This is a genomic window from Demequina aurantiaca, from assembly GCF_050598105.1.
Classification (GTDB): domain Bacteria; phylum Actinomycetota; class Actinomycetes; order Actinomycetales; family Demequinaceae; genus Demequina; species Demequina aurantiaca_A.
Genome location: NZ_CP192436.1, coordinates 514127 through 571797, shown reverse-complemented (window position 1 = coordinate 571797; position 57671 = coordinate 514127). Strand labels below are relative to the sequence as shown.

General features: G+C 64.3%; 44 protein-coding genes, 1 pseudogene and 1 riboswitch (2 of these 46 running past the window's edge). Of the genes and pseudogenes, 15 read left to right on the top strand and 30 right to left on the bottom strand.

The genetic code is table 11. The annotated features are described in order from the left end of the window. The 4 genes from ACQU6B_RS02540 to ACQU6B_RS02525 form a co-directional block, all read left to right on the top strand. Positions 1 to 432, top strand: the 3' end of a protein-coding gene (locus tag ACQU6B_RS02540) for a phosphotransferase (RefSeq protein WP_430868475.1). Its footprint begins 483 nt before the window's first position; 432 of the gene's 915 nt are visible here — the last part of the coding sequence; the start codon falls outside the window, past its left edge; the stop codon is at positions 430 to 432. A gap of 78 nt (positions 433 to 510) precedes the next feature. After that, positions 511 to 1818, top strand: a complete 1308-nt coding sequence (locus ACQU6B_RS02535) for a magnesium transporter MgtE N-terminal domain-containing protein (RefSeq protein ID WP_430868474.1) — start codon at positions 511 to 513, stop codon at positions 1816 to 1818. Beyond that, positions 1811 to 2356 (top strand): DUF1003 domain-containing protein, encoded by a 546-nt coding sequence (locus ACQU6B_RS02530; protein WP_430868473.1) that lies wholly within the window; start codon positions 1811 to 1813, stop codon positions 2354 to 2356. The genes ACQU6B_RS02535 and ACQU6B_RS02530 overlap by 8 nt, the downstream gene beginning before the upstream one ends. Before the next feature lie 36 nt (positions 2357 to 2392). After that, positions 2393 to 3514, top strand: a complete 1122-nt coding sequence (locus ACQU6B_RS02525; RefSeq protein ID WP_430868472.1) for an Mrp/NBP35 family ATP-binding protein — start codon at positions 2393 to 2395, stop codon at positions 3512 to 3514. Between the two features lie 96 nt (positions 3515 to 3610). Here ACQU6B_RS02525 and ACQU6B_RS02520 read toward each other — a convergent pair whose 3' ends face one another. Beyond that, on the bottom strand, positions 3611 to 4117 hold the full coding sequence (locus ACQU6B_RS02520; RefSeq protein ID WP_430868471.1) for a hypothetical protein: 507 nt from the start codon (positions 4115 to 4117) through the stop codon (positions 3611 to 3613). 105 nt (positions 4118 to 4222) lie between these two features. Here ACQU6B_RS02520 and ACQU6B_RS02515 point away from each other — a divergent pair, with 105 nt between their 5' ends. Next, on the top strand, positions 4223 to 5455 hold the full coding sequence (locus tag ACQU6B_RS02515) for a galactokinase (protein WP_430868470.1): 1233 nt from the start codon (positions 4223 to 4225) through the stop codon (positions 5453 to 5455). Positions 5456 to 5466: 11 nt separating this feature from the next. On the opposite strand, the gene ACQU6B_RS02510 is transcribed toward ACQU6B_RS02515, so the two are convergent. The 8 genes from ACQU6B_RS02510 to ACQU6B_RS02475 form a co-directional block, all read right to left on the bottom strand. Continuing rightward, complete coding sequence (locus tag ACQU6B_RS02510; protein ID WP_430868469.1) at positions 5467 to 6270, bottom strand: exodeoxyribonuclease III; 804 nt, start codon at positions 6268 to 6270, stop codon at positions 5467 to 5469. A gap of 9 nt (positions 6271 to 6279) precedes the next feature. Beyond that, complete coding sequence (locus tag ACQU6B_RS02505; protein WP_430868468.1) at positions 6280 to 7329, bottom strand: acyltransferase family protein; 1050 nt, start codon at positions 7327 to 7329, stop codon at positions 6280 to 6282. A gap of 27 nt (positions 7330 to 7356) precedes the next feature. Then, on the bottom strand, positions 7357 to 8235 hold the full coding sequence (locus ACQU6B_RS02500) for a bifunctional methylenetetrahydrofolate dehydrogenase/methenyltetrahydrofolate cyclohydrolase (protein WP_430868467.1): 879 nt from the start codon (positions 8233 to 8235) through the stop codon (positions 7357 to 7359). Positions 8236 to 8275: 40 nt separating this feature from the next. Beyond that, positions 8276 to 9568 carry a serine hydroxymethyltransferase gene (gene glyA / locus ACQU6B_RS02495; protein WP_430868466.1) on the bottom strand — a complete coding sequence of 431 codons (1293 nt, stop codon included), beginning with the start codon at positions 9566 to 9568 and terminating at the stop codon, positions 8276 to 8278. A 54-nt stretch (positions 9569 to 9622) separates the two neighbouring features. Continuing rightward, positions 9623 to 9706, bottom strand: a riboswitch (ZMP/ZTP riboswitch). An 18-nt stretch (positions 9707 to 9724) separates the two neighbouring features. Continuing rightward, positions 9725 to 10870 (bottom strand): S-layer homology domain-containing protein, encoded by a 1146-nt coding sequence (locus ACQU6B_RS02490; RefSeq protein ID WP_430869269.1) that lies wholly within the window; start codon positions 10868 to 10870, stop codon positions 9725 to 9727. Positions 10871 to 10978: 108 nt separating this feature from the next. Further along, the gene (locus ACQU6B_RS02485; protein WP_430868465.1) at positions 10979 to 12382 is read right to left on the bottom strand and encodes an endo alpha-1,4 polygalactosaminidase; all 1404 of its coding nucleotides are present in this window, start codon (positions 12380 to 12382) and stop codon (positions 10979 to 10981) included. Positions 12383 to 12769: 387 nt separating this feature from the next. Beyond that, complete coding sequence (locus tag ACQU6B_RS02480; RefSeq protein WP_430868464.1) at positions 12770 to 13903, bottom strand: S-layer homology domain-containing protein; 1134 nt, start codon at positions 13901 to 13903, stop codon at positions 12770 to 12772. Positions 13904 to 14147: 244 nt separating this feature from the next. After that, entirely contained in the window at positions 14148 to 15188 is a 1041-nt protein-coding gene (locus ACQU6B_RS02475) for an S-layer homology domain-containing protein (RefSeq protein WP_430868463.1), read from the bottom strand. Between the two features lie 251 nt (positions 15189 to 15439). Here ACQU6B_RS02475 and ACQU6B_RS02470 point away from each other — a divergent pair, with 251 nt between their 5' ends. Next, positions 15440 to 17344 carry a SpoIID/LytB domain-containing protein gene (locus ACQU6B_RS02470; protein ID WP_430868462.1) on the top strand — a complete coding sequence of 635 codons (1905 nt, stop codon included), beginning with the start codon at positions 15440 to 15442 and terminating at the stop codon, positions 17342 to 17344. 4 nt (positions 17345 to 17348) lie between these two features. On the opposite strand, the gene ACQU6B_RS02465 is transcribed toward ACQU6B_RS02470, so the two are convergent. Further along, on the bottom strand, positions 17349 to 17879 hold the full coding sequence (locus ACQU6B_RS02465) for a GNAT family N-acetyltransferase (RefSeq protein ID WP_430868461.1): 531 nt from the start codon (positions 17877 to 17879) through the stop codon (positions 17349 to 17351). Positions 17880 to 18056: 177 nt separating this feature from the next. Between ACQU6B_RS02465 and ACQU6B_RS02460 the strand changes: the two genes are divergently transcribed. The 5 genes from ACQU6B_RS02460 to purU are packed head-to-tail and all read left to right on the top strand — an operon-like array spanning position 18057 to position 22266. Beyond that, on the top strand, positions 18057 to 19265 hold the full coding sequence (locus ACQU6B_RS02460) for a CDP-glycerol glycerophosphotransferase family protein (protein ID WP_430868460.1): 1209 nt from the start codon (positions 18057 to 18059) through the stop codon (positions 19263 to 19265). Further along, the gene (locus tag ACQU6B_RS02455; protein WP_430868459.1) at positions 19258 to 20064 is read left to right on the top strand and encodes a CDP-alcohol phosphatidyltransferase family protein; all 807 of its coding nucleotides are present in this window, start codon (positions 19258 to 19260) and stop codon (positions 20062 to 20064) included. Before ACQU6B_RS02460 ends, ACQU6B_RS02455 begins: the two co-directional genes overlap by 8 nt. Beyond that, a complete protein-coding gene (locus tag ACQU6B_RS02450) occupies positions 20061 to 20924 on the top strand; it encodes a glycosyltransferase family 2 protein (RefSeq protein WP_430868458.1) in 864 nt (287 codons plus the stop codon). The genes ACQU6B_RS02455 and ACQU6B_RS02450 overlap by 4 nt, the downstream gene beginning before the upstream one ends. A 52-nt stretch (positions 20925 to 20976) precedes the next feature. Further along, positions 20977 to 21381, top strand: a complete 405-nt coding sequence (locus ACQU6B_RS02445) for an adenylyltransferase/cytidyltransferase family protein (RefSeq protein ID WP_430868457.1) — start codon at positions 20977 to 20979, stop codon at positions 21379 to 21381. Between the two features lie 36 nt (positions 21382 to 21417). Next, positions 21418 to 22266: a formyltetrahydrofolate deformylase gene (gene purU, locus ACQU6B_RS02440; RefSeq protein WP_430868456.1), complete on the top strand. Its 849-nt coding sequence runs from the start codon at positions 21418 to 21420 to the stop codon at positions 22264 to 22266. A gap of 46 nt (positions 22267 to 22312) precedes the next feature. On the opposite strand, the gene ACQU6B_RS02435 is transcribed toward purU, so the two are convergent. The 8 genes from ACQU6B_RS02435 to ACQU6B_RS02400 all read right to left on the bottom strand — a co-directional run bounded on the left by ACQU6B_RS02435 (position 22313) and on the right by ACQU6B_RS02400 (position 30956). Then, a complete protein-coding gene (locus ACQU6B_RS02435; RefSeq protein ID WP_430868455.1) occupies positions 22313 to 23188 on the bottom strand; it encodes an N-acetylglucosamine-6-phosphate deacetylase in 876 nt (291 codons plus the stop codon). A 9-nt stretch (positions 23189 to 23197) separates the two neighbouring features. Beyond that, the gene (locus ACQU6B_RS02430) at positions 23198 to 23980 is read right to left on the bottom strand and encodes a glucosamine-6-phosphate deaminase (protein ID WP_430868454.1); all 783 of its coding nucleotides are present in this window, start codon (positions 23978 to 23980) and stop codon (positions 23198 to 23200) included. Then, a complete protein-coding gene (locus ACQU6B_RS02425; protein WP_430868453.1) occupies positions 23973 to 24860 on the bottom strand; it encodes an ROK family protein in 888 nt (295 codons plus the stop codon). The genes ACQU6B_RS02430 and ACQU6B_RS02425 overlap by 8 nt, the downstream gene beginning before the upstream one ends. Positions 24861 to 24868: 8 nt before the next feature. Further along, entirely contained in the window at positions 24869 to 26326 is a 1458-nt protein-coding gene (locus tag ACQU6B_RS02420) for a glycoside hydrolase family 3 protein (protein ID WP_430868452.1), read from the bottom strand. Continuing rightward, complete coding sequence (locus ACQU6B_RS02415; RefSeq protein WP_430868451.1) at positions 26323 to 27156, bottom strand: carbohydrate ABC transporter permease; 834 nt, start codon at positions 27154 to 27156, stop codon at positions 26323 to 26325. Before ACQU6B_RS02415 ends, ACQU6B_RS02420 begins: the two co-directional genes overlap by 4 nt. Beyond that, positions 27156 to 28124 (bottom strand): carbohydrate ABC transporter permease, encoded by a 969-nt coding sequence (locus tag ACQU6B_RS02410; protein ID WP_430868450.1) that lies wholly within the window; start codon positions 28122 to 28124, stop codon positions 27156 to 27158. Before ACQU6B_RS02410 ends, ACQU6B_RS02415 begins: the two co-directional genes overlap by 1 nt. A 204-nt stretch (positions 28125 to 28328) precedes the next feature. Beyond that, positions 28329 to 29666, bottom strand: a complete 1338-nt coding sequence (locus tag ACQU6B_RS02405) for an extracellular solute-binding protein (RefSeq protein ID WP_430868449.1) — start codon at positions 29664 to 29666, stop codon at positions 28329 to 28331. Between the two features lie 66 nt (positions 29667 to 29732). After that, positions 29733 to 30956 (bottom strand): ROK family protein, encoded by a 1224-nt coding sequence (locus ACQU6B_RS02400; RefSeq protein ID WP_430868448.1) that lies wholly within the window; start codon positions 30954 to 30956, stop codon positions 29733 to 29735. Positions 30957 to 31175: 219 nt separating this feature from the next. Here ACQU6B_RS02400 and ACQU6B_RS02395 point away from each other — a divergent pair, with 219 nt between their 5' ends. Beyond that, entirely contained in the window at positions 31176 to 32699 is a 1524-nt protein-coding gene (locus ACQU6B_RS02395) for a polysaccharide pyruvyl transferase family protein (RefSeq protein WP_430868447.1), read from the top strand. 26 nt (positions 32700 to 32725) lie between these two features. Here ACQU6B_RS02395 and ACQU6B_RS02390 read toward each other — a convergent pair whose 3' ends face one another. Next, positions 32726 to 35083 (bottom strand): CDP-glycerol glycerophosphotransferase family protein, encoded by a 2358-nt coding sequence (locus ACQU6B_RS02390; RefSeq protein ID WP_430868446.1) that lies wholly within the window; start codon positions 35081 to 35083, stop codon positions 32726 to 32728. 264 nt (positions 35084 to 35347) lie between these two features. Between ACQU6B_RS02390 and ACQU6B_RS02385 the strand changes: the two are divergent. Beyond that, a pseudogene (locus tag ACQU6B_RS02385) lies at positions 35348 to 36274 on the top strand (polysaccharide pyruvyl transferase family protein); the annotation flags it as partial. 573 nt (positions 36275 to 36847) lie between these two features. On the opposite strand, the gene ACQU6B_RS02380 reads toward ACQU6B_RS02385, so the two are convergent. The 3 genes from ACQU6B_RS02380 to ACQU6B_RS02370 form a co-directional block, all read right to left on the bottom strand. Further along, a complete protein-coding gene (locus ACQU6B_RS02380; RefSeq protein WP_430868445.1) occupies positions 36848 to 39055 on the bottom strand; it encodes a bifunctional glycosyltransferase/CDP-glycerol:glycerophosphate glycerophosphotransferase in 2208 nt (735 codons plus the stop codon). Between the two features lie 162 nt (positions 39056 to 39217). Next, the gene (locus ACQU6B_RS02375; RefSeq protein ID WP_430868444.1) at positions 39218 to 41860 is read right to left on the bottom strand and encodes a stealth conserved region 3 domain-containing protein; all 2643 of its coding nucleotides are present in this window, start codon (positions 41858 to 41860) and stop codon (positions 39218 to 39220) included. Then, positions 41857 to 42699: a hypothetical protein gene (locus tag ACQU6B_RS02370; RefSeq protein WP_430868443.1), complete on the bottom strand. Its 843-nt coding sequence runs from the start codon at positions 42697 to 42699 to the stop codon at positions 41857 to 41859. The genes ACQU6B_RS02375 and ACQU6B_RS02370 overlap by 4 nt, the downstream gene beginning before the upstream one ends. 239 nt (positions 42700 to 42938) lie before the next feature. On the opposite strand from ACQU6B_RS02370, the gene ACQU6B_RS02365 reads away from it, so the two are divergent. Continuing rightward, positions 42939 to 45401 (top strand): glycosyltransferase family 2 protein, encoded by a 2463-nt coding sequence (locus ACQU6B_RS02365; protein WP_430868442.1) that lies wholly within the window; start codon positions 42939 to 42941, stop codon positions 45399 to 45401. Positions 45402 to 45447: 46 nt separating this feature from the next. Here ACQU6B_RS02365 and ACQU6B_RS02360 read toward each other — a convergent pair whose 3' ends face one another. From ACQU6B_RS02360 to ACQU6B_RS02330, 7 genes are all read right to left on the bottom strand, one after another. Then, positions 45448 to 47910, bottom strand: coding sequence for a glycosyltransferase family 2 protein (locus ACQU6B_RS02360; protein WP_430868441.1), 2463 nt, complete (start codon positions 47908 to 47910; stop codon positions 45448 to 45450). 96 nt (positions 47911 to 48006) lie between these two features. Next, positions 48007 to 49461, bottom strand: coding sequence for a DUF6395 domain-containing protein (locus ACQU6B_RS02355; RefSeq protein ID WP_430868440.1), 1455 nt, complete (start codon positions 49459 to 49461; stop codon positions 48007 to 48009). A 136-nt stretch (positions 49462 to 49597) separates the two neighbouring features. Next, a complete protein-coding gene (locus tag ACQU6B_RS02350; protein ID WP_430868439.1) occupies positions 49598 to 50860 on the bottom strand; it encodes a nucleotide sugar dehydrogenase in 1263 nt (420 codons plus the stop codon). A 62-nt stretch (positions 50861 to 50922) separates the two neighbouring features. Beyond that, entirely contained in the window at positions 50923 to 52968 is a 2046-nt protein-coding gene (locus ACQU6B_RS02345) for an acyltransferase family protein (protein ID WP_430868438.1), read from the bottom strand. A gap of 86 nt (positions 52969 to 53054) precedes the next feature. Next, entirely contained in the window at positions 53055 to 53411 is a 357-nt protein-coding gene (locus tag ACQU6B_RS02340) for a hypothetical protein (protein ID WP_430868437.1), read from the bottom strand. 133 nt (positions 53412 to 53544) lie between these two features. Then, entirely contained in the window at positions 53545 to 54531 is a 987-nt protein-coding gene (locus ACQU6B_RS02335) for a malate dehydrogenase (protein WP_430868436.1), read from the bottom strand. Between the two features lie 13 nt (positions 54532 to 54544). After that, positions 54545 to 55762 (bottom strand): NADP-dependent isocitrate dehydrogenase, encoded by a 1218-nt coding sequence (locus ACQU6B_RS02330; RefSeq protein ID WP_430868435.1) that lies wholly within the window; start codon positions 55760 to 55762, stop codon positions 54545 to 54547. Between the two features lie 180 nt (positions 55763 to 55942). Here ACQU6B_RS02330 and ACQU6B_RS02325 point away from each other — a divergent pair, with 180 nt between their 5' ends. After that, positions 55943 to 56785, top strand: coding sequence for an aquaporin (locus tag ACQU6B_RS02325; RefSeq protein ID WP_430868434.1), 843 nt, complete (start codon positions 55943 to 55945; stop codon positions 56783 to 56785). 53 nt (positions 56786 to 56838) lie between these two features. Here ACQU6B_RS02325 and ACQU6B_RS02320 read toward each other — a convergent pair whose 3' ends face one another. After that, positions 56839 to 57671 carry the 3' portion of a DUF6395 domain-containing protein gene (locus ACQU6B_RS02320; protein WP_430868433.1) on the bottom strand. It continues 256 nt past the right edge of the window, so the window shows 833 of its 1089 coding nt (coding positions 257-1089); its start codon lies off the right edge, out of view; its stop codon occupies positions 56839 to 56841.

The window sequence follows — 57671 nt, the reverse complement described above, 5'->3', positions numbered from 1 at the left end:
TTGACGGCCCTGGCGAGCCAGGCAGCCTCCCACCCGTCAACGGGCGGCGCGCGCCTAGACACCGACGCGGCCGAGTCGCTGCTGAGGCGCGGCGCTCGTCGTCACGCCCCGGGCCTGGTGTGCGCACACCTCGACATTCACGGCGGGAACGTCATCACCGATGGCGGGCGCCTGGCCGGGATCATCGACTGGGGAGACGCCGGCGCGGGCGACGCCGCCACCGACCTTGGCCAGGCCTACGTGTTGCTGGGTCCCACCCGGTGGCGCACCATGATTACCGCGTACGGTCGCGCGAACCGCGACACAATATCCCGCGCCAAGGCGGAGGCCGTCGCGTGTGCTGTCACTCTGGCCACCATCACCGACGGCCGCTACGCCGCGTCCGGCTGGGACGCGCTGGTGTCGCTGGGCGTCGCGACGCGCGAGGCGTAGAAACCACAGGGCGCACGGACCTCGCCTTATCTGCATCGGCTCCCTTTTATTACTGTCGGGCCGCAGTAGGCTATGCCCATGAGTCCCACGAACGAGCGCGTCTATATTGCGCGCCTGGCAGGCACTGCCGTGTTCGACCCGATCGGGGACCCCGTTGGGCGCGTGCGCGACGTGGTGATGCTGGTGCGCCGGTCGGGTGCGCCCAGCGCGGTCGGGCTCGTCGTCGAGGTACCCGGGCGCCGTCGCGTCTTTATGCCGCTGACCCGCGTCACATCGATCGCGCCCGGCCAGGTCATCTGCACCGGCGTGATTAACCTGCGTCGCTTCCAGGCCCGCGCCGCGGAGACCCTCGCGATCGCGGAACTGTTCGAGCGCAGCGTGACCCTCAAGGAAGACGACTCCACCGCCTACATCGAGGACATCGGAATCGAGCGCGACCACACCCGTACCTGGTGGGTCACCAAGCTGTACGTCCGCAACGCCGCGCGGCGCAAGGGCGTGCTCGGTTTCTCACGGCGAGGCGAGACCTTCGTCGTCGACGCCGATGCCGTGAACGGCCTGGCCATCAAGGACAAGCTTCAGGGCGCGGCGCTGGTCATCCAGACATTCGCGAACCACAAGCCCGCCGACCTCGCCGCCGCGCTGATGGAGATGTCCCCGCAACGTAGCGCCGAGATCGCCGCGGCGCTCGACAACGAACGCCTCGCCGACGTCCTCGAGGAGATGCCCGAAGAGGACCAGATCTCGCTGCTGTCTACCTTGCGGTCCGAGCGGGCCGCGGACGTGCTCGAGGCCATGGACCCCGACGACGCCGCCGACCTCCTGGGCGACCTTCCCGCGGGCGAGGCGGAGGCGCTGCTGAAGCTGATGCAGCCGGAGGACGCGAACACCGTGCGCCAGCTCCTCAACTATGACGACAACTCCGCGGGTGGACTGATGACCACCGAGCCCGTCATCGTGGGCCCGGAGACCACCGTCGCGACCGCACTGGCCATGGTCCGCCGGCAAGAGATGCCGCCGGCGTTGGCTTCGATGGTGTTCGTGGTGCGGCCCCCGCTCGAGACTCCCACCGGGCGCTACATCGGCCTGGTCCACATCCAGCGACTGCTCCGCGAGCCGCCCCACGAGTCCATCGGCGGATTCGTCGACCCGGCGATCGAGGCGGTCCCGGTCAACGAGTCGCTGGCCGCCATCTCGCGGCGCATGGCCGCATACGACATCTTGGCGCTGCCCGTGGTGGACGGTGACAACAGGTTCCTGGGCGCCATCTCGATCGACGACGTGCTGGACCACCTGCTCCCCGACGACTGGCGCGAGCACTCCGAACTAGAAGATTCGGAACAGGAACAGGCGACCGCGACCGCGCAGGGAGGATCTGATGGCTGAGCGCTTAGACCGGCCCAAGTCCGACCAGCGGCGCATCTCGTGGCGCCGCAACAACAAGGGGTCGGACCGCTTTGGCGCATTCTCCGAGGGGATCGCCCGCTTCCTGGGCACCCCCCGGTTCCTGTTCTACCTCACCATGTTCTGCATCGCGTGGATAGCGTGGAACATCTGGGCACCAGCGGACCTGCGCTTCGACTCCGCGGCGCGCGGCTTCACCGCGCTGACCCTCATGCTGTCGTTGCAGGCCTCCTACGCCGCGCCGCTGATCCTGCTCGCGCAGAACCGTCAGGACGACCGCGACAAGGTGGGCGCGGAGCAGGACCGCCAGAGCGCTCAGCGCTCTCTCGACGACACCGAGTACCTCGCCCGTGAGGTCGCGGCCCTGCGTCACGCGGTGTCCGACACCGCCACCCGGGACTTTGTGCGCTCCGAGTTGCGGTCGCTCCTCGAGGAGCTCCGCGCGGACGACGAGGAGGCCAGGAACGAGGCGTCCTCCGACCGCAAGTCACACAGGACCGACAGCCCCAAGAAAAAGTAGTTTCGCGGGTTTGGGGCAACCGCCTACGATGGTGGCATGCCTACGGTTGAACTAATTCAGACTGCCCTATCCAAGGTCATCGACCCGGAGATCCGCCGTCCCATTACCGAGATCGGTATGGTGCGCTCGGTCGACCTAAGCGACGATGGCGTGGCCACGGTCGGCATCGACCTCACCACTGAGGGCTGCCCCATGAAGGCGCGCATCACCGACGACGTCAGCACTGCTGCGGCGTCCGTCGAGGGCGTGCGCGAAGTCAAGATCGAGCTCGGGGTCATGAGCGAGGAGCAACGCCTGGGCCTGCGGTCCTTGCTCCGCGGCGGCAAGCCCGAGCCCGTCATTCAGTTCACGCAGCCAGGCAACATGACCCGCATCTACGCGGTCGCATCCGGCAAAGGCGGGGTGGGTAAGTCCACCGTCACCGCCAACTTGGCCGCCGCGATGGCCGCCGATGGGCTCAAGGTGGGTGTACTCGACGCAGACATCTTCGGTTTCTCCATCCCCGGCATGCTGGGCGTCGAGGGCCAGCCCACTCGCATCGACGACATGCTCCTGCCCCCCATCGCGAACGACATCAAGGCCGTCTCCATCGGCATGTTCGTGCCCTCCGGACAGCCTGTCGTGTGGCGCGGCCCGATGCTGCACCGCGCGATCGAGCAGTTCCTGGCCGACGTCTACTGGGGCGACCTCGACGTGCTGCTGCTTGACCTCCCGCCGGGCACCGGAGACATCGCGATCTCGGTTGCTCAACTGCTCCCCCACGCCGAACTCCTGGTGGTCACCACCCCGCAGTCGGCCGCCGCGGACGTCGCCGAGCGCGCAGGATCCATCGCCACCCAGACGTCACAGAACGTGGTTGGGGTCATCGAGAACATGTCGTGGCTCGAGCAGGAGGACGGGTCTCGCCTGGAGATCTTCGGCTCCGGCGGAGGGCAGATCGTGTCAGATCGCCTATCCAAGGTACTCGGCACCTCCGTGCCCCTCATGGGTCAGATCCCGTTGGACATCCTGACCCGCGAGGCCGGGGACGCGGGCACGCCCGTGGTGCTCGAGCACCCGGAGTCACCCGCGGCCGTCGAGCTCCGCAAGATCTCCCGCATGCTGGCGACCCGTCAGCGCGGCCTCGCCGGGCGGTCGCTGGGCGTCACTCCCAAGTAGCCTCGGGCGACTACGCCCAACACTAGGCACATCATGCGCAACCATGCGTGTCCGCGCGATTATCTGAGCGGGAACGTGTTGAGGCACAAAGGTTGCCTAGTCGAGGTCGATGCGTCCTGCCTGCTTGGCGCCCCAACCGGCGATGATTGCGGCGACGAGCCCTGCCAGCACGCCCCCCGCGGAGATCGCGGGCGTGGCGAGGGCAATCAGGAGCGCGTCGTCGAATCCGGGACCGCCTGAGCCCAGCTTCTCGAGCAAGGGGAAGGACCCAGCCGCCGCGCCCGTCACGGCCATGACGTGCACGCCGAGCACGGTCGCGATGAAGGCGACGATCTGCGTCAGCAGCCCCTTGCCCTCCGAGAGGTAGCGAACCGTGAAGCCGACTCCCGCAGCGATGAGCACGCCCAGCAGGATCATGACGAACGCCCCCGGCTGATCCGGCACCAGCACGGTGAGCACCAGGCCAAGTACTAGCGCCACGACGAGCGCGGCGGTCAGCACTCCCATTCGATTCTGGCGCAGCGAGTTCAGGAAGGAATCCTTGCCTGCGTCGACACGCGGCGGTACTGCGGGCTGCTGCTCGGGATTGGGCGTCGCGGCCATGAGTGGGCTCCTTTGTGGGACAGGTTCGTGAATTCTCCCCATCATCGCACGGCGATGCGCGCGCACACTCAACATTCGCGCGAAGTGGCTGACAGAATGGCAGGCATGCCCACCCCACCCCACCGTGACCCCGTCAGGTGGTGTGCGCCCTGGTCTATGGCAGAGGGCGAGGCTCGGGCTCGCGAACTCTTCCAGCGTGCCTTCAAGTCGTCGCCCGACACCCTGCGGTGCGCCCCGGGCCGCGTCGTCCTCATCGGGGATCACACGGACTATGCAGCGGGACTGAGCCTGCCGACAGTCTTGCCGCACCGCACCTTCGTCGCCGCGCGGGCGCGCGACGACGGCCGCGTCCGGGTGACGTCCGCGCAGGCCTCGTCGGTCGACGGCCCCACCGGGGTATGGGAAGGCACCGTGGCCGACCTGGCCGCGGCATCGGACATGGGCTGGGTCAGCCACGTCTGTGGCGTCCTGTGGGCACTCGGCGAGCGAGGATTCGAGCCGAGCGGCGTCGACATCGCCATCTCGAGTTGCGTCCCCATCGGCACCGGGCTCGGGTCCTCGGCCGCGCTCCAGTGTGCGGTGGCACTCGCCGTCAACGACTGCTGGGGGCTGGCGCTCGATTCGCCCGCGGGTCGAGTCGAACTGGCCGAGGCCGCCATCGACGCCGAGCGCCGTCACGTGTCCGTTCCCACCGGGGGCCTAGACCAGTACTGCGTCCTGCAGTGCCCCCCGGGCGAGGCCGTGCTCCTGGACTTCGCCACGCAGCCCCCCGCTGTCACCCACCAACCCCTGTATTTTCCCGACTATGGGCTACGCCTCCTGGTGATCGACACCGGTATGAGAGCGGACCTGCGCACGACCGAGTATGCCGAGCGCAGACGCTCGTGCGAGGTGGCGGCGAGCGCGCTGGGCGCCGCGAACCTGCGCGAGGTCTTCGAGTCCCCGGGCTGGCTGCGACGGGTGAACCAGCTCGAGGATCCAGTCATGCGGGCGCGTGCCCGCCACGTCGTCACGGAAATGCACCGGGTCCGGCTGGTGAACGCCGAGCTCAGCGGCACCGCTCCCGCGCACGAGCGCTTCATGGACATCGGCAAGGCGTTGTTCCGCTCGCACGCTTCGCTGGATACCGACTATGGCGTCAGCACCGAGGCGCTCAAACTCGCGGTCGACACCTCGTTCGCAGCGGGCGCCCTTGGTGCCCGGCAAGTGGGAGCGGGCTTTGGCGGTTCCGCGATCGCCCTGGTCCGCAAGTCCGAAGCCGCCGACACCGCGCACGCGGTAGACGGCGCCTTCCTGGCGCGCGGACTGACACGCCCGCGCTTCCTTACCGTCCCGTAGGGCCGGCCGGGTTATCCGAGGTCGTAGTCGACTACTAGCGGCGCGTGATCCGTCCAGCGCGCGTCCCAGGAGGCCTGCCTGTCGACGCGGGCGGCCGTGACCGCCTGCGCCAGCGTCGGCGTAGCGAGCTGGTAGTCGATTCTCCAGCCGGCGTTGTTGTCGAAGGCCTGCCCGCGCATCGACCACCACGTGTACGCGCCCTCGGCGTCGCCCACCACCTGGCGGTGCGTGTCGACCCAGCCGGCGGCGAACCACTGGTCCAGGTAGGCCCGCTCCTCTGGAAGGAAGCCCGCCGACTTCAGGTTTCCCTTCCAGTTCTTGATGTCGTTATTGGTGTGAGCGATATTGATATCCCCCATGACGACCACCCGGTCGTAGTCCCGGGCCAGCTCGGCCAGACGGGCCGTCATCGACACCAGGAACTCGTACTTGTCGTCCATCTTGGGAGTGCCAGCCGTCCCCGAGTGCACGTACGTCGAGACGATGCGCACAGGCCCGGCCGGGGACTGGACGGTCGCTTCCACCCATCGACCGGTGTGGGTCGCCTCCGTGTGGATGGCACCCGCCACGCCAAGCCCGTAGACAACGTCCGTGAGCGGCGTCCGCGACAGGATCGCGACGCCCGACCGCCCCTTTTGCTCAGAGGCCTGGTGCTCAACGTGCCACGTGTCGGGGAACGCGGTGGTGACCACCTCATCGGGGGCCCGCACCTCCTGCAGGCAGATGACGTCGGCCTCGACGCCTTCCATCCACTCGTTCATGCCCTTCTTGAGGGCGGCCCGTACTCCGTTGACATTCACCGACACAATTCTCATGGCTCGAGACTATCGGGATGAGGTGCGAGGCGAGAACAGCCGGTCGCCCACCTTCATGAGCGGGCGCTGTACCAGACGCTGGCGCCCCAACTCGATGAGGGTTGCCGCGGCATAGATGGCGAGGCTCCACAGCAACGCGTGCAGCGGCAGGAGCCACGGCGACTGCACCGCCTCGACGGTGCCCACCCAGTCCTTCCACAGCAGCGGACGAATGATGGGATTGTCGTGGATCAGGTAGACCCCAAAGGCCGCGCTGGCGACCAGATTGATGGCCGGGGACACGCGTGGTCGCATCTTGGTGGCCGCCACTAGGCCACAGACCGCGGCCAGAACCACGAGCGGCGACTCCTGAGCTCGGATCAGCCCCGGGGTGATCTCCAGCACCGGGACAGCGCGCGCCGCCGCGCCCGCGAGAATGGTGGTCAGCGGCACCGCCACCGCGAATCCGATCGCGGCCGCCCCCCAACCGCGCGCGGTGCCGCTGAGCGGGTAGCGCGCGATAAAGGCGGCGATCAGATACAACTCGACGAACCACGCGAGATTGCTGACGCCAAAAGAGACCTCGGGGACGAGCGATAGCAGGCTCCACGCAACAAAGAGCACCCCGACAAGCGTGAGGTGCTGTCTGCGGGTCATCGCCTTCACCAGGATGTTGATGAACGGCGACAGGATCATCAACATCACGAACACAGTGACGAACCAGTAGTAGTTCGTGGAGACGGGTGCGATCGCGCGCCACACGGTCCGCGTGCTCACCCCGCCCGGCAACCAGATCAGAGCGACGATGAGGATGATCCAGGACGTGGTCCACACCTGGATCAGGACCGCGCGCATCCCGCGCCAGCGGAAAGTGGACTGCGCCATGAAGTATGCGCCGATGAGCACGAAGACGTCGACGCCCCACTTGCCCATGCTCGAGTAGCCGAGCAGGAAGTTCTGGACGTTGTCGCCGCCGGTTCCCTTCAGCACGCCGCCGTGGACGCCGTAGTGATGCGCGACTATCGCGAACATAGCCAGAATTCGGTATGCCTCGATTACGGAGTTACGGGCTACCGCCACGCCGTCCTCCCGTCCGTGCGCAACCGCCTAGCGGGAGCGCTCGGCGCTTTCCACGACGTTGCTCAGCAGCATGGCCCGCGTCATCGGGCCCACCCCGCCCGGATTGGGCGAGTACCAGGACGACTTAGCCACCGCATCGGCCGCAATATCTCCGGCCACCTTGGACTTGCCGGTGTCCGGGTCCGTCACGCGGGATACCCCGACGTCGATCAGCACCACGCCGTCCTTCACCATGTCCGCGCCAATCAGATTGTGGACCCCCGCCGCAGCGACAATCACGTCAGCGTCGCGCGTGTGAGCGGCGAGGTCGGTGGTGCCGGTGTGGCAGAGCGTGACGGTCGCGTTCACGGCCTTGCGGGTGAGCAGGAGGCCGATGCTGCGGCCCACCGTGGTGCCGCGTCCCACCACGGTGACCTTCGCGCCGTTGAGGCTCACGCCGTGGCGTTCGATCAGCTCGATGATGCCCTTTGGCGTACATGGGAGCGAACTCGAGATGTCGCCCGCCGTGCGCAGCACGAGGCGACCCAGGTTGGTGGGGTGCAGACCGTCCGCGTCCTTATCAGGATCGATCAGCTCGAGCACTCGGTTGGTGTCGATGCCGTCCGGCAGCGGCAACTGGACGATGTACCCGGTGCAGTCCGGGTTCTCGTTCATCCGCGTGACCGCGGCCTCGATATCCGCCTGGCTGGCGGTCTCGGGCAGGTCCTCGCGGATGGAGGCGATGCCCACCTCAGCGCAGTCCTTGTGCTTACCGTTGACGTACCAGGTAGAGCCAGCGTCCGCGCCCACGAGTAGCGTCCCAAGGCCCGGGTGGATGCCCCGGGCCTTGAGCGCACTCACGCGTTCGGTGAGCTCCGACTTGATGGTGGCCGCAGTGGCCTTGCCGTCCAGAATCTGTGCGGTCATGCCAGCCTCCACTTCGTTGTCGCCTTTACCGTCGCCGTACTTACTGCTGGAGCCCGTCGTAGAGCGGGAACTCGGAGGTGAGCTTGGTCACCCGAGCGCGCAGCGCGTCGGTGTCAGCGCCGCCCTTGAGCGCGGTCGCAATCACGTCGGCGACCTCGGTGAATTCCTCGGCGCCAAAGCCACGGCTCGCGAGGGCTGCGGTGCCGATGCGCACACCGGAGGTCACCATCGGCGGGCGCGGGTCGAAAGGAACCGCGTTGCGGTTGACGGTGATGCCACAGACGTCGAGGAGGTCCTCCGCCTGCTGGCCGTCGAGCTGCGAGTTGCGCAGGTCCGCGAGGACCAGGTGGACGTCCGTTCCGCCGGAGACCACGTTGACGCCGCCCTCGATGGCGTCGGGTGCGACCAAGCGCTCGGCGATGATCTTGGCACCCTCGAGGACGCGCTGCTGGCGCTCCTTGAACTCCTCGCCGGCAGCGGCCTTGAACGCCACTGCCTTGGCCGCGATCACGTGCATGAGCGGTCCGCCCTGCTGTCCGGGGAAGACCGCGGAGTTGAGCTTCTTGGCGAGCTCGGTGTCGCGCGACACGATGAGACCCGAGCGGGGGCCGCCAAGGGTCTTGTGCACGGTGCTGGAGACCACGTCGGAGTGGGGAACGGGGCTGGGGTGCAGGCCGGCAGCGACCAGGCCAGCGAAGTGGGCCATGTCCGTCCAGAGCTTGGCGCCGACCTCGTCTGCGATGGCCCGGAAGGCCGCGAAGTCGAGGTGACGCGGGTAGGCGGACCAGCCGGCGATGATCACGTCGGGACGCTCGGCGAGCGCCTGCTCGCGGACCCGGTCCATGTCCACCAGGTGGGTGTCTTCCTCGACGCCGTATGCGGCGACCTCGTAGAGCTTGCCGGAGAAGTTGAGCTTCATGCCGTGCGTGAGGTGCCCACCGTGAGGCAGCGAGAGGCCCATGATCTTGTCGCCGGGGCTGATCAGCGCGGCGAGGACGGCCGCATTTGCAGTCGCGCCCGAGTGGGGCTGCACGTTGGCGTATTCGGCGCCGAAGAGCGCCTTGGCGCGATCGATCGCGAGAGTCTCCGCCTTGTCTACTTCTTCGCAGCCGCCGTAGTAGCGACGGCCGGGGTAGCCCTCGGCGTACTTGTTGGTCAGGACGGAACCCTGCGCCTGCAACACGGAGCGCGGCACAAAGTTCTCGGAGGCGATCATCTCGAGCGTGCCCTGCTGGCGCGCGAGTTCGCTGTCCAGGATGGCGGCGATGGCGGGGTCGTAGTCCTGCAGCGTGGAGTTCATCACGGCTGCGGTGGCGCTGGAATCGGTGCTCATTGGCGTTCCTTCTGGGTCTGGGCGGGCAGGCCGCCGGCTGATGGGTTCTCCGGTGACCATGGCCCAGGCGTACGACCATCAGTCTCTTCCAGTGCCGCTCCCTCGTGGTGACCCACTGCGCCAGTTGCGACGTCGGCCAGTCTAGCAAGGGGCTCGTTAGCTGCCTACCCGACGCCAGATGTCACAGCCCGCGACGCGAATCGCCTCGCCTGGCCCAAGACGAACGGAGGCAGGTTTGTCGTCGAGCGCACCCTCGTCGAGGACGTCCATTGGAAAGCCTCCAAGACCCGAGAAACTCGTCCATTCACAGCCGGGTTCAACGGTCGATGCGTACAAACCGGCCTTCATATGGAAACCAACGACGCTGATTCCGCCACCAAACGTTGTGGCCTTGGGCGATAACTTTTGCAAAGGCGCCCAAGCCCCGCAACCCTTGGTCCAAAAGCTGCCGTCAGTAGATTTGATCTCCACGACGTTGCGACCCGAATTGGTGAAATTCCAACCTATGACCTCGCCGTCGGGGGCCATCCTCTGCCATACGCAAACTCTAAGACCGTGCTGATAGGCCACATAGGTGCCGGCTTGAACCTTGGACCCCACCTTGTAGGTGCCGTCGGTGTTCATCAGCGTGTTGCCCCGGTAGAGGAACGCCGCGATCGCCTCACGGGACACTTCAATCTTTGGTCGGAACGTGCCGTTCGCGTAGCCCGTTGTAATACCAGATTTCGCCAACCACGTGACTTCCTTGAAGAACTTCGATCGGGTGGTCATGTCTTTGAACGGGGACCGGTTCGGAGCGCTGTGGGAGGGCTTACCTTCGAAACGGTACAGAAACGCGGCGATCGCCTCACGCGTAATCTTTTCCTTCGGACGGAAAGTGCCGTCGGGCCAGCCAGTCGTAATTCCCCTCTTGGAGAGCCACACGATTTCCGTGTAGAACTGGTCAGAATTCTTGACGTCGCTAAACGGGGCCCTTGAGGGCAAGGTCACGCTCGGCTTGCCTTCCAGGCGGTAAAGAAACGCGGCAAACGCCTCGCGGCTCACTGACTCAGTGGGGTGGAACTTGCCGTCGCTGTAGCCAGTGGTGATTTGCTGATCGGCGAGCCACATGATCTCGGAATAGAACTTCGCGTCCCAGGCCACGTCTCCAAAAGCGGGGGGAGGATCGACGACGAACGAGGGCTCAGGAACCGCGGACGAGGCTATGGTCGCGCCCCCGACAGCAGTTGCCATGGAAAGCACCAAGACGAACACTGCGGCAACGCCGGCGCGAACTCGCCGCTCCAATTTTGGTCCGGTCACGTTCGTCAAATCCCGTCGCTAAATGGATGATTCATCAGATGCTATTACAGGAACTGGAGAGAGAGTCTACGGACGCCGCTGGACACCAACGAGGTGTCAGTTGCGAGGTTACTTAGGGCAGGGCTCCCGCGCGGCATCAAGGTCGAGGTTTTTGCGCATCGAGCTGAAACCCAACTTGGTGGTCGTCGAGCAGAAGGACGACAGCGGGAGGTCATATTCGACGTGGAAAACAGGCTTCCCCGCCTGGATAAATGGCGTCAACATGGTGCACTCCCCATATTCCGCGCACTGCTCATTCACCGCGAAGTCGAAGAAGGGTTCCAGTTGGGCGACCTGGTCAAGATCGTTCTTGAGCCCCACGGCCAGTCCCCGATCGCGAGCGAGTTTCGCGATGGCACGGTTGTAAGTATCTTGGTCCTTCGCAGTCAACGCGAAGCCAGTTTGGTTTTGGTAGCCATCAACGTTGTCTGGCTCAACCGCGTCGAACCCTTTCTTTGCGCACATGTCCATACGCGCGGCCATGATCGGTAGCAGCACATTAAGTTGGCGAATATCAAGCCATCTTTCGTCTTGCCAACCGTCGAGCGTCTGACCACGAACCGCCGAAGGGAAACTTCCGCTATCCGGCGAGTACGACTCGTAGGAACCCGCCGAGATGTAACAGATCACATAGCGGCCCTTGGAATGAAGGTACTGAACCTGCGCTGCCGAGGTGTCATACGCATCAACGTCAAACACCTGCGCACTCACCCCTGTATCCAGCGAACCGGATAGCTGCCACTGCCACGAATCTCCGACCGCAGGAACCCACCGGTCGCCCGAATCTACGACGGGTTTCGATGATTCAAGACTCGCATGGCCTCGATACAAGAATGCCGCTGTGGCCTCGCGAGTCACGCTGGATTTGGGCCGGAAGGTGCCGTCCGAGTATCCGGTGGTCACACCTGACTTGGCCAGCCAAGTGACCTCCTTGTAAAACGACGAACGTGGAGTCATATCCCTAAATGGCGACTTCGTTGGCGGCGAGAAGGACGGTTTTCCCGCTTCTCGGTACAGAAATGCTGCAATGGCTTCACGGGTGATGTTGCCCTCGGGGCGGAAGGTGCCGTCGGAGTAGCCCGTCGTAATGCCCTGACTCGCTAGCCACACGATCTCCTTGTAGAACTGGTCCGACTTGTTCACGTCCTTGAAGGGAGATCGGGACGGGAGGGCCACGGCGGGTTTGCCGGCCAGTCGGTAGAGGAACGCGGCAAACGCCTCACGGCTTACCGACTCCTTGGGGTGGAAACTCCCATCCGAGTAGCCCGTGGTGATTTTTTGGCGGGCAAGCCAAATGATCTCGGTATGGAACTTCGCGTCGAACCCAACATCGCTGAATAGCGAAGATCGATAGACGACAGGAGGCACAGAGTTCGAAGCCGACGCCGAATTCGCGTAGCCAAACGTCATCAGGATTACCGTCGCGATAGCAACGACTGTGCGAAGAAGTCTGCCTGGATTCAATTCGCACATGCCGACCACTGTAACAAAACATCGAAACCGTTCCATCGGCCGGTCATTGAAGCTAGAGGGAAAAATCTGGCCACCGCTGCTACAACACTCGCGGCAATGCGGTGCCGTAAGCGTGCCCTAGTTGCGGCGCCCGTCTTGCCCCACGACGAGGGCATGTCGGCGATCCCGTAGAGGTACTCCGTGTTTAGCTTGAGCTCGACTGGTAGTTGGTGGTCGCCTCCCAGTGCATCGTCGCCGATTGAACGGACTACAAGGTTGACGCTGTTGCGTAGGCCCCGTAATGGGACATTCCCACGCCGTGGCCGTATCCGGCGCCTTTTGACGGAGAAGGTCCTTGGGACATTTAGTTGGGGCGCGCGACGACTGCGTCACGCGCGCCAGCCGCCGCTAACTCCCCACGCGCCGCCACGTGCCACAACCAACCGACGTGAACCCCTGACCTGCCGACAGCTTGACCTCCGCGGGCTTGCCGTCGAGCCATTCCGAGTCGATGTCCGATCCCACTTCGCCGCCGAACCCATCGAGCTGAATCCAAAGGCAATCGGAGCTTCCGGGCGCCGAATAGGTGCCGGACTTCATGTGATAGCCGACAAGATGTGAGCCATCACCGATCGAGGTCGAGGTGGGCGAGGTCTTGTGGATCTTCGTCCAACCGCTACAACCGTCGGTAAGGAAATACTTGTCACTGGCGCTGATTGTCACAATCATGCGCCCGGTACCCGGGACGTAGTAGGCGCCCAGGATTCCTTCGTCAGACGTGCCGCTGTCGCTGCGACGCTCCCAGTAGCAACCGTCGTCCTCGTCGATGATCGAGGTATAGGTGCCCGCCGGGATTGCGCTTCCGACCCGATACGTGCCGTCGCGGTCCAGGATCGTGTTGCCGCGATAGAGGAACGCCGCAACTGCCTCCCGCGAGACGTTGATCTTGGGTCGGAAAGTGCCGTCCGAGTACCCGGTGGTCATCCCCGACTTCGCGAGCCAGGTGACTTCCTTGAAGAATTGGGAGCGGGTGGTCATGTCCTTGAAAGGGGACCTGCTCGGGGTGCTGAATGAGGGACGGCCCTCAAACCGATAGAGGAACGCAGCAATGGCCTCCCGGGTGATCTTGTCGCCAGGGCGGAATGTCCCGTCAGACCAGCCCGTAGTGATGCCCTTTTTCGACAGCCACACAATCTCCTTGTAGAACTGGTCCGACTTGCTCACGTCCTTGAACGGGGAGCGGGAGGGCAGCGATACGCTGGGCTCGCCAGCCAGTCGGTACAAAAAGGCGGCAAAGGCCTCGCGGCTTACGGACTCGGTCCGGTGGAAGTCCCCGTCCTTATAGCCGGTGGTAATTTGCTGATCCGCAAGCCACATGATCTCGGAGTAGAACTTTGCGTCCATCGGCACGTCGCCGAAGTCCGCGGGGACATCCGCAGAAGCAGCGGTGGCACCACCAATCGCGGCACCCAATGCAAGCAGGAATATGGATACGGCGGAGATGGCCGCTCGAAGGCGCTTCTTGCTCGCAATACCGGTCATATTGTCCGTCTTTCCCGAGTTCAATTAAATGTCTTTCGAATACTAGTACGGAAGCGCCGATGATGCGGGGTGACAATAATGCGAATATGCACATACATCGCATTTCCGACAAGATAAATGCGCGAGGACCAACAAAGCACCCGGGACTCCCCTCTGAGAGGGGAATCCCGGGTGCTTTGATCCGAGGAACGCCTTCGGTTCCTATCGCGATAAGAACCCTGGGCGACCGGTTACAGCGCTGAGGCTAGAAGTCGACGATTGAGCGGGCGCGGTACAAGAACGCGGCCGTGGCCTCGCGGGATACGTCGGAGTAAGGCGCGAAAGTGCCGTTCGAGTACCCGGTCGTGACGCCGGACTTGGAGAGCCACTTGATCTCCTTGGCGAACTTGTCCGTCTTGTCGACGTCCTTGAAGGGGTCGGAGGTCAGTCGCGAGACCGACGGTGAACCGGATGCTCGGTAAAGGAACGCAGCGATCGCTTCGCGCGAGATCTCGTCTCCCGGGCGGAACGTCCCATCTGAGTAGCCGGTGGTGATGCGCTGGTCGGACAGCCAGCTGATCTCCTTGTAGAACTGGTCGTTGGTGGGGACGTCCTTAAACCCGCTCTTCTTGGGTGCGGAGTAGCTCGGCGATCCCGCGAGGCGGTACATGAACGCCGCGAAGGCCTCGCGAGTGACCGAGTACTTAGGCTTATAACTTCCGTCGGAGTAGCCAGTAGTGATGCTCTGATCGACGAGCCATTCAATCTCGTAAGCAAATTGGTGGTTGGGAGTGACATCGGAGAACGGCCCGCTGTACTTCCCGAAGTCCTGCACCACGTAGGCGCAGTCGGAGGAGCTGGAGTACGCGAAGCCGATTCCGACGTTCGTGAACGAGCTGTAGGTCATGTTCGCGTAATGACCCGAGGACGCGGTCAGGCCCTTCATGACGGCGGCCGCGTTGGCGGCAACCCCGCCGTATCCGCACGCGTAGCCGACGTTCTCGCCCCAAGAGGAAAGGCCGGTGCGCGGCATCGAGCTGCTGTAGTTGGGGTTGTGGGCGAGCACTCGCTTCGAGAGCATGCTCGCGGCCCAGGCCTGGGCGACGGAGTCGATGCCGGAGTCGCTCACCAGCGGCAACCGACCCTTGCTCGTGCGCAGGTCGTTGGTGGCTTTAAGGATCGCGGCCGAGCCCTGATCCGAGGAGCTCGAGGCGGAAGCGATACTCGGAGCGGCCAGCGTGGCAACGAATGCCGCGACCATCACTAGTGCGCCCACGCGCATGGAACGTCGCGTAGCAAATGACACGGTGACCCCTAATCTGTGCACGCCCCAGGCGCGCACGTCGAAAAAACTAATCTCTAGTCGCCAAGTGTGGAAGCCGCGAACAAGGCGAGTCAACGCAATGTGACGGATGCCTCACACCTCTGCCCTGAGCTCCGCCACGAACAACTTCCGCTGTTTATCTCGTCACACACTCTTCAGGTCTTTAGTCACATGTGGCACACTGGCCACTCTGGGCACATCGTGCGACAAACTACCCGAAAGCGATAGGTGCTATGCGTCACCCCGAACGAGCCTCCTTGCGACGCTCCCTCATCGCGGCAGTACTCGGCCTTGTCTTCGTAGCAACGGCGGCTACGACCTCGACGGCCGCGAGTAGCTCGTTCAGCGATGTCCCCAAGAGCCACCAGTTCTACACACAGATCACCTGGCTCGCAGACGAGGGCTTTACCACCGGCTACGCGGACGGCACCTTTCGGCCCAAAGACTCGGTGACGCGCGAGGCGTTCGCGGCGTTCCTGTACCGCATGGCAGGCAACCCCTCGGTGTCCCTTCCCAGTAAGTCGCCCTTCAAGGACGTGGCCAAGTCGGAACAGTTCTACAAGCAGATTGTCTGGGCGTACCAAACCGGGGTCTCCACGGGCTACTCCGACGGCACGTACCGCCCTGAGGACAAGATCTCGCGCGAGGCGATTGCCGCCTTCCTCTACCGCTCGGAGGGACGCCCGTCGGTGACGGTGCCCGGCTACTCGCCGTTCTCGGATGTGAGCACCAGTGCGCAGTTTTTCAAGGAGATGATCTGGCTTTACACGGCCGGCATCACCACCGGCTATGCGGATGGAACCTTTCAGCCAAAGGGCAACACGTCACGTGAGGCGACCGCGGCGTTCTTGTACCGGGTGGATGGCCACCCGCTCAACAATCCTTCCCTCGAAATCCCTTCGAGCTTCACCGTCTCGGGCTCAGGCTGGGGGCACGGCGTCGGCATGTCGCAGTACGGCGCGTACGGGATGGCGCTCGCCGGCTCCAGCGAGACCGACATCCTCACGCACTACTACGCCGGCACGACGGTGAAGACCGTCGCTGCCGACTCCGACATCAAGGTCGAGCTCTTCGGCTCCGGCTCGGACAGCCGGGACGCGGTAGACGTCATCGTGCGGTCCCTCGGCGACGATGCCACGGACGACGGCCAATGGCAGATGCGATTCTACAACAACGGGTCGTCCTCACCCCACACCACCTGGACGGGCAAGAACAACGAAACCCTCAAGGTCACTCGCAGCGGCAACAGCGTGAAGGTCACTCGGGACGGCAACGTATCGGCCACCGCCACGGACGATGTATCGCTACGGTGGGAAAGCACCTCCAGTTATCAGTCCTCCTCCGCTGAGGATGTCTACGTCGACCTCTACAAGGCGGGCACGAGCAGCCGTGCCACCCACGGCAAGTACCGTCACGGCGAGATGACCATCAGCGTGCCCAGCACCTCCTACCCGCGCCTCATCGTCTCCAACACCCTCGACCTCAACACCGAGTACCTCTACGGCATCGCCGAGATGCCGTCGTCGTGGAGCGCCGAGGCCCTGCAGGCGCAGGCGATCGCCGCGCGCGGCTACGCGCTGAACGCGATCAAGAGCTACGGCAGCACGTGCGACTGCAACCTCTACGACGACGCGCGCAGTCAGAACTTCAGCGGCTGGACCAAGGAGAGCGAGGGCACCGACGCTTACTACGGCAAGCGTTGGGTGGCAGCCGTCGACGCGACCAACAGCTCCGCGGGAGCCAACGGCAAGGTGCTCATGTACGGCAGTTCGATCGCCAAGACCTACTACTTCTCCTCCTCAGGCGGCCAGACCGAGCGGTCGGAGGACGTCTGGGTGTCTCAGCCCGGCTACCTCACGTCGGTGGCGGACTCGTGGTCGCTGAATTCGCGCAATCCGAACGACTCCTGGACCTACATACTGACGCAGGCCAAGGCCAAGAGCATCTTCGGCCTCAGCGATGTGGTGTCGATCAAGGTCACGTCGCGCACGGCGGGCGGCTCGGATGCCGCGGCCAAGGTGGTCACGGCCACGTCCTCGAGCGGCAAGACCGCGACGATCAGCGGCCCCGACACGATCCGCAACAAGATCGTCGCCGGCAAGTCGCCGTGGCTGTGGTCCTTCAGCCCCAAGTACTGATCGGCTAGTTGTCGCCGCGAACGGCGGCGTCGTCGAACTCGTCGACGACCATGCCCGACTCGAGCACCTTGCGTAGGTACGCGTAGGTGAGGTCGCCAGCGACCTGGTCGAATTGGTGCTCGTAGCCGGCCTTGTTGTACAGCGCGATGTTGTGCTTGGAGTTCTGGCCGGTAAACACCCAAACCTCGGCAGTGTTCTCGGGCAGGTAGCCGAGCACGGCGAACAGCAGTTGAGTGCCGATGCCCTTGCCCTGCTGGTCTGGCGCGACAGCGAGCCGTCCGATGGTCGCCTTCTGGTCCTCGAGCCCCACGCGGATGGACCCGACCATGCGGTGGCCGTCCCACGCGCTGAGCGTGACGACGTCCTCCTCGGCGAGGTCGATCAGCAGCTCCTCGAGCGACTGGGTAAGCGCGGGGATGTTCGGGTCGTTAAAGATCTGCGCCTCCGTCACGAAGGCGGCGCGCCGCAATGTCAGGAGTTCCCCTGCATCGGCAGCACCTACGACGTCGATTCGAAGCTGACTATTCTCGCTCATGCACCCATCGTGGCATGCGTTGCGGCGCGTGGCTCCCACCACACGGGATTCGATGCAGATTTGTAAGCGTCGGGACAGCCTCGGATTCGGTGCCACGCGTGCGCAACGGGTTAGGGTTAACGCCAGGTAACACTCGCGCGCGCCACCCACTTCTCCTAAGGACGCTTCACCACGACGATGCTGAAAACACTTCGCAAGCAAGCTGGTCGCGCCCTGCGTCGGCTCGGCCTCCTCCCGGGCGGCGTGCCCGATGGCCTGGGCGAGGACGCCCAGCTGGACGAGTTCCTCATCGAGTCACGCGCCGTGGTGTTCTTCCCCGACACCCCGGAGAACCTGTACCAAATTCGCCAGTGGTACGACGCCTTGCAGGCCCTCGACGCCGCAATGGGCGTCACCATCGTCACGCAGGACAGCCGCACCGCGCGCGCGATCCGCGGCGAGGTGGAACTTCCCGTGCTCATCGTGGGCCTCAACCGCACGTACTCCGCGCTAATTCGCCGGTCCAAGGTCCAGCTCGCGCTGTACGTGGGTCAGTCGAACAACAACGCGGTGGGACAGCGGTCCGCGGAGATCGCCCACGTGTTCCTGTCGCATGGCGACAGCGACAAGGCGGTCGCGGCCTCGAACCTCGTCAAGGGCTTCGATTTCGCGTTCGTCGCCGGCCAGGCGGCCGTCGACCGTTACGCGGCATCCGTGAAGTTTTTCGACGTCGACCAGCGCCTCCGGGTCATCGGTCGTCCCCAGCTCCCGGAGCGCGGCGAACGCACCGACGCCACCACCGTCCTCTACGCCCCCACTTGGGAGGGATCGCAGGACATCAACGCCTACTCGTCGGTCGCCTCGCACGGGCTGGAAATAGTGAAGTCGCTGGGTTCAGATCCCGACCTCAGCATCGTCTACCGGCCCCACCCGCGCACGGGTGTCTCGAACGCCAGTTTTGGGGTGGCCGATGCCGCGATCCGTGAGTTCGTCGGCTCGCTCGGCGATCGTGGTCGCGTTGACACCAGCGCCGATGCCGCCCCCGCTCTTCGCGGCGCGGACGTCATGATCTCCGACATTTCCGCGATCGCCGTGGACTGGCTGTCGCAGTCGCGACCGCTGCTCATCACCACGCCCTCCAATCCCGATGCCCAGCCGACCGGCCCCTCGAAGCTTGCCCAGGCATGCCCGCGGATCAGCGCGACAGCCGCACCGGATACCGCCCGCCTGGTCCGAGCCGCCATCGCAGACGAGTCCCACGCCAGCACGATCGGCGACCTGGCCGACTACTACCTCGGCGGGCTCTCCGGAGCCGCCTCCACCGCCCGGTTTGTCGAGACCTGCGTCGAAATCGGCCGCCTGCGCGACGACCAATGGGCCACATCGAAGGGAGCCGACGATGAGTGACGCGCCGCGACCAGAGCACCCGTCCATCGACCAGATTCGCGAGGTCTGCCAGCCCGACTCCATTCGCAACCGCACCAATGCGGAACACTGGACCGCGGACCTCTTCACCCGCAGCATCTCCCCCTACCTGACGCGCGCCTTTGTCCGCGCGGGGATCTCCGCGAACGGCGTCACGGTTGTCATGATTCTCTGCGGTTGGGCCGCCGCCGCCGCGTTCTTCATCCCCGGCATCGCCGGCCCAATCATTGCGGCGTTCCTCGCGGTGCTCCAGATGCTGCTGGACTCGTCCGACGGAGAGGTGGCGCGCTGGAACCGCAAGATGGGTCCGCGCGGGATCTTCCTCGACCGCATCGCGCACACCACGACCGAGTCGCTCATCCCCATCGCGATCGGCCTACGGCTCACGCTCGAGTCTGACGACGGGAACTGGGCCTGGGCGTTCGTGGGCGCCGTTCTCGGAGCACTCGTGCTGGTCAACAAGTCACTCAAGGAATCCTCGCGGATGGCGCTGGTCGAGTCGGGCCTCAGCCTGCCCAAGAAGACCGATGCGCGTCCCGCGTTGCGGGCCGGATGGATCGCGACGGCACGTCGCGCCGCGAACTTTGTGCCGATCCACCGCGCCTACCACTCGGTCGAGCAGACGCTGGTGGTGCTGGCCTTCGCCATAGTCGGGCTGATCGCGGGCTTCAACGGTGTCGCCGTGGCACTCATCGTGCTCGCCATCGCCGCGCCTATCGTGATCGCCGGGCACCTGCTCGCGATCCTGTCGTCGTCGCTGCTGAGGAACCCCGAACAGTGAGCGTCACGTGGTCCGCCGTGCTGCTGTCGCAGGGCGATCGACCCGTAGAGTTGAGGGCCGCTGTCGACAGCCTGCTCGCGCAACAGGATGTCTCCCTCGAGGTCATCGTGGTGGGCAACGGCTGGGATCCGGTGGGGCTACCCGATGGCGTCCGGACGGTCTACCTGAAGAAGAATCTGGGTATCCCTAAAGGGAGAAACAAGGGCGTCCGCGAGACCAAGGGCAAGTACCTCTACTTCCTCGACGACGATGCGATGCTGCCCGAGGCCGACACCGTCGCCCGGGTCGAGCGGATGTTCGTCGAGAAGGCCCACCTCGGCATGGTGCAGACCCGGATCAGCTCCCCGGGTGGAGTCACCGCCAAGCGGTGGGTTCCACGCATGCGCGACAAGGACCCGCTGCGGTCCTCCGAGGTCTTCTCCGTGCTCGAGGGCTCCGTCGCCGTTCGCAAGCGCGCGCTCTCTAACGCGAGCGGGTGGGCCTCCCGCTTCTTCTACGCCCACGAGGGCATCGAGCTGGCGTGGCGCGTGTGGGACGCGGGCTACACCGTGGAGTACCGCGCGGACCTGGTCGCGCATCACCCGCTAGTAGACCCGGCCCGCCACGACGACCAACTGTGGCTCAACGCCCGCAACCGAGTGTGGCTCGCCAAGCGCAACCTGCCGTGCCCCGTCGCGGTCGCCTACGTCGTCAACTGGACGGCTGTCTCCGTGCTCCGCAACATCCGCCACCCCGCGTCGACTGGTGCGTGGCTCAAGGGCGCCGGCAACGGGATCCGTACCGACGGCGGCAAGCGCCGGCCCATGAGTTGGCGCACCGTGTGGGCCATGACCAAGCGCGGGCGCCCGCCCATCATCTAGCGCCACTGGTACTTTGCAACTAGCGAAGGCCCGGGCAACACAAGGAGCAATCATGACCACGCGAGTCATTACATTTGGCACATTCGACGTCTTCCACATCGGACACGTCAACATCCTGACGCGAGCACACGACCTGGGCGACCACCTCACGGTGGGCGTGTCCCTGGACGCTATGAACTTTGCCAAGAAGGGCCGCTACCCCATCTACCGCCAGGAACACCGGCTCGAGATTGTCGCCAGCATGGCCTGCGTCGACGAGGTCTTCTTCGAGGAGTCGCTCGACCTCAAGCGTCAGTACCTGATCGATCACAAGGCGGACGTGCTGGTCATGGGCAATGACTGGGAGGGCCGCTTCGACGAGTTCAAGGACATCTGTGAGGTCAAATACCTGCCACGCACAGCGGACGTCTCCACGACTGACATCATTCAGGCCATCCGCAGCCGCGTCGAGGACTGACAAAGTCCGGGCCTGCCGCGCCGGTAGAATTCCCGTATGAGTGCCACCGCCTTCGTCCTGAGCCTGTCCTGTCCCGACCGTCCCGGCATCGTCCACGCGGTCACTGGCCTCCTGGCCGAACACGGGGGCAACATCTCGGAGTCGCAGCAGTTCGGCGACGCCGATACCGGCCTGTTCTTCATGCGGGTCGAGGTGGTGTGTTCGGCCGCCATGCAGGACCTCGAGTCGGCAGTGGCTGAGTTAGCGGCCGAGTTTGGCATGACGTGGAAGCTCGACACCGCCGGCCGCAAGATGCGTACCGTCGTGATGGTGTCGAAGTCCGAGCACTGCGCCAACGACCTGCTCTTCCGCGAGCGCGCGGGAACCCTGCCCGTCGACATCGTCGCGATCGTCGGCAACCACCCCACGCTGCGCGACCTCGCGACCTTCTACGGCAAGCCGTTTCACCACGTTCCCGTCACCCCGGACACCAAGCCCGACGCGGAACGCCAGGTGCTCGCGCTGGTGGACGAGCTCGATGCCGAACTCGTGGTGCTCGCCCGCTACATGCAGATATTGTCCCCGCCGATGGCCCAGGCCCTGCGCGGCCGCGCCATCAACATCCACCACTCGTTCCTGCCGTCATTCAAGGGTGCGCGCCCCTACCACCAGGCGCACGACCGCGGCGTGAAGCTCATCGGCGCCACGGCTCACTACGTCACGGCGGACCTCGACGAGGGGCCCATCATCGAGCAGGCCGTGGACCGCGTGGACCACAGCTCCACTCCCGAGACCCTCACGGCAATCGGCGCGGACGTCGAGCGCCGCGCGCTCGCCCGCGCGGTGCGCTGGCATGCCGAGCACCGCATCCTGCTCGACGGTCACCGGACCATCGTCTTCAAGTAGCAGACCGGATAAGCAGCGCCGCGGGTCTGCCTCGGCACTGGCGGCGTTAGAGCCCGAGTACCCGGGCGGGCGTCACCGTCGCCGCAGCGACGGCCTCCGCGCGCGGCACTCCCGCCGCGACGCACACCTCGATCGCGCGATCCATCGTCAGGGTGGAGCCGGCCAGAGTCTTGGTGCCCGCGACGTAGGCGTGGCCGTCGTCCGTGACGTCGACGTTGAGCGTGCCGAGCGGGTAGCGACCGGGCGCAGACGCCGCGGCCGCCATCGCGTCCGTGACCAGCACGATCCGCCCCGGTGCCGCGCGAAAGAGCGTGGCAATGAGGCTCGGGTCCACATGAATGCCGTCCGCGATCACCTCGATGAACACCCTCTCATCCGCGAGCGCCGCACCTACAGGGCCAATCTCGCGGCCCACAATCCCGCGCATTGCGTTGAATCCGTGGGTGATAAGCGATGCGCCCCGTTCGAACGCCTCACGAGTGGTCGCGGCATCGGCCTCGCAGTGGCCGACTGCGACGACCACGCCCGCCGCCACGAACTGCTCGATCGCCTCCATCGCGTGGTCGAGCTCTGGGGCTATGGTTACCTGCCGGACGATCCCGTCACCGGCCTCGATCAGCGCGGCCACCGCATCGTGAGTAGGCAGCTTCAGGGCGGCGAGATCGTGTGCGCCCTTGCGCACGGGAGCGATGAAGGGGCCCTCGAGGTGGACACCCAGGATGGAGGTGTCCGACTCCATCGCCTGACGGATGACGCCCATCCCCGCGACCGTGCGTTCCGGAGCCTCCGAGACCAGCGAGGCCACTACTCTGCCGGTGCCGTGCGCCCGATGCGCTGCGAGAGCGACCAGCGTTCCGTCTACCGTGTCGCCGAACGCGTGGCCGCCACCGCCGTGGCAGTGGATATCGAGATACTCGCTCATGCGCTGTCCCTAGAGTTGCTGCCAGTCAGGCGAATTGGCCTGCGCCCAACGATAGTAGTCATCGTGCTTAAGCCTGCTGGCCGCCGCCTCGTCCACCACGACGGTGACATGCGCGTGCAACTGAATCGCGGAGCCCGGCATCGACGCCGTCACCGGGCCCTCGACTGCCGCGGCCAGGGCCTCCGCCTTGCCCTCGCCAAAGGCGAGCAGCACCAGGTGGCGGGCGCGCAGGATGGTCCCCAGACCCTGCGTCACGCAGTGAATGGGTACCTCCTCGAGGCTGTCGAAGAAGCGCGTGTTGTCCACGCGGGTCTGCTCGGTCAGCGTCTTGACTCGCGTCAGGGACGCGAAGCTGGAGCCCGGCTCGTTGAAGCCCAGGTGCCCGGTGGTGCCGATCCCGAGCAGTTGCAGATCGACTCCCCCGTGCCCGGTCAGGGCGCTCTCATAGCGCTCCCCCGCGGTCTGGATACCCTCGAGCGAGCCGTCGGGCACGTGCACGCGCGCCGGGTCGAGGCCCAGCGAGCGAGTGACCTCACGATCGATCACCGAGTGGTAGCTCTCGTGATGTTCGAGGGGTATCCCCACGTACTCGTCCAGGGCGAAGGCGGACATCCTCGAGAAGTCGACGCCAGCGGCGGACCGCTCTCGCAGCGCGGCGTACACCGGCAGGGGGGTAGAGCCGGTGGCCACGCCGAGCGTGTAGTCCGGCTTCACCAGAATCTGCGAGACGATGTGGTCCGCGACGAGCGCGCCACCCGCCTGGGGGGACTCAACGATTCGAACCTCAGCCACGGCCGGCTCCCATCATCGCTGCGCCGATTGCGGCAACGGGCTCGTCTGAGTCGAGCACCGCCACGCGGTCGCTGAGACCCAGCGAGGCCAAGAACGCACTCCGCTCTTGCCATTCGTCGAGCACAGCGCGGGTCCCGGCGATGAGTGGTTCGCCCCACTTAGTCAGCCCGCCACCCAGCACCACCTCGTCGACGTCCAGGGTCAGGACGAGCACCCGGACGGCCGACGCCACACCAAAGAAAAGTCGATCGCGGATGACCTCGGCTGCAGGGTCGCCCTTGGTCGCCGCTCGTAGGACCTCCTCCGCCGTAGCGGTGCCGCCCCACTGCCGGACGATTCCGCTACCGGAGGCGTAAGTCTCGATCGCCCCGGGCATGCCCTCGGCGTCGAGCGGGCCGGTGGGGTCCACGGTGATGTGGCCGATCTCTCCCGCCGCGCCGCGGCGTCCGCGCCATAGCTTTCCGTCCAGCACGATGCCGGCTGCTAGTCCGGTTCCCAGGTTCAGGAAGGCCATCGAGCGACTCCCCTCGCCTGTCAGCATCCAGGCGCCCATCGCCGCGGCGTTGACGTCGTTGTCGACCACAGGCTTGACGCCCCAGGCGGCACCCAGCGTCGCCGCGACGTCGAGCCGCTCTACGCCTAGGTTGTACGCGTGCGTGACGACTCCGTCGACCACGGCACCGGGCAGGCCAACACCGATGGAGTCGACATCCTCGATCTGGATCCCGGCCGCGGAGCACACCCGGGCGACGGCGGCCACAATAGCGGCCACCACCTCGTCGTTGCCCTGACCTGAAGGCACCCGATGGCGCTGAAGCACCACCCCGGAACCATCGGTCAGCACCACGTCGGTCTTGGTGCCTCCAACATCTACTCCCACATGCACGTCTACAGTCCGATCAGGTCGAGGAGCGCATCGCCTACCAGGCGGGACGCTCCGAAGGTTGCGATGTCTGCGTACGCGAGCGACTCGTCGGGCCAGCCCATGTCGATCACCAAGACGTCTCCGCGTTCACGCAGCGCGTCAATAGCAGCGCGCGCCCAGGGGTGGCGGTGGTTATCCTTGCCGACCACCACGGGAAGCGAATGCGCCGGCAGTAGCGCGGCGAAAGCGGTGGAGTCCTCGGGTCCGACGACCGCCGAAGCCGTGACCCGCGAGGTCGCGAACGGCCCCCAGGGAGCCGGTCCGACCGCGATGTTCGCCGCCGGCTGCAACTGCACCCAGGCCAAAGACTGGAGGCGGGTACGCGATGCGTCGGCGATCAACTCTCGAGCGGAGTCGCTCACGGCAAATGCCTCGCGGACCACGGCGGATGTCATCCCCGGGACCACTCCCAACTCCAACGTCATCGGAGCGGACAGGTCGGCACGCCTTGCGGCCAGTACCGCGCCCAGCGACTCGACGCGGTGAACCGCGTCCGCTAGCCGGTCGCGACCGAGGTCGCCGGCGACGACCGCCGCGTCAATGGCCTGGGCTATCTGGCCCATCTGCTCGTCAGTGTTCTTGGTGCCAATGCACAGTAGGTCGCAGCCTCCGGCCAACGCCAGGGCCGCGGCGCGGGCAATGCCAACCTCGCCGCTCGCGCCCTTCATGTCTAGTGCGTCGGACACGATCACGCCGTCAAAGCCGAGCTCGCCGCGCAGGAGGTCCTGCAGAATCGGCTTGGAGAACGTGGCCGGAACCTCCGCGTCTAGCGACGGGACCATGATGTGCGAGGACATGATGGTCTCGACCCCGGCCTCGATCGCGGCCACGAAGGGAGGCAGCTCCCTGGCCCGCACGGTCGCGGAATCCGCGTCGATGCTCGGCAGGTCCACGTGGGAATCCTGCGCGGTGTCTCCGTGCCCCGGGAAGTGCTTCGCGTTGGCCGCGACTCCCGTGGACTGAACGCCCCTGGTCCACGCCGCACCGTGCCGCCCCACCTCGAGCGGGTCGGTCCCAAAACTGCGCACGCCAATGACGGGGTTGTCGGGGTTGGAATTCACGTCGACGTCGGGAGCCAGGGTCAGCGAGATGCCCACCCGGCGCAGTTCCCACCCCACCTGCTCGCCCACTCGGAACGTGGCATCGGTGTCCGCCAACCTGCCCAGGACCGCGTTGCCGGGAAACGGCGAACCCGCATGCTGGTACAGGCGGGAGACGTCGCCGCCCTCCTCGTCGATCGACACGATCGCGTTCGGGTTCGCCTCGTAGATGGAGTCGGTGAGCGCGCGCAACTGCTCGGGGTCGACGACGTTTTCCCCAAAGAGGCACACGCCTCCCATCCCCTCGCGCAGCCTGCGAGCGACCCATTCGGGGAGCTCGGTGCCCACGAAGCCCGGCATGAGGGTGCTGAGCGCGCTCATCCCTTGACCGCCCCGCTGACCAGGCCAGAGGTCATGCGCCCCTGAACAATCATGAAGAAGACGATGACGGGTACCGCGACCAGCGTCGAGGCCGCCATGACCTCACCCCAGTCGGTGGCTCGCGTCGCCGACGACTGGACGAAGCTCTGCAGCCACAGGGGCAGCGTCTGTGCGTCCTCCGCGGGCAGGAGCACCAGCGCCACGGTGAACTCGTTCCAAGCCTGCAGGAACGCGTAGACGCCCGCCGCCACTAGGCCCGGCGCTAGTAGCGGGAAGGTGATCCGCATGAAGGCCTGGAAGCGACTCAAGCCGTCGACCATCGCGGCCTCTTCGAGGTCCGCGGGAACTCCGGCGACAAACCCACGCAGCATCCAGATCGTGAACGGAACGACCGCCGCCACGTAGATGACCGAGACGCCCAGCACGCTGTTGAGAAGGCCGAGTGAACTCATCATCTTGTACTGTGCGAGGAACAGCGCCTCAGCAGGGAGCATCTGAATGAGTAGGACCGCGAGGATGAAGCTCTTGCGTCCACGGAACTTGAACCGCGAGATGGCCAGCGCCGCGAGGAACGCGAACAAGATGCAGAAGAACACCACGATGAGCGTGATCGCGACCGACATCCCCAGCGCGGAATAGAACGTCCCGTCGCTAATCGCCGAGGAGAAGTTGCGCCACGAGCCGCCGAACGGGAGGAAGGTGGGGGTGAATCGTTCCAGGGTGCGCGTCGGCAGGAAGGCCGAGTTCAGCATCCAGTAGACCGGGAAGATCCACACGAGCGAGATGACAATGGCGAGTACTGATAGCCCAACACGGGACTTGCGCTTCATCAGTCCTCCTCCTTCATAATCTTGTGGACGTACCACCATGAGATGGAAATGGTCAGCAGGAGCACGATCACCGATGCTGCGGCCGCCGCGGCAAAGTCTTGCGACGCGGTGCCGATCTTGTAGATATAGGTGCCGAGCAGGTCGTAGTCAGAGCCGCTGGCCCCGGCGTCCTGCAAGATCTTGATTTGCGCGAAGACCCGTAGGTCCCAGATCACCTGCAGCAGCATCACGATCGAGATGACCGGCTTGATGATCGGCAGGATGATCAGGCGCAGCCGCTGGGAGTTGGACGCGCCGTCTAGTGCCGCCGCCTCGAGGACTTCCTCGGAAACCTGGGTAAGGCCCGCGAAGATGGAGAAGGCAACGAAGGGCACCGACATCCAGGTCACGATGATGCCAGCCATGAGGAAGAAGGTCCACGGGCTGGCGAACCAGTCGAACCGGTACATGTCGACGCCGGGGATCTTGTCCAGCAGGTAGTTCACGACGCCGCGACGGGTGTCGAACAACCAGGTCCAGACCGTCATTGCCGCGACTATGGGCATTGCCCACGCGAGCAGCATCGAGATCTGCAGGATCAGGCGCACGGCCTTGTTGACCGCGTTCATCAGTAGCGCGAAACCGAGCCCGAGGGCGAGGGTCGCGGAGGCGACGACGAAGCAGAAAGCCAGTGACCTGACTACTACCGCCCAAAACTGGGGGTCGGTGAGGAGGTCGGCGTAGTTCTGAAAGCCGATGAACTCGGCGGCTTGCCCGAACTGCTGGGCGAGCCCGTAGGACTGGGTGGACGTGACGAGTTGCCACGCTGTCGGGTAGCCGGTGCCGACGAGGAGGATGCCGATAGCTGCGGCGATCAGCCAGTACGGGACAAGGCGGGCGCGGCGCTTGGCTCGGCGCGAGCGCTCCGCGGCCAACAGCGATTCCTCGGACTGAGTCGCGCGCTTGGGGGAAGTCACGGGTGCGGTCATGGCGTTCTCCTCCTCTCTTTGGGAGTCGATTGATACAGGGTGAGGTGGGGGTGCTTCGAAAGCTTGTGGTGGGGTCGGGCTGCCGCTGGAGGGACGCGGCAACCCGACCCGAGCGCGAGGCTAGCTCGCGAGGTTGGCGAGCCACTGGTGGCCCGCTCGCCTGCGGGGTCCCGGCCCGTCAGAGACGGGACCCCACCGTGGCGACTAGTTGTTGAGCATCGGCGTGATGAGCGCGTCGTACTCGGTCGCTAGGGCCGCGATGTCGCCGCCGTCGTTGACCTTGCCGAAGAACTCCTCGAGCAGACCCGAGCCCTCAACCGCGGCCCAACCCGGCGCTGCCGGCGTGAGCTTGGAGTTGGAGGCCGACTCGACCAGCGCCTGCGAGAACTCGTTGTCCGGCAGTGCTGAGGTGTAGTCGAGGTTGCCCGGGCCAAGACCAGCACCCGCGAGCATCGTCTGGTAGCCCTCGGAGAAGATGATGGTCATGAGCTGCTTGGCCGCATCCTGGTTCTCGGAGGCAGCGGAGATGCCGATGTTGGATCCACCGGCGAACACGGGAGCCGCGCCGCCGTCGACGCCGGGCAGGACGAACACGCCGTTGATCTCGTCGTTCCAGGTGTTGGTGGGCTCGCCGTCGTCGCTCGTCCCCGCGTCGCCGATGCAGCAGCTTGCCCAGGAGGGGGCGATGATCGTTGCCGCCTCGGGCTGGCCCGTGGACTCGTTGTCGTTGAGGTTGACCCACGGGGTGGAGTCAGCCTCGTTGACAGCGGCGAGGGAGGACGTCTGGTAGAGGTCCTGCAGCTGCGTCAGACCCTTGATGGTGTTGGGGTCGGACAGGGTGGAGACCCAATCGCCGTCCTGCTGAGCCGCGAGCTCGCCGCCATTGGCGAAGACCCAGGAGATGCCATTGCGCCAGTCGGAGCCGCCGATGTAGAACCCGGACATGGTGTCCGTGGTCAGGGCAGCCGCGTTGGTGCTGAACTCCGCGAGCGTGGTGGGTACCGAGACGCCCGCCGCTTCGTAGATGTCCTTACGGTAGAAGTTGTAGCGCGAACCGAAGTAGTACGGCAGCGCGTAGTCCTGGCCGTCGACCTGGCCGACGTTGACGAACGACTGCAGCAGGCTGTCGCCGCCGAGCTCGTCGTACATGTCGGTGAGGTCGGTGAAGGCGCCGACAGTCGTGAAGGTGGGCGACCAGGTATTGCCGATCTCCGTCACGTCCGGGGTGTTAGCCGCGTCGGGAAGCGCGGTGGTCAGCTTCGCGATGGCGTTGCTCCAGTCCTGCTCCTCGATCGTCAGCACGCCTCCGTTTTCGGTCGCGTAGGTGTCCTTCAGGTACTGGCGCAGGTCGTCGTTGGTGTCGCCACCCATCAGCCACAGGGTGATGTCCGTGGGCTCGGCGGCTACTGCCGCGCCGGTGGCGCTGGTCGACGCCTCAGCCGAAGTCGAGCTGGTGTCATCGTCGCTGGAGGTCGAGCAGCCAGCGAGTACGAGCGCCGTTGCGGTCGCTGCGGCTGCCGCTCCGATCATCGTCTTCTTCATAGCGGTGTCCTTTTCTTGGTTGCTGCCGTGACCGCCATGGCCACGTCGTTGTGGTGCGAAACGGAGTTAGTAAACTCCGAGTTGGCCGGTGAGGACCATTACTACGGCCCCGAGCACGATGATGTCGCGCCCGAGAGTGGTCATTCGGACCGAAATGTCGCCCACAAATTCGGGCATCGTTCGGTCACGAAGGGTGTCGGCGAATGCCGCGAGAAGCGGCCCGTCGATCAGTTCGGAGGGGCCGCTGAGCACGACTTCCCCCAAATTCAGGGCACCCACGATGGGTGCGGTGGCGATGCCGAGGCGCTCGCCCGCGGCGCGCAATACGGCGTCGCGCTCGGCCTCGGTGGTCGCGTCCGCGAGCCGTGCCTCGATCCGGGGCGTCGCCAACCAGGTCTCAAGGCAGCCGGACTTGCCGCAGATGCAGGTGTCGCCTCCGTCGGTGCCAACCACGACGTGGCCGATCTCGCCGGCCGCGAAGCCAGAGCCGTAGACCTGCTGCCCGCCCACGATGAGCCCGGAACCTACTCCACGGCCCGCGCGGACCAGCATCATGTCCGCGCCGCCGCCACCGAACGTGCGCTCGGCTAGCGCGGCGATGTTCGCGTCGTTCGCGACCTGGACGGGCAGTCCCGAGCGGGAGGACAGCAGCTGCTGAAGCGGCAGGTCCTTCCATCCCAGGTTGGGTGCGCTGAGCACGGTGCCCGTGGAGTCGACGATGCCGGGGCTGCCAACTCCCACACCCAGGATGGGCGCGGTCGCCGCGGCGACGAGGCGCTCGAGGATGAGGGCAACGGCCTCGACGGCCGGCTCACCCGAGACGCCGACGACGTCGACCTCCTCGCGGTGCAGGACGGCGCCGTCGAGGTTGGTGAGCACGCCTCGGAACAACGAGTTGTAGGAGAGGTCCACGCCAATCACGACGAAGCCGTCCCGGTTGATGTCGAGCATGGTGGCGGGCTTGCCGGGACGCGACCCGGCGCGGATGCCCAGCTCAATGACGAGGTTCTCCGCGATCAGGTCCCCGATCAGGTCAGAGATGGTGACTCGCGTCAGCCCCACCTCCCGCGAGAGATCCGCGCGGCTGAGGCCTTCGGCGCGGTACAGCGCTTGGAGGACCAAGGCCCGGTTATGGCTGCGGGCGTGCTCCGGGAGGACTCGGGCGCCCGCCTGGACCGCGCTGGCCCAGACGGTGCTCCGTGCGGGGTTCGCCGCGACAGACTCACCGGTCCGGGCAGCCGGAATGGCCGCCTTACTCGAAGAGCGTCGCTGCACTTCCTCTGTTGTCATGTTTGTTAGTAAAGGTCACTAACAATCAAATTGCAAGCCCAAGGTCCTGGATTTCTCAAAAAGTTACCTGCCCGTAACACGGGTGCCGCCCCGAGTGCTTTGGCGAAGCGAAGGTTAAATGGTGATGAACATGCGCGCGCGACCCTTGGCTGGCAGTCAGGGCGCCGCCTACCATGGCCGGGCGCGGGCACGAGGCCCGGCGGGAGCGCTGAGGGCACCATGAACGTAGTTGTAATCGGCGATATTGGCTGGCAGTACCTCTATCACCTAGGCGACGAGGCCATGACCGAGGCCGCCATCGACCAGCTACGCGAGCGCGGCATCACCAACATCACCTTGGTCGCCGGACAGCCGGAGGTTGCCGAACAATTCTACGGATTGCCGAGCGTGGCCAGGGCCGGGTTCAACACCAAGTGGTCGCGCGACGGCAACGAGGGCCACCTGCGGGTGATGGAGGAACTGCTCGAGTCGGGAGACTTCGAGGAGGGCGGCATCCATGCCGCCATCCGTGACTGCGACGCGGTCCTGATCGCCGGCGGCGGCAACCTGAACTCCACCCACTTCCACCACCTCTACGAGCGCCTCGCGGCCAAGCGAATGGCGGAATTCTTCGGCAAGCGGCTGTACGTCACGAGCCAGACAGTTGGCCCCGTGTTGACCCCAGTCGACCGCGAGAAGGTGGCGGAAATTGCGGACTACGCCGAGTGCTTCGGCGCACGCGAGGAGTCTACGTACAAGCTGATGACGTCGCTCGCGCAACGCCCCGAACGGGTGTTCCACACCATGGACGATGCGGTCATGCTGCGTTCCGATGCGAAGAGCGTCGCCGCCGTGGAAGCGATGGGGCTTCCGGACCGGTACATCCTTGCCTCGTTCTCCAACGGGCACGGCACGGCGTTCAAAAACGCCCATTCCTATTACAGAGCGATGGCCAAACTGATCGACCAGTTGGCGGTGCGCAACGACATCGACGTCCTGCTGGCCCCTCACGCGGGATCCTTCGATCCGGCCCGCACCACGCGCGACCAGGACAGCGACCTAGCGATTGCCGGGTACTCCACGAGCGGACGCGTCCGCAACCTGGGGTTGATCACCGCACGCGAGGACGTTGCCCTGATCGAGCGCGCCGCGCTATCGCTGTCGACGCGCTATCACGCGGCCGTCTTCGCTCCGGCAGCCACTACCCCCACCGCGGCCATCGCGCCGTCGTACTACTCCTCGATCCGCATGCGCGGCGCTCTGCGCAACGTTGGCGCGGAACGATTTGTGGTCCCGGCCGTGTCGATGCACCTTGCGGTGGACGCGTTCTCCGAGTTACTCGAACAGGACGAGGCTATCCGGGCGCATCTCGCGGGCACGCAACGAGTCACGGTCGGCTACCAGTCCACGTGGTGGGATGCCATGACCCAGTCGATGCTTGGCGGCGAGTGGCGCGATCCCGGTCACCTACCGCGCGTCGAGACCTATGTGCCCGTGGGCGAATGGTCCGCGCAGAACGAGAAGGTCATCCCCATCTTCGACCAGTTCACCCAGGAGATTGAAGCGCTCCGCGGCGACAATGCGGCCCTCAGGGACCAACTGATGACCGAGGAGAGAATCAACATCAAGAGCGAGGCGCTTCTCGCGCGTGCTCACGACAACGTCGAGCGGTATCGATCGCGGAAGGTCGTGCGGTTGGCGAACATGGGGAGCCAGATGGGCCGCAAGCTCACCGGTGCGTCCCGCCCTGAACCCGACTGCTAATGATTGAGGCGCCCGTAGTCGGGTGCCTAGAGCCACTCGCGGACGATTGACGCGAGCCGCGCGGTGGCGCCACCGTCGTCGTAGGCGTTGAACCTGGTCACCCAGGCGTCGTACCTGACCGACTCGGCACCCCTGCTCGCCCAGGCGCGACGGACCGCATCGGCTAGCAGGCGTTCCTTGCGGATCACCTGTCCGGGGGCCTCGCTGTCGAGGTCGAAGTAGACGCCCCGCCCATCCTTGGAGTAGCGGTCCATGTCCGGGGTGAAGAACACGACGGGCCGGCGCGTCGCCGTGAAGTCGAACATCACCGACGAGTAATCGGTCACCAGGACGTCCGCGATCGCCAAAATATGCGACGAGTCGGGGTAGCTCGTGACGTCGAGGACGTTCGCGGACCGGTGGTCCGAGCCGCCACGCAGGGTCGCGCTATGACCGCGCACCACCAGCCGGTAGCCGGCGCCGAGGTCCCGGGCAAGGGACTCGACGTCGCAGAAGGCGCTGCGCCCGCGTTCGGCCTCGCGGAAGGTCGGAGCGTACAGAACGACTGTCTCGTCGGCGGCAATTCCCAGCGCGGCCCGTACCTGATCCCGCTTGCCGCCACCGGCGGTGAGGATGTCGTTGCGAGGGTAGCCGATCTCCGCGATCTGGCCGTCAAACGTGTACGCGCGGCGCAAAATTTCCGTGGAGTAGGCGTTCGGGGACACCAGCAGGTCCCACTTTGAGCTTCCCCACGCGAAGCTCTTGGGAGTCGAGGCCCTGCCCTCGTGCTGCGACCGGTCAAAGCCCAGTTTCTTGAGCGGCGTCCCGTGCCAGGTCTGGATGACCTTCTGCCCGGCCCGCCTCTTGAAGTAGCCGGGGATCCAGCTGTTGTTGACCACCACTCGCGAGGAGGTCACCGCCTCCCACCACTCGGCGGTGCCCATGACGACCGGGATGACGTGGTCGGGCACCTCGACGGAGTTGTCGGATACCCCGACGTAGACCTTGGGGAAGTCGTCACGCAGGGCGTCGGCCAGCGGCGCCGGGTTATCGGAAAAGGACTTCCCGAACCAGCTCTCCAGGTAGAGGGCTTCTTTGATCTCTGGGCCGCGGTTCGCGGGCGCGGTCACGGTCTTGAGCCCGGGCGCTCCCACCTCGCGGTCGCCCAGAGGAGCCGCCGCCTCGATCAGGATGGCTCCCGCGCGGTCGCGCTCGACGCGAACGTGCACCGCGTCACGCTTTTCGATCATGGGCAGCGACTGCTCCAGCAACCTCGAAACGCTCAACTTACGTTCGATAACGCCGTCGTAGGCATCGATCGAGTAGCCGCCCGATGGCAGGGGGCGGTCCTGCCCAAGCCAGCCGGCGGCGTGCAGAGGGATCCGAGATTCGAAACCGTTGCCCTCGAGAATAGCCAGGTCCCCGGTGGCCACCACCCGGGCACCCTTCAGGGTTACAGCCAAGGGCGCGACCCCGGCGTACGTTCCCCGCACCACGAGTTCGCGTCCGTCCTCCGCGATCTCCACCGAGTCCACCGTGCAGCCGGGGTCGGCTGGCAGAATCGTCACGGCCCCCTCACGATCTGCGGCGATCGCGAGGTTGGTTCCCGGAACGTGTACCGGTGCCGGCAGGCACTCCGGGGGCGCGTGCAACAGCCTGGTTGCACCCGAGCCGTCGATGAGTTCGATGCCCGACTTCAGGCGGGAGGAACGCTTCTGGCCGAGAGCGCTGAGTTCCAGGTGGACGGCAGCCACCTGCCTGTCGTCCGGGTCGGGCTCTACGCGCAGCGCCGGCCCGCGGGCCAAGTCCGACCATCGTGCCCGGACGGGCAGGAAGCCCGCCGGAGCTTCGAACTCGAGTGAGCATCGGCCGGCTGCGGAACGGACCCCGCCCGGCACGATCGAAGGCCGTCCCAGGACAATCGCGACCCTCAGCCCGCTGCGGGCACTCCAGCCAGGCTGGAGGTAGACGCCATTGCCCATGGCGTGCGCGCCTAGCGACCCCGCGGACCCTCGCTCGTAACGTCGGGAAAAGTTCGCCAGCACGCACACATGCTCGAACTCGACCCCTAGTTCCACGACATAGTTCCCCGGGCGTTCCCGGTCGGGGACGTCAAACACGATGTCGAACCCGGCATCCGCGAGACCGTAAGCCGATTTACTACGCATGAGGTTGGGCAACGGGGAACTGGGCGCTGGCGTGACCTCCCCCGGCACCCGCACTACCGCGCCGCGGAGTTGGGCGCGAACGACCTTGGCCGTTGTAGGCCGCGCGGCACCCGGTATAGCGCAGAAGCCCTCGACCCGGAGCGCTCCTGACGCGTCCGCCCTGACCGTCAGGAGGTTGAGCTCGGGAACCGGGACCGGGGGCTGCTCGACCTTCACCGCCATCGCCAGCGCGGGCACGATTTTTGGGGCACGCCGTGTCGCGTATTTCCCCGTTTGGGCGCTGAGGCGCCGGCGTCCGGCTCCGTACCAATCCCTCAGATCCCTCAACTTGCCCGTCCCCAACGTCACTCTTCACTTCACTTGGCTCATCACGACTCTACAATCTTGGCTGGCAAACCGCTGTCGCCGTCGCACGTGGCGGACAGAACGCCTGGCCCGAATACGCGCCAGCGACGCCGGTACACTGGGGGCGCCCACTTATTGACTCTTGAGCAGGACACCATGAACGTAGTTATCCTCGGCGACATCGGCTGGCAGTACCTCTATCACCTCGGCGACGAGGCGATGACGGAAGCCGCCGTTGACATGTTGAGCACTCGCGGGGCGGACACAATCACGCTCGTCGCCGGGCTGCCGTCTGCTGCGGAGGCGTTCTACCACCTGCCCTGCGTGACGCGGGTGGGCTTCAAGTCCAAGTGGAGCCGCGAGCAGAACGACCAGCATCTCGCGACGATAGAGCAGTCGCTAGCCGCCGAGATTCACGACGGCACCATCTACGCTGCGATTCGCGACTGCGACGCGGTGCTCATCGCCGGCGGCGGCAACATGAACTCGAGGGATTACCACCTCCTGTACGAACGTCTCGCCGCCAAGCGCATCGCCGAACACTTCGCGAAACCGCTCTATGTGACGAGCCAGACCGTGGGGCCGATGCTCACAGTTGAGGACCGCGACCGAGTAGTAGAAATCGCGGACTATGCGGGGAGCTTTGGGTGCCGAGAGTCGACCACTACCGCGCTCATGCGAAAGCACGTCGCGGATCCCTCGAAGATCCATCACACGCTCGACGACGCCTTGCTGTTGGAGGCCGATGATGCCGCGCGCGAGTCGGCCCTCGAGCTCTCAGGTACGAAGCCGTACGTTGTCGCCTCCTTCGCCGACCACCGTGGAACCATTTGGGCGACGAAGCGCGAGTATCAAGCGGACCTCGCCACCCTGTGTCGCGAGGTGGCAGAGCGGCTAGATGTTGACGTCCTCCTTGCACCCCATGCTGGCTCACTCGATCCAAGCCAGGAGAACCGGGACCAGACCAGCAACGCCATCATCGAGAAGCTCGCGGACTCCCCACGCGTCCGCGCGACTCGCATGATCACGGCGCGCGAGGATGTCGCTCTCCTAGAGCGCGCAGTGCTTTCGCTGTCGACGCGTTATCACCCGCTCATCTTTAGCACCGCGACGGCCACCCCTGCCGTGGCGATTGCCCCGTCCTACTACTCGTCTGTTCGCATGCGTGGCGCTCAGCGCAACTCTGGCTTCGAGCGGTTTGTGCTACCCACGTCGTCCAAGCATCTGGTCCTTGACGCCGCCGTCGAGGCGGCCGGCCGAGGCGAGGCGCTGCAGACGGCCCTGGACAACGCGCGCGACCAGACAACGGATTTCCAGCGACGATGGTGGGACGCGCTCGCTGACGCGATGCGCACCGGAGCGAACGTCGAGTTCACCGCGGAGCTCCAGGCCACCACTTACGTGCCGCGCGGCGAGTGGTCAACTGCGAACGAGACCATCATCCCCGTGTTCGACGCCTACGCGCAGGCCGTCGACCTCAGCCGAGAACTCACGGTGACTTTGGCCGATGAGCGAACCGAGAATGAGCGCCTGACTAAGAAGCTGGCGTCCACCCGCGAGGCGCTCGAGCGCCTGCGAAGCCACAAATTGGTACGCGGCGCCGCCTGGGCACGCCGCAAAATTCCTGGCCGCTAGCAGCTCACCCGGCGCGAGGGATTACGCCTTGCGCTCCATCTGCCAGGTAGTGAGGGATGGGCGCGCGGCACGAGGAATATCGTCCCGGCGCACTCCGTCGATCACGCGTGCCACTACGTCGCGCGCCGCGTGGCCCGTGTCGAACTCGCAGAATATCGCCTGGAAACGGAGTAGCTGCGCCTGATTCGAGCTTGACTCGTAGTCGCGGGCGCTCAGGCACGAGGCGAGGTCGGCCGCACTGTGGACCACACTGCCTGGCGCGTCGACGGTGATGTCGAAGTACGTGCCCCGCTCGTGACGGTACTGCTCCCAGTCGGGGGCGAAAATGACGATCGGCCGGCCCAGATTGGCGAAGTCGAACATTGCGCTCGAGTAATCGGTGATCAGCACGTCCGCAGCGAGGTAGAGGTCCTCAATGCTGGCGTAGTCGGTGACGTCCATGATTGCCGGGTCAAGGTCGGCGCCGCGTTCGCGGCCGGCTAGGTAATGCCCTCGCATCAGGAGGACGTCGCCGTCGTCGAGCGCGCCTGCGATCTCCTCGATCTCCCTCATCGAGATGGAGTCCCAGTCCCTCTCGCGGAAGGTGGGAACGTAGAGAATGACTCGCGCGTCGGCGTCCACGCCAACCCGTTCGCGGGCCTCGGCGCAGGCGCCGATCCCGGCGTCGACGAGCACGTCGTTGCGCGGATACCCGTACTCGAGCGTCTCGCAGCTCACGGGGTAGCTGTGCTTCCACACCTCGGCGCTATACGAGTTGGAGACCAGGGAGTAGTCCCACTGCTGGCAGCGCTTCAGCAGTCCGTCAAACCATGCGACTTCCTGACCACGTTCCTCCATGCCCATCAGCTTCAGGGGCGTGCCATGATGCAGCTCGGTGAAGACCTGTCCCGGGCGCTTCCTCCACCACGCGGGCAGGTTCACGTCTAGGAAGAAGTACTTGGCGCTCGCGAGCGCGCGGTAATACTGGTGGCTACCGGTCACCACGTATTCCATGTGAGCCGGGACACCTCCCCTGTCCTTGTGGTTGACACTCCAGACGATGCGCATCTCGGGGTGCGTGCGACGAATCTCCCGGTCGATTGCCAGGCAGTTCAGCCGCGGGGAGAGTCCCCACAGGTTCTCGAGCACGACCATGCTGCCGTCGACCCGCGAGAAGCGGCGGTGCAGGCGGTAGAAGCGCTGGTTGTGATAGATCCTCCTGAGCAGGGTCTTGCCTGCGCGGAGTGCGGACCGCGAGCCCGACTTGATCCGGTTCAGCGACTCGATCACCAATAGACGCATGGAGAACGCGTTGTAATCCATCGACCACACCAGGCGCATGAGCTTCCACTTGTCTCCCGACGTGGGGAGCGTGTAGCCCGCTGGCTCGTGCGTCTTCACAATGCGACGGGCCTTGGTGTAGAACTCCCGGTGGAGATTGCGGGGGATGCGGTTACGCCTCGAGGTGGTGAGGGTGACGATGTTGCGGAATCCTCGAGTGAAGATCTCGGCACGCATCGCGTCCGGAATCTCCAACTCTTCCAAGCTCGCCATCAGCCTGTCGAACTGGTCGACAATTTCCAGGTGGCGAGCGTCCGTGCTGCGCAGAATCGAGCCGGAGGCGCGCTGCCGGTACATGTAAAGGGGCTCATCGACGCCGATGATGGAGCCCGCCGAGGCCAGTAGCGGGTACGTCCACGGGATGTCCTCGTAGTAGCCCACCGGGAACTCAATACCGGTTGCCTCGAGGAAGGACCGCCTGTAAGCCTTGTTCCAGGCAACATTGAGGACGTCGAGAATCTGGGTACGTTCCGCCGCCGTGAACGGCTGCTCCGCCTGCAGTGGCTCGCGCATGACGCCCTCTTCGGCCACGCCATTGGCGTAGAGGCGGCTGTAGCCGAACACCACGACGTCGGGGTTGTGGTCGGAGATGGCCGCGCGTAGCCGGTCGAGCGCGCCAGCGACCAGGTAGTCATCGCCGTCGATGAAGACGATGTACTCGCCGCGGGCCTCACTCATACCCAGGTTGCGCGCGCGCCCAAGGCCGACGTTCTGAGGGGGGCGGATCACCCTGACCGTGTCGAACAAACCCTCGAGTTCGTCCGCGAGGACAGCGGTGCCGTCCGTCGAGCGGTCGTCCACCACGAGCACCTCAACCGACTCGTCAAGCGCCACGGACATGACTGCCTGCCGCAGGTATCCCTGCACGTTAAACGCGGGGATGATCACTGAAAACTGAGGATCACTCACAGGTACTCTTTTCGATCTCTTGTATCAACGGAGCCAACGATCACTGCCGCGGCGCCCGGACATCGTCACGGGGCACAGCGAAGTGGGTGACCCTCATCTTCTCACGGGGAGACTGCCCGCCATTGTTGCGCCGATCCGGCAACGTCAAAGCGCTCGCCGGGGCTACTCCGCCGCGGTCCGCGAACCTATCAACGCTTCGAGGAATTCCTCGACGATCCCCCGCTCGTCCTGGTGCAGGGGGTCCTCCGGACGGGCCTCGCCGAGCGCGACGATCTCGACGTCCTGGTCCTCGAGGATGCTCGTCATCCGGTAGCGCAACAACGTTCCGTTGAGCCGCAGGAACCGATAGCTCAGCGAACCAGTCGAGTATCTGCCTGTGGCCCACCCGTAGTACTGGGCCAGCGAGGAGAGCGTCGATAAGTCACGGGGCGACCTGAAACCGCTACCCCTCGTGACGGCGAACTCCTCCGGGTAACGTTCCTCTAGTTCGGCCAGCACACTCTTCACATGAGGGTGAGGGGTGTGCAGCATCGTGTTCGTGTTCTCGAACCCAAATTCCTTGAGGATCAACTCGCGGTTATTGCCGGCGGCTTGCAGGTGCGGGGCATCCGAGTTCGCGCCGTGATTGACGTTCAGACGCGAGGGGAAGAAGCGGGCGACCCCATTCGCCTGGAAGAACGAGTCGACTGCTAGTGGCTTCGCGACCATGACGTCATCATTGAAGTAGATGAAGTGTTCGGCCAGGCCCGGGATCCGGTGGATGCAACTCTCGATTGCCCGCGAGTTGAAAACGGGGAGCACCTTAGGATCGGGGAAGATCTCCCGGTGACTCACGAACTTTACGTCGGGGAAATCCTTCGCGACGCGTGCGTGAACTTGGCCGTCGGTGACGATGTAGATGTCACGCACCCACGGCAGGAAGGCCCTCACGCCCGACACTGAGTAGTAGATCTCGTCTCTGCTCACGAACCTTGCCGAACTCACCGCGTCGTGGTCCTCGTCCAGCGCCGCCGCGACGGAATCGGAGGCGAGCCGGGCACGTCGCCGCGCGTCCCACTCGGGGTCAGCGCCATCGACCCAGGTGAACACCGCGTCAACGGGGAAGTCGGCCTGGTTCCAGGCGCGCTTGCCTGAGGGTGTCGCCGCCCCACTGCTGACCCATCGTTCCCAGGCGGCTCGGTCCACCCACTCCGCAATTTGGTTGAGCCTTGGCGCGAAGCGAGTGCCGTCGCCGTCGCTACGCCAGAGATCTACCTCGATAACGCTGTCGCGGTCAGCTGGATCTTCGCCCGGGGTGACCACGCGGATGACGTTCGCGAAGCCGATGGTGGCGGGCCGCGCGAGCGGCTCCTCCCAGGGGCCCACGTGGAGTACAGCGTCCCCTCGCTGGGCGACTCCGGCGAGCGCCAATTCTGAGAACAGAGTCTCAAGCGAGTCGATGACCGCTGGCCCCGATGCCTCGTCGAGGCCGAACCTTGGCGCGTTTGCGGAGTCCGCGATGCAGACGTATACCAATCCACGTTCCTGGAAGATTTCGCGTAGGCGGTCGGCAGCGGTCCGGTGCGGCAGACGGTCGGCTCCCGGTCGCGCAGAGGTGACGCCGAGCCACCGGCCTCCAGGATTTGCATCGGGCACTCCGCCGTCCCGCTCCGTTGCCTGAGCGTCGGGCATCTCCTCCGGCAGCGATACCGGGACACCTCGACGCACGGCCCGGTAGATCTCCTCCCAGCGACCGGCGATGTCCTCTGAAGTAGAGCTCTCGGCGCCGACCCTTGCGAGGCCCGCGTACTTCTTGAGCTCGGCGGGCTCGACCATCAGGTGTGCCAGCGCGACGCCAAAGCCGACCGGCTCATCGTCTGGAACCAGTAGACCGCCGCCCGACTTGACGATGTGCTCGGCGGGGCCGGAGGTCGTGTCGTAGGCGACCATTGGGACACCGGCCGCCGCGGCCTCGAGCCCCAGCATCGGCACGCCTCCGGAGTTCGACATCGAGGCAAAGATGGAGGCCTTGGAAAGCTCGGCGGCCATTCTCGACGTGGCGGGAATCACGTCGACCATCCCCGCGAGGCCGCTGCGCCATATTGCGTAGCGCGCGTCGCCGGCCTTGGGCCCGTCCCCAAAGATTCGCAGTCGCCAGCCGGGCACGAGCTCGCTCGCCGTTTGGAAGGCCTTGATCAGCTGCGTCAGTCGCTTGGAATCGTCGAGCCTTCCGCCCGCTATCACCAGGCGATTCTCAAGCGTGCTCCGGGGCCGGAAGCCGCTGCTTGATACTCGCTGCATCACCTGCGTGGGCGGCGCGGCCGCTCCGATCCGCGCTTGCAGCCATTGGGCATCATCTTCCGTCTGGCTCACGAGGAGGTCCAGGCGTGCGCCGTGGCTCAGCAGTGGGCTAAGGCTTGTGCCCCGGTTCGCGCTTGCGCAGTGCTCGACGTGGATCACCCGCACGCCGTCCGGGACGAACTCCACTGCCAGCGCCGCCAGCGCCGGGGTGGACGTGACGACGATGTCGGCCTTGGTGCCGCGCAGGTACGACGCGAGCTCGCGGTCGGAGTCCGCCGTGTGCGTGTCGTCCCACTCGGGAGGAACCAGTCGCGAGACCTTGGGTGAATCCGCGGCGCCGCGCGCGTCCAGCAAGTACTTGAGGCGCGCCCCCGTGGGGGGCTCGAAGTAGGGTCCGCTAAGGGTGCGGAATACGCCGACGATGCAGACCGAGTTGCTCCTCGCCGCCAACTCGGCTTGCGAGAAGGTGCTGCGCTCGACTCCGGTACCGGCGTCGGGCGTCATCAGCAGAAAATCAATCCTCATGAGGCGTCCTTCACTTGCGTAGAGCTGACCAGCACAGCGAGGACACCTGCGCGGGAGATATACGGCTTCCAGCTGCTGCGGATGCCGGACGAGACCTTGGAGATGTCTCCGTATGACGTGGTCTTGTCGGGATGGTTGTAGTCGAGCGCCGGGCCGTGGAGCTCACGAGCCACACCCGCGCCGTCTTGCAGGGAGACGTCCCACCGCTGAGCTTCTCCGGAATCCGGCGGTTCAAGATCCGTGAGCCTCACCACGCCGACCCCGTCGACCACCTCGCCGATCACTACCCCCGTGCCGCCCTCGCGAGCTATGGCCACTAGGCGCTGGTTCCCGTCGGCGGAGGACGCCTCGATCCGGAGCGCGTCGGGCCCGTAGTAGTTGAGGGACACCAGGTGTGGAAGCGCGTCACCTGCGGTGATCACGATGCCCACCGCGCGGTCGAGCAACGTGATTGCTGCGGCGGGTTGTGCAAGATCCGCGACCTTGCCGTCCGCCATGGGTTCGTCGGAGAGCGACCGTCCCTGAGGAGGCGGGAACGTCGAATGAGCCTCTCCCCCATCCCCGATGCCGGTGAGTCGGTAAGTACCGGGAGCCACGCCGAGGCCCAGCAAGTCGACCACCCAAACGAGGCTTTTGCCCTCCGTCGAAGGTGCGGGTAAGGCGACGGTAGCGTCCCCGACAAGCTGCAGCCGACTCAGGCCAACGCCGGCAAGGACTGAGGCATTCAAAGTGCGGCCGTCGTGAATTGCGAGGTACTCGAATCCATTACCCTGACGGGCGTTGCGCCGGTCGGTGACCATCTGGTCGGCATCGGAACGGACTCTCTTGAGGCGTCGCACGAGTCGTCTTATTAATGGCTTCATTGTCCTCGAAAGCATATAGGGCAACCGCCCAGGACGCGGCCCGGCCCGGCGCCCGATTTGGGAAGCTAACTCTCCTGGCAGGTTTGCCGTGACCTCGCACCGCGCGATACTTGAACCGCTGGGCAGTTTGTCCCACCATCCGTACGCTCCCGCCAGACCCAGGCCCGCACGGGCAAGTCGGTTAGCATCACTTGTAGTTCGGAAGGAATACAGAGTTGAACACGATCCCCGCCATGCATCCACTGGTCGCCTCCAGCCTCGCCGAGCTCAGCCTCTCCCAGCGCGAAAACATCGCTGGAGCTGCTCGTCTGGTGTTGCACCGCGGGCTTCGCGACAGAGCCGACGCTGCGCGCCACGTCCTTGCCGCGGGGGCCCAAACAGGCGGCACGTGGGAATCGGTCAAACTCGTTGCCGGCCAAGCTCTAGCAACTGGCGTAGAAGGCCTGTCACGCGAGTCGGCGCCATGGTGGCGCGCGCTTGGCGAGATCACTCTTCTCCACGGGGACCAACTGGACGACCAGGCGCTGGCCGAGGGGTTCTTCGAGGTCGCGCGAGTGCTGGATGGGCACCGCCACACCAATCTCATGGAGTACTGGGCGATAGTCCAGACCCATTTCAATAGGGGCGGAACCGTCTCGCCCGCCGCGCTTCCTCCCGCACCCACCTGGCTGCCGCCAATCGAGTCCGACTTGATAGACCTTGACGTCCTTGCGTCCAGCGCGGGGCGCGAGTCTGGGCAATGGCTACGGGAACTCAACGCCCGCATTTTCGAACCAAGCGGTCTCAGCCCAGTCCGCCTGCGTCCCATAGGACGAACGCTTTTTGATCGGGTCGAGGGATCCTCAACCCCGACCATTTCCGACGGCCCCTTGGTCAGCGTCGTGATGACCACCTTCCAACGCGACGAAGAAATCCTCAACTCGGTGCGCTCAATTCTCGCGCAGTCATGGTCGAACCTAGAGTTACTCATTGTGGACGACGCCTCCGGGCCCGAGTTCGAACCCCTGCTAGCGACGCTGGAGGGACTGGATCCCCGCGTGCGGGTGATTCGACAGAGGGAGAACCGCGGCGCCTACGTCGGCCGCAACACGGCTCTCGCCCAGGCGCAAGGCGAGTATGTGACATTTCAGGACGACGACGATTGGTCTCACCCGCAGCGGATCGAGCGCCAGTTGGCTCCCCTAATAGACGACCTGTTGGTTCATTCGACCCTAAGCCTCTGCTTGCGCACTAGTGAGGAACTCCGCTTCAGGAACTCCGCCGCGCCAGCGAGCACCACGAATTCCTCATCAATTATGTTTCGCGCTCGCGATCTCTCCGTTCTTGGCGGCTTCGACACCGTGAGGAAGGCTGGTGATACAGAATTCATTCTCCGATTGAAATCCTCATTGCCAGGCCATCAGGTAGTCGTCGAGGAGACGCTGGCCTTTGTCCGCCTTACCCAGGGGTCCCTCTCGCGAACTGACTTTGGCCCGGGACGGTCCCATCCGACCAGGCAAGAGTATTGGGAATCCTCGGCGTGGTGGCACAGCCGAATCTCGCTTGGCGCACACCCCTTTCTGGAGGCTCTAGACGGGCGGCGGTCATTCCCCGCTCCACGCCGCTTTATTGACGCGTCTCAGTTAGAGAACGCCCGATCCGACTACGAGATCGTGATTGCCGGCGACTTTGGCTCAATTGCTCCATGGCTTTCCCGCACTTGGGAACTCCTACAGCTCGCTATCAACACAAACACGACCGTCGGAATCATCCATCTCAGCGACCCAGCTGGACAATCAGGAAGGTTGACGCGGATAGCACCTGAAGTGCGCCAGCTCGTGAACGACGGAGTGGTCGACCGCATCCTGCCTAACGATGACGTTCGGATCAGATCGCTTGTCGTTGCCGATGCCTCCGTGTTGGAGGTCCAGGATCCCGAAAGATGGTCCGCGTTATGCTCGCGCGTTACCTTGGTCGCAGACAGCCAGCCGGCCGAGTCAGGTTTTAGCTCGTTGTGGAGCATCCGCGATGTCTCTGCGAATCTTGCGAGCATGTTCGGCGCTACGGGGTGCAAGTGGTTCGCTTTAAGTGAGGATATCCGCTCCACTCTCCGCGCTTTCGGGGCAGAGTGTTCAGAACGTCTCCTGCCCTTTTCTGTGGACCCCACGGCCATGGCTGTCGCGAAGAGGCAACCCGGTCAGACGCCAACCATTGGAAGGTGCACCCCACCTGACCGGGACGGCTGGCCGCAATCAAGCGACGGGTTCGAGAAGGCGTACCCGGCAGACGGCACGGTAGATGTACGCCTCTACGGGGATGACCGGGCGCTTAATTACGCGAGCCATCCACTACCGGATCGCTGGCTAGTCCTGCCTTCGCATGCGAGTCACTTCGCAGCCTTCATTCAGCAACTCGACTTCTATGTCTACTTCGCAGAGGGCCCGCCGAGCAGGTCGGAATTTCGGGCGATGCTCGTAGCGCTGGCCGCAGGACGAGTTGTGTTGGTCGACTCGCGGTTCGCAAGCCAGTTTGGCGACGCGGTCGTGAGTTGCACGTCGGATTCTGTCGTTGCAGTGATTAAGCAACTGCATCATGACGAGTCGGAGTACGAACGTCAGGTTCGCCGAGGTCGGCAACTGCTGCGCTCGAGATCGCCGGGCTCTGACGCAAGCCACTTACTCACACAAGATCTCTTCTAGCGCCTCGTAGGCGGGTGTCGGGACCCCGCGATGGTGAAGCGCCGAGCTATGGCGCCAGCACCAAGGCCTCAGCCAGACTCGCCTCCGTGGTTTTGTCTGCTAGCCACTTTCTAGCCCTGGCGACCTGGGCGGCGTAGGCATCTCGATCGGCGTACAGCGCTCGCACGGTAACCAGGGCGTCCTTCGGTGTCGCATACACTGCCGCTTCTTCGAACACTGGCTCCAGGACGCGGTCCACGATCAGGATTCGACCTGCGGCTATCGTCAGCAACATCGCATCCAGGCAAGGCTGCTCAAGAGTGTCGGTGCACGACTGATGCACGTAGAAATCGAGCTGCTGGATGAAGAGATCTACCGAAACGGCGCCCTCCGCAAAGTGCAGCCATCGCGCAGGCACTTCCCCGAGTGCATTCTCAACTGCCCGGACGCTCCCAAAGATGCGCACGTCTGCCTCGCCGGTATCGGGATACACCGCGTTCACGTCAGCCAGCGACTCCGGCCAACCTGCTTTATCCGAACCCGTGATTCGGCCAATAACTGGCGTACGGAGGGTCCGGCGAGACGCGACGCGAATCGGGTCTACGAAGCTAGCCATCGGCATTGGGTCGCGCGCCACATCGACACCTAACTGCTTAAGCTCCTCTGCGATGCGCGCGGACGCGGCAATCCACTGATCCACGGGACTCCCAAAAATCTGCTTTACAGCGACGCTGAAATCCCCGAAGTCCCAGGGTGAGCTCGCCGCGACCACCAGCGGGGACGATGGACAATACGTCACAACTCGCTGCGCGGCCAGACCCCATCGGTCTCGAGCGGCGAATTCGAGGAGCGCCGGGTCGGTTACTACGAGAAGCTGCACACGAAGCTCATCGCCAGGCAGAACTCGAGTCACCCGCTGTTCGCTCAGAAGTCGACGAACGCATGGAGCGAGCGCGGCCAGCTTGCCGTTAGTACGCCCCATGCTGTTCATGTCGGCAAGGCCAACTGTCGCCGTCGACTCCGAAAGCAACTTGGAGAGCAGGTGCCAGGCCATCCGGCCGGGAGCGCCGTCTCCGGAGAAATCACCCACCACCACTATGTCGATACCGCTCGCCTCCGCCGATGCGGCGGCGGCGCCCAAGAAACGGCGCGGCGCCGGAAATGCCCGTTCAGTCGCGGCTAGTGGCATCTTGGGAGAGTGCCCCAGGGCGACCTCACCGTGCCAGTGCTTTGCCGCGTCCCAGTACTCGGCTCGTGAAGGATGGCTCCATCCGACACGAAAGTCCGTCCTCGACAGCGAATCTGTCGACAGCCTCACAAACGACAGGACCTCCGGGAGCACCACCTGGCGCCCTGGCAAGGCGATCCTCAGGCGCGAAATGAGTTCGGAGTCGGCGCCCTTGCGTACCGTATCGAAACCGCCCACCACATCAAGCGCGGACCGGCGGAACATCAGCGACGACGCATTTGTGCGTGTCGGCGCTACGCCACCAAATCTGAATTGCAGGGCGTCGCTAGCCCGTAAGGAGGTGCTGAGCACCGAGTTGACACCTGGGTCACCAATCAGGAGTTCCACTTGGCGCTGAATACGCTGCGGATGAGACCAGTCGTCGTCATCCTGGAAGGTCACGTACTCCCCCCGTGCCACCTGTAGCGCGGTGTTGCGCGCAATGTAGGTACCGCCATTTTGCTTGAGGCGGATCACTCGAATCCGGCTGTCAAGCACCTCGACCGCGTCAAGTACCGAGGCGAAGTCAGAACTTGAAAAATCATCCACGACGATCAGTTCGATGTTCCACCACGACTGCCGAAGTATCGAGTTCACTGCGTGGATGATCTCGTCGCGACGCTGAAACGTCGTCATGATTACGGAGACAAGAGGGCCATCGGCCACCTCGGCACAATCGGCCGCATCAAGGCAGTCAAACGGCACCGCGGAATCGTCGCCGATGACGATATCCGCGTTGCCTTGACTACGAAAAACATAGCGGTTGAGATACTTCAGCCACTCCTCGCTGCGGACTCCCGACTGGAGGGACATGAGATCGAGCGTCAGGAAGTGTCGCTCAAAATCATCCATGAGTTTGGGAATCGGGACTCCTGCGATCAAGTCCTCCCCTCCGGTCACCCAGAGCACCTGCACACGCAATCTGTACTCGGCAAGGCTGAGCCAACGGTCCCCGTCGAGCGCGCCCGCCATATCGAAGAAACTGCGCGCCAACTGTTGGTGTTCGTTCTCCGTTGCGTGAGAAAACACGATCCGTCCCGCCGCGCGAAGCAGATAGCCGTCGCGGCGCGTCAGACTTTCGGTCGAGGCCGAGGAGCCCGGGCGCGCTCGTTCGACGAGCTGGTCCCAGTCCATCGTCGTGGAAAGGCCTCGCGCGACCACGTTGAGCACAGCATCCGACCCGTCGCGAAGAGCCCAACGTGCCAGGCGACGCGCGAAATCGCGTCCGTCCCTGCAATCACGGCGAATGTTATCGATGACCTGGTCGACCACCGCGGGCGAGAGGCTTGGGATCTTGTACATGTCACTCCTCCTAGCGGCCAACGGATCTACATTATGAATTCGCGACCCCGATCCAGGACCGCTCCGCGACCGAGTACCTTCCCGACGGAGACCTGACTACTTCCGCGTTCCGAGCTTGCGTTTGACTCCTGCGATCTTTCTTCCGACCGGACTCCGCTTAAAACGACCCCAGGAGGTCGTCGGCTGCTCTCGAAGACGTCGCAGGTCATTCTCCACTGCCGCGCCGCGCTTCGTACATTTCTCCAATTCAGCTTGCAATACCGCTACCTTCACGGAATTTTCGAACGCATTTGACAGCGCGCTGAATTGGGGGTCAGTTTCGACTATCTCAACCGACCAGGCCTCGAAGGACCGCTCGTCGGCTTCGGACATCGGGGCGAGATACTCATTTAGCTTGTCGACGACACCATCACGGTAACGCGCGGGAATCGCGTCCAGAGCCGGGCCGTAATAGCGCTTGAGCCAGCTCACGTCCATGCTGTCGCCCCGCACCCTGCGACTCAGAAGCTGGAGTTGGGGAATCTCCCCCTGGTAGTTACTCATGGCGTACGTGAGAACGCACTCGTGTTTGATGGGGAGATTGGTGAGGTAGCGCATCGGTTCGGGTGCAGCCAGACTGTTGGCAACCCAAGCCTCGGTAGGCCAGTTTCCTGACAAAGATGAGTCAAGGAGCGTCTTCCGGATACATTTCCAGCATCGCGCACACGGCGCCCCTGGCACGCCCCGGATGCAGGACTGAGCTAGTTGTCCACCTGGCGAGTGCCTCACAATCTCACTTGTGCCCACCTCGCTCACACCCGCGAGCGGGTTGAAGAAATCTAGACCGGCGGCCTCAAAGACACGCGCCCATCGAGTAAATATGGGGCGCGTGCTGTAGTCGATGTAGTGTCGCGTGCCAATGCGATAGGCCGACTCGGCGATGGTCCCCCAACTTACGGAACCAATGCCGTCGATGTCGGCATAGACAACAGCGGGAATTGCATTGGAATAATCAACCGGCACGCCCACGGGTGCGCGTACATGTTCAACGTCGCAATTCACCCTGCGCACTGTGCGCCCGAGCTCTTCCATTCCGTCGCACGCGTAAATAGCGGCGCTCTTGTCATACATCGACTTCTTCGCGCCGGCAAGTTCTGGGCGATCATTGAAGTAGTAAATCGTCTCGTCAGGCATCACCGCCGCGACTGCCACCGAGTCCACACCCCCGCTAAAGGCTAGGGCTGGGCGCGAATTCTCTGGGGCAACTCGCACCGCCTGCGTAGCAGAGATGGGCGAAACTGCAATCCCCATTTGCTCAGACACTGCGTCCGCGAACGTCTGGCTAACCGGGTGGCTGAGTTCCAAGGTTCCAGCCACCCAGGGCTGGACTACGAGTAGCGCAGTCAGCCCCAAAAGATCCGGGTGGATCGTGTCGAGTGTAAAGTCCGCGGGGACCTCCACCGTCATCTCGAACCGCGCCAGCTTTGGGCCGCTCTCGCTCGCATTCTCACCGAGGCTCGGCTCGAGTTTGAACGTGAGGTTCGTTGAATGCTGGCTGCAATCGACTCGCACAATGGGCTCCTGTCAGTGTCAATCTTCTTCGTAACGTGCGACTCTAATCGAGCCGAACCGTACTCTGCGCCGGCCAACCCGACATCTCGCTATTGCGATTGTGTTGACGAGGGATCGTAGAAATCAATTGCGGCGGTCACAACCGGTGGGAGGCACCGTCAGGGTTCGTGACGCCGCGAGTGTCGAAGAACAGGGCAGCGGCGTTGGCGTATGCCTCGGCGTCGTACGCGTCGTGGTTCTGCACAAAGATCACAAGGTCGGCCTGCGCGATGGCCTGATCAAGGTCAGCCACCCGCGTCATCGAGCCACCGTCGATAGCCCACGACTCAACATAGGGGTCGTGGAACGATAGATCCGCGCCTTTCGCAAGTAGAGCAACGCCTAGCGGACGAGCCGGCGATTCACGCTGATCTGCGATATCTGGCTTGTAGGTCACACCCAGCAACAGGACCTTCGACCCCTTGAGCGCCTTGCCCTCGTCGTTCAACAGGTCCTGAGACCGCTGCACGATGTACGCGGGCATCGCCATGTTGATCTCCTGCGCCAATTCAACGAATCGGAACGAGTAGCCCAATTCCGACTTGACTCGGTGACTCAAGTAATTGGGGTCGATCGGGATGCAGTGCCCGCCTACTCCCGGACCGGGATAGAAGGCTTGAAATCCGAACGGTTTCGTCTTCGCGAGCTTGATAACATCCCACAAGTCGATGCCCAGGTCGTGGCAGAACTTGGACATTTCATTCATCAGCGCAATATTCACGTGACGATAAGTGTTTTCCAGCAACTTGGAAGTCTCGGCCTCCCTGGTCCCCGACGCGCGCACCACGGTGTCGACAAAGCGTGCGTAGAGGTCAGCGGCCCGATCGGTCGAGGCCGGGTCGATGCCACCGACAACCTTGGGCGTGTTCCGCATTCCGAACTGAGCATTTCCGGGGTCGATGCGCTCCGGCGAGAAGGCGAGGTGGAAGTCGGTGCCTGCGCGTAGACCGCCCCGCTCAAGAATCGGCTTGACGATATCCTCAGTGGTCCCGGGATACGTGGTCGACTCGAGTACCACAAGCATGCCTGGCGCGAGCGCCTCTGCGATGGTCTCCGTCGCGGCGATCACGGCCGCCAAGTCCGGTCCACCCTCGGCGCTCAAAGGTGTGGGAACGCAGATTACTGCTGCGTCCGCGCCTCGAATATCCTCAACGTTGGAGGTCGCCCGGAAGCCCTTGGACTGCATCGTCGCAATGTCAGAGTCCGAAAGATCGTCCACGTGCGAGCGGCCGTTGTTTAACCCGTCGACTACGGATCCATAGGCATCAAACCCAAGAACGTTGAGCCCCGATGCTACTGCTTCCTTAGCCAGTGGCAGGCCTACGTAGCCTAGTCCTACAACGACGAGATCGACTGTCATGTGTGTGTACTTCCTTGGTGGCGGTGCAAGATTGTCACCGCGAGTCTACCGGACAGGCGCCGTTAGCCGCCTACGCGTGAGCTCACTATTGCGGAGAGTCGAGCGGTCAGGATATCTGTCGCGCTGGTGGCGTATGTGTTAGTGATGTGGCTGCCTTGCCGGTAGACCAAAACGTCGCCGATCACTGGCGGGCACATCGTCTCGTTGCAAAGCACATCAGTCATATCTATGACGTCCACGCTATTCACCCGTTCTGCCGCGGCAAGGAATGCCGGAGCGCCGCTGGCCTTAACTCCGCTCGCTCGATCAAAGGCACAAGCCTCTGGGTTCCCGAGGTGTTCCGCTAGACAGGCGGGGACCTGCCCCTCGAAAGCTTCGTCCAGGCCGACTGGGGAAGGGTTGTCCAAGAGCGCCACCACGTCTATACCCGCCTCTTCCAGAGTTTCCCATTGCTCCACGAGCGCATCAGTCATCGCTTTAGTAGTCAACTCTCCAGACTCGTCGAATGCAGTCGAGTGCCGTTGAGAAACGACAACGACGTCAGGCGCGTCGGCCAAGAGCAGCTCCGTCAGATTCGCGTTGTACTCGGGGCAAGCGTCGTAGGGGCGACCGTTGCTGTCCACCCGAAGCCCGCTCGAGAACCCGCAAGCCGATTTGGTGGCTCCAAGGAACTGCCAGCCCAAGCCCACCGTGGCAGCGTAGACCGCGTCGGACCACTGTCCAGCCTTAGAGTCCCCAGCCAATACGAGCTTCCCCGCTGCAGCGGGATCACCCATCTGGCACGGGCTGGGCTCTGTCGCGGCTTCATCGACTGCACACTCCGCAGTGACATTCGGCCTGTCCGTCGAAGATTCTTCGAGTCCCGGATAATAGGACGAGTTGCCATTCGGCATGACAACACCGGTCGCATCCTCCCCGTCAAAGTGCAGAGCACTGGCTCCAGTCACCTTGCCTACATCCGACTCCTCCGGTGCAGCACTCGCCACATCACCGACGAGCAAGCCCGCAATTGCGCCAATGGCGACGAGGTTCAAACCAATAGAAAGGACAACCTTCGGCCGTCCGGCAAACCGCTTGGCCCGGCGGATTGGGTTCTCTATGAACCGATAAGAGATCCACGCGGGGATGAACGACAGCGCGACCAGAAGCAATCCTTGCTTCTGGCCGAGTTCACCCCAGATCCATCCCGCCGTCACCAGCACCGGCCAGTGCCACAAATAGATCGAGTACGAGATGCCTCCTACCCAGACAGCGGGACGCCAGCGCAATAGCGCGGGAGAGTCTGCAGCGCTCCGCGATCCCGCCACGATCACCAATGCGGCGCCCAAGGTAGGCCAGAGCGCCTGCCAACCGGGCCAAATACTCGTCTCGTCAAGCAGAACCGCGGAGGATGCAATAGCGAGTAGGCCCACCCAGCCGAGAACTCTCGACGCAGCTTTGGGGAGCCGCAGCCATAGGGAGGCCCCTACAGCTATGAGCGCCCCAATTCCGAGCTCCCAGAGTCTCGTTGTTGTCACAAAGAACGCCCGGGCGGGCTCATCCGTGCTCAGCACTACCGACCACACGAAGGAAGGGACGGTAATTGCGAGCAAGCCGACGGTCGCTAGCGGAACCAGCCTTCTATGGGTCCGCTTCACCGCCAATCCGACGAGTATGAGCAGGATCGGCCACAACAGATAGAACTGCTCCTCGACAGCTAACGACCAAAACTGCTGGACGGGCGACGCGCCAATTCCTTCCGCCTGGTAGTCAACTGCTCTTGACGCAAACTCCCAGTTGACCAGTGACACCGCGGACCACGATATATCTCGACCAAACACGGAACGCTCGAGCGGGGGCGCGAAGGCCCACACGAGCCCCGCCGTTGTCGCCAAAACCACGGTCGCGGCCGGTAGCAGGCGTTTTACTCTCCGCGCATAGAACCGGGATATCGATATGCGTCCAGTCCTAGCAACCTCGCGTAGGAGCATTCCTGTAATCAGGAATCCCGAGATAACAAAGAAGACATCGACCCCGACGAACCCGGCAGGAACAAACGAGATGCCCGCGTGAAAGAGCAGCACGAGACCGACCGCTACAGCCCTGAGCCCCTCGATATCCGCCCGCATACGCGGAATGCCACCGGGTTGTTTTGGTGCTGCCAAACTGGAGGGCTCGCCCACTTCTCGATTGACGTCAGTCTTTTGAGTCTCCGTCATTTCCCCGAAGTCGCACCGTGCTCAGATGCACGCTGAGCATTCTCAAACCGAAGCGTCTCAATCGACACGACCAGGCGCCTCTGAGTCTCTTCCAGGTCGATCACCAACCGCCGCACATCGTGCTGCACTTCATCAAGTTGGGTCTCCACCTTGGATGACCGGCGCTTACGCGGGAGGAAGCGCTCGCGGCTACGTCGATCCGCCAGGAACAGGAGAGCGGTCAACAACACCACTGCGATTCCTACGAGAGACAGCGCGACTCGATCGAGCCCGATAACTGAGGTCACGACGATCGCCATTCCGACTGCCGCGCTGAGCACGACTAGGCGACGAAAATGGGCAAATTTACGCATGATTGCTCCTCGCAAGTGAAATGACGCTTCAGGCTAACGCACTAGCGCTCGTGCGACGATCCCGATGCGGCCGTAGCCTGTGACTGCTTCACCCAGAACGCGGGTACTCGCACGGTTGCGCAGAAACTCGTTTCTACAGCAGCCCGAGCTCCTTGACCGCGTCGCGCTCCTCGACGAGCTCCGCAACGGAGACATCAATCTGCTCGCGCGCGTAGTCGTCGATGGACAGCCCCTGGACGATCTCCCACTTGCCGCCCACGGACTTCACGGGGAACGAGCAGACCAGGCCCTTGGGGACGCCGTAGGAACCATCGGACGGCATCGCCACCGACGTCCACTCGCCCTCGGGCGTGCCGTTGACCCAGTTGTTCACGTGCTCGAGCGCGGCGTTCGCGGCCGATGCGGCGGACGATGCGCCGCGGGCGTCGATGATCGCCGCGCCACGCTTGGCGACGGTGGGCACGAACGTGTCGCGCACCCATGCCTCGTCGCCGATGACCTCCGGCGCGCTCTTGCCGCCGATGGTCGCGTGAGCGATGTCCGGGTACTGCTTGGCGGAGTGGTTGCCCCACACGGTGACGTTCTTGACGTCGCGCACCGGCACGCCGGACTTCTCCGCCAGCTGCGCGAGCGCGCGGTTGTGGTCGAGGCGCATCATCGCGTTGAAGCGCTCAGCGGGGACGTCGGGCGCGTTGGCCGAGGCGATCAGCGCGTTGGTGTTCGCGGGGTTACCCACCACCAGGATGCGCACATCGTCGGCCGCGCCGTCATTGATTGCCTTACCCTGCGGTCCAAAGATGCTGCCGTTGGCGGCGAGCAGGTCGCCGCGCTCCATGCCGGGACCGCGCGGGCGGGCGCCCACGAGCAGGCCGATGTTTGCACCCTCGAACCCGGCGACGGGGTTGTCGTAGATGTTGATGTCGCCCAGCAGGTCGAACGCACAGTCCTGGAGCTCCATCGCGGTGCCCTCGGCCGCCTTCACACCCTGCGGAATCTCGAGCAGGTTGAGGTTGACGCGCACATCGGGGCCCAGCAGGTGGCCGGAGGCGATGCGAAAGAGCAGCGCGTAGCCAATCTGGCCCGCCGCTCCGGTGACGGTGACGTTCACTGCGTTCGACATATCTTCTTCTCTCCTAGGCGAGGCGAGCGGCGAGGTTCTCGTCCAGCGCCGCGAGGAAGTCTTCGGTGGTCAGGAAGGGCTGCTCTGGTCCTACGAGCAGGGCGAGGTCCTTGGTCATCTTGCCGCTCTCAACGGTCTTGATGACGACGTCCTCAAGAGTCTCCGCGAACTCGGTGACCGCGGGGGTGCTGTCCAGCTTTCCGCGGTGCTTCAGTCCACCGGTCCACGCGAAGATCGACGCGATGGGGTTGGTCGAGGTGGGCTTGCCCGCCTGGTGCTGGCGGAAGTGTCGCGTCACGGTGCCGTGCGCTGCCTCCGCCTCGACGGTCTTGCCGTCCGGCGTCATCAGCACCGACGTCATGAGGCCGAGCGAGCCGAAGCCCTGTGCCACGGTGTCGGACTGCACGTCGCCGTCGTAGTTCTTGCAGGCCCAGACGTAGCCGCCCTCCCACTTCATCGCGGCAGCGACCATGTCGTCGATCAGGCGGTGCTCGTAGGTGAGCCCGGCCGCGGCGAAGGCCTCGGCGTACTCGGCATCGAAAACTTCCTGGAACAGGTCCTTGAACTGGCCGTCATACGCCTTCAGGATCGTGTTCTTGGTGCTCAGATACACCGGGTAGTTGCGCTTGAGGCCGTACGCGAACGATGCGCGGGCAAAGTCGCGGATCGAGTCGTTGAAGTTGTACATACCCATAGCGACGCCGCCGGCCTCGGGGTACGTCACGACTTCCTGGTGGATCGGCTCGGAGCCGTCCTCGGGCGTGAACGTCATGGTGAGCGTTCCCGCTCCGGGCACCTTGAAGTTGGTCGCGCGGTACTGGTCGCCGAAAGCGTGGCGGCCGATGATGATGGGCTTGTTCCAGCCGGGCACCAGGCGCGGAATGTTGGAGATGATGATGGGCTCGCGGAAGACCACGCCGCCGAGGATGTTGCGGATGGTGCCGTTGGGCGAGACCCACATCTTCTTGAGGCCGAATTCCTTCACTCGGTCCTCGTCCGGCGTGATGGTCGCGCACTTGACGCCAACGCCGTGCTTCTTGATCGCGTGCGCCGCGTCGATGGTGATCTGGTCGTCGGTCGCGTCACGCGACTCGATGCCCAGGTCGTAGTACTCAAGATCGATGTCCAGGTAGGGGTGGATCAGGCGGTCCTTAATGAACTGCCAGATGATACGAGTCATCTCGTCTCCATCGAGCTCAACGACTGTGCCTACGACCTTGATCTTTTCCATGCGGAAGCGCTCCTATATTCACGGGAATTGTCCTGCCCTCTAGGGTAGTCCACCGCCACGCCTGTGTGGGCCCTGACGTGAATCGCCGCTGAACACCGTCGCGCCGACACTCCCCCTGTCCAGCGCCGTGCCAGTATTCATCCAGGGCGCACGCCCGTTATCGACTCAAGGGAGAACACCATGGCCGACGAGGCTAAGCAGCCCGACGCTGCTGTAATCGAAGAAGACATCATTGTTGAAGACCAGATCATTGAGGACCAGATCGTCGACGAACTGTGGGTGAAAGACTCCTCCGGACCGTCACTCCTCGCGCGCCTCGGCGCCGAGGTCGCGGGCGCTTTCCTGCTCGTCGCCATGGGTGTCGGGACGGCCCTGTTCGTCGGGCTGGGCAACAACGGTAGCCTTACCGCCGGCCTCGCGTTTGGTGCCGCTGTGGTCATCGGCATCATCGCCTTCGGCCACATCTCCGGGGCGCACTTCAACCCCGCCGTCACCATCGGCGTGTGGATCGCCGGTCGCTTCCCGGGCCGCGACGTCGCTCCCTTCATCCTGGCTCAGCTCGTCGGGGCGACCCTCGCCGGCGGCGCGCTCTACGTGATTACCGCAGCCAACCCCCAGGTGGAGGACCCCCAGTCGATCATGGCGACCGGAGCCAACATGTTCGGCGACCTGACCGCTGGTGGTTGGGGAGTCGGCGCGGCGATCATCGTTGAGATCATCGCCACAGGCATTCTCGTGCTTGCGGTCCTAGCAGCAACGGCGGTCCGTGCAGCCAAGGCAACCGCACCGTTCATCATCGGTATCGCGCTCGCCTTCGTCCTGGTGTGGGCAATCCCCATCACTAACGGCTCCGTCAACCCCGCCCGCTCCACCGGTATTGCACTGTTCGCCGGTCCGGAAGCGCTGACTCAGCTGTGGGTCTTCTGGCTCGCGCCCATTGTTGGCGCGATCATCGTCGGCCTGCTGTTCCGCGCGTTCGGCTCACAGGATGACATCGAGGTAGTCGAGGTCTTCGAGGACTAACAGCACCACCAAGTCGCAAATGCCCGGTCATCGCTGACCGGGCATTTGCGCATTCACACTCTCTTCGAGTCCCGCAGCCCACGACGTCCTACCCAACTACGTAGTGAACTTTTGAAACCGCGGTGGCTGGGCACGGGTTCTATCGCACGGGCATCCCAGTTGAGGAGGCTTGAATCATCCTCAAGTTTCTCGATGCCAAACGCTTGCAACCGAGCGAGGAAGTACGGGCGAAGATGCTCAGGCATCATCTCAATTGATTGCGGGTACCATTTGTCGACCCAAGAATAGTCACGCTCGATTGGGTCAAGGACAGGGTGGCTCAGGCCCCGGTGATCGCGGGCCCAAAGTAGTGTTCCAAGTACTGGAATCCATTCCCGCTCTAGGATAATTTCCACCTGTTTGTTGGTGGGAATGAGGGTTCCCTGCAACGCCAGCTTCCGATAACACTTCATGCAGTTGCGACAAGGCTGGCCTCCCTCACCTCGCATGCAGCCCATGGTGTAGCGATACTTCGCGGCAATCTTAGTGGTGCTAATTTCCGACAGTCCCGCACACGGAATGCCATAGTGCATGCCTACCCGAGCGAAATTCTTCTGCATCGTGCTGAAATCCGGGCGGTTATACTTTGTGCCGTCTCCATGATCTGTGCGGAGGTAGACAAAGTCGATAATGTTACCGTCGGCGATCGTGCCAATCCCCAAGTGCTCCGCTAGGAGAATGCTCGTGGTGGTCCACCCCGCCGTTCCATAGAAGCCGCGACTCATCTCATGCCATTTGGGAAGCATGTCTTGATTGGTCTCGACGGCCATCCCGCCGACCTCGTCGACTGCCAGTAGTGCGTTTTCGAGTTTGTGCTTGCCTGAGGGATCTGCAACTCTCGTGTAGA

What these genes read in the sequence shown, in the direction of transcription:
- ACQU6B_RS02465 (WP_430868461.1), bottom strand. Translation starts at nt 17,879, where the DNA reads ATGAGCGAGAATAGTCAGCTTCGAATCGACGTCGTAGGTGCTGCCGAT.
- ACQU6B_RS02535 (WP_430868474.1), top strand. Translation starts at nt 511, where the DNA reads ATGAGTCCCACGAACGAGCGCGTCTATATTGCGCGCCTGGCAGGCACT.
- ACQU6B_RS02470 (WP_430868462.1), top strand. Translation starts at nt 15,440, where the DNA reads ATGCGTCACCCCGAACGAGCCTCCTTGCGACGCTCCCTCATCGCGGCA.
- ACQU6B_RS02395 (WP_430868447.1), top strand. Translation starts at nt 31,176, where the DNA reads ATGAACGTAGTTGTAATCGGCGATATTGGCTGGCAGTACCTCTATCAC.
- ACQU6B_RS02350 (WP_430868439.1), bottom strand. Translation starts at nt 50,860, where the DNA reads ATGACAGTCGATCTCGTCGTTGTAGGACTAGGCTACGTAGGCCTGCCA.
- purU (WP_430868456.1), top strand. Translation starts at nt 21,418, where the DNA reads ATGAGTGCCACCGCCTTCGTCCTGAGCCTGTCCTGTCCCGACCGTCCC.
- ACQU6B_RS02460 (WP_430868460.1), top strand. Translation starts at nt 18,057, where the DNA reads ATGCTGAAAACACTTCGCAAGCAAGCTGGTCGCGCCCTGCGTCGGCTC.
- ACQU6B_RS02360 (WP_430868441.1), bottom strand. Translation starts at nt 47,910, where the DNA reads ATGTACAAGATCCCAAGCCTCTCGCCCGCGGTGGTCGACCAGGTCATC.
- ACQU6B_RS02525 (WP_430868472.1), top strand. Translation starts at nt 2,393, where the DNA reads ATGCCTACGGTTGAACTAATTCAGACTGCCCTATCCAAGGTCATCGAC.
- ACQU6B_RS02455 (WP_430868459.1), top strand. Translation starts at nt 19,258, where the DNA reads ATGAGTGACGCGCCGCGACCAGAGCACCCGTCCATCGACCAGATTCGC.
- ACQU6B_RS02330 (WP_430868435.1), bottom strand. Translation starts at nt 55,762, where the DNA reads ATGGAAAAGATCAAGGTCGTAGGCACAGTCGTTGAGCTCGATGGAGAC.
- ACQU6B_RS02445 (WP_430868457.1), top strand. Translation starts at nt 20,977, where the DNA reads ATGACCACGCGAGTCATTACATTTGGCACATTCGACGTCTTCCACATC.
- ACQU6B_RS02415 (WP_430868451.1), bottom strand. Translation starts at nt 27,156, where the DNA reads ATGAAGCGCAAGTCCCGTGTTGGGCTATCAGTACTCGCCATTGTCATC.
- ACQU6B_RS02485 (WP_430868465.1), bottom strand. Translation starts at nt 12,382, where the DNA reads ATGTGCGAATTGAATCCAGGCAGACTTCTTCGCACAGTCGTTGCTATC.
- ACQU6B_RS02410 (WP_430868450.1), bottom strand. Translation starts at nt 28,124, where the DNA reads ATGACCGCACCCGTGACTTCCCCCAAGCGCGCGACTCAGTCCGAGGAA.
- ACQU6B_RS02340 (WP_430868437.1), bottom strand. Translation starts at nt 53,411, where the DNA reads ATGCGTAAATTTGCCCATTTTCGTCGCCTAGTCGTGCTCAGCGCGGCA.
- ACQU6B_RS02375 (WP_430868444.1), bottom strand. Translation starts at nt 41,860, where the DNA reads ATGAGGATTGATTTTCTGCTGATGACGCCCGACGCCGGTACCGGAGTC.
- ACQU6B_RS02510 (WP_430868469.1), bottom strand. Translation starts at nt 6,270, where the DNA reads ATGAGAATTGTGTCGGTGAATGTCAACGGAGTACGGGCCGCCCTCAAG.
- ACQU6B_RS02420 (WP_430868452.1), bottom strand. Translation starts at nt 26,326, where the DNA reads ATGAGCGCGCTCAGCACCCTCATGCCGGGCTTCGTGGGCACCGAGCTC.
- glyA (WP_430868466.1), bottom strand. Translation starts at nt 9,568, where the DNA reads ATGAGCACCGATTCCAGCGCCACCGCAGCCGTGATGAACTCCACGCTG.
- ACQU6B_RS02405 (WP_430868449.1), bottom strand. Translation starts at nt 29,666, where the DNA reads ATGAAGAAGACGATGATCGGAGCGGCAGCCGCAGCGACCGCAACGGCG.
- ACQU6B_RS02530 (WP_430868473.1), top strand. Translation starts at nt 1,811, where the DNA reads ATGGCTGAGCGCTTAGACCGGCCCAAGTCCGACCAGCGGCGCATCTCG.
- ACQU6B_RS02500 (WP_430868467.1), bottom strand. Translation starts at nt 8,235, where the DNA reads ATGACCGCACAGATTCTGGACGGCAAGGCCACTGCGGCCACCATCAAG.
- ACQU6B_RS02435 (WP_430868455.1), bottom strand. Translation starts at nt 23,188, where the DNA reads ATGAGCGAGTATCTCGATATCCACTGCCACGGCGGTGGCGGCCACGCG.
- ACQU6B_RS02400 (WP_430868448.1), bottom strand. Translation starts at nt 30,956, where the DNA reads ATGACAACAGAGGAAGTGCAGCGACGCTCTTCGAGTAAGGCGGCCATT.
- ACQU6B_RS02345 (WP_430868438.1), bottom strand. Translation starts at nt 52,968, where the DNA reads ATGCGGGCGGATATCGAGGGGCTCAGGGCTGTAGCGGTCGGTCTCGTG.
- ACQU6B_RS02515 (WP_430868470.1), top strand. Translation starts at nt 4,223, where the DNA reads ATGCCCACCCCACCCCACCGTGACCCCGTCAGGTGGTGTGCGCCCTGG.
- ACQU6B_RS02480 (WP_430868464.1), bottom strand. Translation starts at nt 13,903, where the DNA reads ATGACCGGTATTGCGAGCAAGAAGCGCCTTCGAGCGGCCATCTCCGCC.
- ACQU6B_RS02335 (WP_430868436.1), bottom strand. Translation starts at nt 54,531, where the DNA reads ATGTCGAACGCAGTGAACGTCACCGTCACCGGAGCGGCGGGCCAGATT.
- ACQU6B_RS02520 (WP_430868471.1), bottom strand. Translation starts at nt 4,117, where the DNA reads ATGGCCGCGACGCCCAATCCCGAGCAGCAGCCCGCAGTACCGCCGCGT.
- ACQU6B_RS02325 (WP_430868434.1), top strand. Translation starts at nt 55,943, where the DNA reads ATGGCCGACGAGGCTAAGCAGCCCGACGCTGCTGTAATCGAAGAAGAC.